The organism is Streptomyces sp. NPDC032472 (assembly GCF_040636955.1).
Lineage (GTDB): Bacteria > Actinomycetota > Actinomycetes > Streptomycetales > Streptomycetaceae > Streptomyces.
The window spans coordinates 1-55,650 of sequence record NZ_JBEZVK010000008.1 but is presented as its reverse complement, the minus strand read 5'-3'; the positions used below and the strand labels follow the sequence as shown (position 1 = coordinate 55,650).

The 55,650-nt window shown below is 72.5% G+C and carries 51 protein-coding genes (1 of these 51 only partly in view); 30 read left to right on the top strand and 21 right to left on the bottom strand.

Going from position 1 to position 55,650, the window contains the following annotated elements:
* The 3 genes from AB0F11_RS07200 to AB0F11_RS07190 form a co-directional block, all read left to right on the top strand.
* Window positions 1-611 carry the 3' end of a 3-hydroxyacyl-CoA dehydrogenase gene (locus AB0F11_RS07200; protein WP_362169311.1) on the top strand. It extends 913 nt beyond the left edge of the window, so the window shows 611 of its 1,524 coding nt (coding positions 914-1,524); its start codon lies beyond the left edge, outside the window; it ends in the stop codon at window positions 609-611.
* Window positions 608-1,198, top strand: a complete 591-nt coding sequence (locus AB0F11_RS07195; protein ID WP_362169309.1) for a TetR/AcrR family transcriptional regulator — start codon at window positions 608-610, stop codon at window positions 1,196-1,198. Before AB0F11_RS07200 ends, AB0F11_RS07195 begins: the two co-directional genes overlap by 4 nt.
* A 181-nt stretch (window positions 1,199-1,379) precedes the next feature.
* Entirely contained in the window at window positions 1,380-3,023 is a 1,644-nt protein-coding gene (locus AB0F11_RS07190; RefSeq protein WP_362169307.1) for a PKD domain-containing protein, read from the top strand.
* An 82-nt stretch (window positions 3,024-3,105) separates the two neighbouring features.
* Here the strand turns inward: AB0F11_RS07190 and AB0F11_RS07185 are convergent, their stop codons facing one another.
* Window positions 3,106-3,666: an Lrp/AsnC family transcriptional regulator gene (locus tag AB0F11_RS07185; RefSeq protein ID WP_362169305.1), complete on the bottom strand. Its 561-nt coding sequence runs from the start codon at window positions 3,664-3,666 to the stop codon at window positions 3,106-3,108.
* Between the two features lie 179 nt (window positions 3,667-3,845).
* On the opposite strand from AB0F11_RS07185, the gene pdhA (AB0F11_RS07180) reads away from it, so the two are divergent.
* From pdhA (AB0F11_RS07180) to AB0F11_RS07170, 3 genes are read left to right on the top strand one after another with little or no spacing between them, the layout of a single operon-like run.
* Window positions 3,846-4,982 (top strand): pyruvate dehydrogenase (acetyl-transferring) E1 component subunit alpha, encoded by a 1,137-nt coding sequence (pdhA, locus tag AB0F11_RS07180; protein ID WP_362169303.1) that lies wholly within the window; start codon window positions 3,846-3,848, stop codon window positions 4,980-4,982.
* Window positions 4,983-5,008: 26 nt separating this feature from the next.
* Window positions 5,009-5,977, top strand: coding sequence for an alpha-ketoacid dehydrogenase subunit beta (locus tag AB0F11_RS07175; RefSeq protein ID WP_362169500.1), 969 nt, complete (start codon window positions 5,009-5,011; stop codon window positions 5,975-5,977).
* Window positions 5,977-7,338, top strand: coding sequence for a dihydrolipoamide acetyltransferase family protein (locus AB0F11_RS07170; protein WP_362169302.1), 1,362 nt, complete (start codon window positions 5,977-5,979; stop codon window positions 7,336-7,338). Before AB0F11_RS07175 ends, AB0F11_RS07170 begins: the two co-directional genes overlap by 1 nt.
* Before the next feature lie 59 nt (window positions 7,339-7,397).
* Here the strand turns inward: AB0F11_RS07170 and AB0F11_RS07165 are convergent, their stop codons facing one another.
* Complete coding sequence (locus AB0F11_RS07165; protein WP_362169300.1) at window positions 7,398-8,528, bottom strand: FAD-dependent monooxygenase; 1,131 nt, start codon at window positions 8,526-8,528, stop codon at window positions 7,398-7,400.
* Between the two features lie 90 nt (window positions 8,529-8,618).
* Between AB0F11_RS07165 and AB0F11_RS07160 the strand changes: the two genes are divergently transcribed.
* Window positions 8,619-9,176, top strand: coding sequence for a TetR family transcriptional regulator C-terminal domain-containing protein (locus AB0F11_RS07160; protein WP_362169299.1), 558 nt, complete (start codon window positions 8,619-8,621; stop codon window positions 9,174-9,176).
* A gap of 16 nt (window positions 9,177-9,192) precedes the next feature.
* Here AB0F11_RS07160 and AB0F11_RS07155 read toward each other — a convergent pair whose 3' ends face one another.
* The 7 genes from AB0F11_RS07155 to AB0F11_RS07125 form a co-directional block, all read right to left on the bottom strand.
* The gene (locus AB0F11_RS07155) at window positions 9,193-10,170 is read right to left on the bottom strand and encodes an NAD(P)H-quinone oxidoreductase (protein WP_362169297.1); all 978 of its coding nucleotides are present in this window, start codon (window positions 10,168-10,170) and stop codon (window positions 9,193-9,195) included.
* 83 nt (window positions 10,171-10,253) lie between these two features.
* Window positions 10,254-11,324, bottom strand: a complete 1,071-nt coding sequence (locus AB0F11_RS07150; protein ID WP_362169295.1) for a potassium channel family protein — start codon at window positions 11,322-11,324, stop codon at window positions 10,254-10,256.
* On the bottom strand, window positions 11,312-12,619 hold the full coding sequence (locus AB0F11_RS07145) for a molybdopterin molybdotransferase MoeA (protein WP_362169294.1): 1,308 nt from the start codon (window positions 12,617-12,619) through the stop codon (window positions 11,312-11,314). Before AB0F11_RS07145 ends, AB0F11_RS07150 begins: the two co-directional genes overlap by 13 nt.
* A complete protein-coding gene (locus AB0F11_RS07140; protein WP_362169293.1) occupies window positions 12,616-13,500 on the bottom strand; it encodes an NTP transferase domain-containing protein in 885 nt (294 codons plus the stop codon). The genes AB0F11_RS07145 and AB0F11_RS07140 overlap by 4 nt, the downstream gene beginning before the upstream one ends.
* 355 nt (window positions 13,501-13,855) lie before the next feature.
* On the bottom strand, window positions 13,856-14,395 hold the full coding sequence (locus AB0F11_RS07135; protein ID WP_362169291.1) for a bacterial proteasome activator family protein: 540 nt from the start codon (window positions 14,393-14,395) through the stop codon (window positions 13,856-13,858).
* Between the two features lie 111 nt (window positions 14,396-14,506).
* The gene (locus AB0F11_RS07130; RefSeq protein WP_362169289.1) at window positions 14,507-14,968 is read right to left on the bottom strand and encodes a hypothetical protein; all 462 of its coding nucleotides are present in this window, start codon (window positions 14,966-14,968) and stop codon (window positions 14,507-14,509) included.
* A gap of 177 nt (window positions 14,969-15,145) precedes the next feature.
* Window positions 15,146-16,837, bottom strand: a complete 1,692-nt coding sequence (locus AB0F11_RS07125; protein WP_362169287.1) for a protein kinase — start codon at window positions 16,835-16,837, stop codon at window positions 15,146-15,148.
* Window positions 16,838-17,066: 229 nt separating this feature from the next.
* On the opposite strand from AB0F11_RS07125, the gene AB0F11_RS07120 reads away from it, so the two are divergent.
* Window positions 17,067-18,668 (top strand): protein kinase, encoded by a 1,602-nt coding sequence (locus AB0F11_RS07120; protein ID WP_362169285.1) that lies wholly within the window; start codon window positions 17,067-17,069, stop codon window positions 18,666-18,668.
* Between the two features lie 97 nt (window positions 18,669-18,765).
* On the opposite strand, the gene AB0F11_RS07115 is transcribed toward AB0F11_RS07120, so the two are convergent.
* Entirely contained in the window at window positions 18,766-19,428 is a 663-nt protein-coding gene (locus AB0F11_RS07115; protein ID WP_362169283.1) for a response regulator transcription factor, read from the bottom strand.
* A gap of 326 nt (window positions 19,429-19,754) precedes the next feature.
* Here AB0F11_RS07115 and pdhA (AB0F11_RS07110) point away from each other — a divergent pair, with 326 nt between their 5' ends.
* The 4 genes from pdhA (AB0F11_RS07110) to AB0F11_RS07095 all read left to right on the top strand — a co-directional run bounded on the left by pdhA (AB0F11_RS07110) (window position 19,755) and on the right by AB0F11_RS07095 (window position 24,502).
* Window positions 19,755-20,969, top strand: a complete 1,215-nt coding sequence (gene pdhA / locus AB0F11_RS07110; RefSeq protein ID WP_362169282.1) for a pyruvate dehydrogenase (acetyl-transferring) E1 component subunit alpha — start codon at window positions 19,755-19,757, stop codon at window positions 20,967-20,969.
* Entirely contained in the window at window positions 20,969-21,949 is a 981-nt protein-coding gene (locus AB0F11_RS07105; protein ID WP_361904030.1) for an alpha-ketoacid dehydrogenase subunit beta, read from the top strand. Before pdhA (AB0F11_RS07110) ends, AB0F11_RS07105 begins: the two co-directional genes overlap by 1 nt.
* 30 nt (window positions 21,950-21,979) lie before the next feature.
* The gene (locus tag AB0F11_RS07100; RefSeq protein WP_362169498.1) at window positions 21,980-23,443 is read left to right on the top strand and encodes a dihydrolipoamide acetyltransferase family protein; all 1,464 of its coding nucleotides are present in this window, start codon (window positions 21,980-21,982) and stop codon (window positions 23,441-23,443) included.
* A gap of 120 nt (window positions 23,444-23,563) precedes the next feature.
* Window positions 23,564-24,502, top strand: coding sequence for a GNAT family N-acetyltransferase (locus AB0F11_RS07095; protein WP_362169280.1), 939 nt, complete (start codon window positions 23,564-23,566; stop codon window positions 24,500-24,502).
* Window positions 24,503-24,559: 57 nt separating this feature from the next.
* Here the strand turns inward: AB0F11_RS07095 and AB0F11_RS07090 are convergent, their stop codons facing one another.
* On the bottom strand, window positions 24,560-24,940 hold the full coding sequence (locus AB0F11_RS07090; RefSeq protein ID WP_362169278.1) for a VOC family protein: 381 nt from the start codon (window positions 24,938-24,940) through the stop codon (window positions 24,560-24,562).
* A gap of 109 nt (window positions 24,941-25,049) precedes the next feature.
* Between AB0F11_RS07090 and AB0F11_RS07085 the strand changes: the two genes are divergently transcribed.
* Window positions 25,050-25,814 carry a hypothetical protein gene (locus tag AB0F11_RS07085; RefSeq protein WP_362169277.1) on the top strand — a complete coding sequence of 255 codons (765 nt, stop codon included), beginning with the start codon at window positions 25,050-25,052 and terminating at the stop codon, window positions 25,812-25,814.
* Window positions 25,815-26,222: 408 nt separating this feature from the next.
* Complete coding sequence (locus AB0F11_RS07080; protein WP_362169275.1) at window positions 26,223-27,977, top strand: serine/threonine-protein kinase; 1,755 nt, start codon at window positions 26,223-26,225, stop codon at window positions 27,975-27,977.
* 22 nt (window positions 27,978-27,999) lie between these two features.
* Here AB0F11_RS07080 and AB0F11_RS07075 read toward each other — a convergent pair whose 3' ends face one another.
* Window positions 28,000-29,136 (bottom strand): NAD(P)/FAD-dependent oxidoreductase, encoded by a 1,137-nt coding sequence (locus tag AB0F11_RS07075; protein ID WP_362169273.1) that lies wholly within the window; start codon window positions 29,134-29,136, stop codon window positions 28,000-28,002.
* Window positions 29,137-29,223: 87 nt separating this feature from the next.
* On the opposite strand from AB0F11_RS07075, the gene AB0F11_RS07070 reads away from it, so the two are divergent.
* The gene (locus AB0F11_RS07070; RefSeq protein ID WP_362169271.1) at window positions 29,224-29,919 is read left to right on the top strand and encodes a TetR/AcrR family transcriptional regulator; all 696 of its coding nucleotides are present in this window, start codon (window positions 29,224-29,226) and stop codon (window positions 29,917-29,919) included.
* Between the two features lie 20 nt (window positions 29,920-29,939).
* Here the strand turns inward: AB0F11_RS07070 and AB0F11_RS07065 are convergent, their stop codons facing one another.
* The 3 genes from AB0F11_RS07065 to pyrF all read right to left on the bottom strand — a co-directional run bounded on the left by AB0F11_RS07065 (window position 29,940) and on the right by pyrF (window position 32,216).
* Window positions 29,940-30,770, bottom strand: coding sequence for a DUF2182 domain-containing protein (locus AB0F11_RS07065; protein WP_362169269.1), 831 nt, complete (start codon window positions 30,768-30,770; stop codon window positions 29,940-29,942).
* Between the two features lie 279 nt (window positions 30,771-31,049).
* Window positions 31,050-31,466, bottom strand: coding sequence for a PPOX class F420-dependent oxidoreductase (locus AB0F11_RS07060; protein ID WP_362169267.1), 417 nt, complete (start codon window positions 31,464-31,466; stop codon window positions 31,050-31,052).
* A gap of 48 nt (window positions 31,467-31,514) precedes the next feature.
* On the bottom strand, window positions 31,515-32,216 hold the full coding sequence (gene pyrF, locus AB0F11_RS07055) for an orotidine-5'-phosphate decarboxylase (protein WP_362169265.1): 702 nt from the start codon (window positions 32,214-32,216) through the stop codon (window positions 31,515-31,517).
* A gap of 281 nt (window positions 32,217-32,497) precedes the next feature.
* Between pyrF and AB0F11_RS07050 the strand changes: the two genes are divergently transcribed.
* The gene (locus AB0F11_RS07050) at window positions 32,498-33,904 is read left to right on the top strand and encodes a Yip1 family protein (protein WP_362169263.1); all 1,407 of its coding nucleotides are present in this window, start codon (window positions 32,498-32,500) and stop codon (window positions 33,902-33,904) included.
* Here the strand turns inward: AB0F11_RS07050 and AB0F11_RS07045 are convergent.
* Both AB0F11_RS07045 and AB0F11_RS07040 read right to left on the bottom strand, forming a co-directional pair.
* Window positions 33,901-35,121, bottom strand: coding sequence for a DUF1266 domain-containing protein (locus AB0F11_RS07045; RefSeq protein ID WP_362169261.1), 1,221 nt, complete (start codon window positions 35,119-35,121; stop codon window positions 33,901-33,903). The two genes, AB0F11_RS07050 and AB0F11_RS07045, sit on opposite strands and share 4 nt — an antisense overlap.
* 11 nt (window positions 35,122-35,132) lie before the next feature.
* Window positions 35,133-35,537 carry an ATP-binding protein gene (locus AB0F11_RS07040; protein WP_362169259.1) on the bottom strand — a complete coding sequence of 135 codons (405 nt, stop codon included), beginning with the start codon at window positions 35,535-35,537 and terminating at the stop codon, window positions 35,133-35,135.
* Between the two features lie 198 nt (window positions 35,538-35,735).
* Between AB0F11_RS07040 and AB0F11_RS07035 the strand changes: the two genes are divergently transcribed.
* Together AB0F11_RS07035 and AB0F11_RS07030 are read left to right on the top strand one after the other, a co-directional pair.
* Entirely contained in the window at window positions 35,736-36,638 is a 903-nt protein-coding gene (locus tag AB0F11_RS07035; protein WP_362169496.1) for a helix-turn-helix transcriptional regulator, read from the top strand.
* A complete protein-coding gene (locus tag AB0F11_RS07030) occupies window positions 36,635-36,823 on the top strand; it encodes a DUF397 domain-containing protein (protein ID WP_362169257.1) in 189 nt (62 codons plus the stop codon). The genes AB0F11_RS07035 and AB0F11_RS07030 overlap by 4 nt, the downstream gene beginning before the upstream one ends.
* Here the strand turns inward: AB0F11_RS07030 and AB0F11_RS07025 are convergent.
* The gene (locus tag AB0F11_RS07025; RefSeq protein WP_362169255.1) at window positions 36,816-38,000 is read right to left on the bottom strand and encodes an elongation factor Tu; all 1,185 of its coding nucleotides are present in this window, start codon (window positions 37,998-38,000) and stop codon (window positions 36,816-36,818) included. The two genes, AB0F11_RS07030 and AB0F11_RS07025, sit on opposite strands and share 8 nt — an antisense overlap.
* A gap of 417 nt (window positions 38,001-38,417) precedes the next feature.
* Here AB0F11_RS07025 and AB0F11_RS07020 point away from each other — a divergent pair, with 417 nt between their 5' ends.
* The gene (locus AB0F11_RS07020; protein WP_362169254.1) at window positions 38,418-39,572 is read left to right on the top strand and encodes a transposase; all 1,155 of its coding nucleotides are present in this window, start codon (window positions 38,418-38,420) and stop codon (window positions 39,570-39,572) included.
* A gap of 20 nt (window positions 39,573-39,592) precedes the next feature.
* Here the strand turns inward: AB0F11_RS07020 and AB0F11_RS07015 are convergent, their stop codons facing one another.
* Window positions 39,593-41,518 (bottom strand): helix-turn-helix domain-containing protein, encoded by a 1,926-nt coding sequence (locus AB0F11_RS07015; protein WP_362169252.1) that lies wholly within the window; start codon window positions 41,516-41,518, stop codon window positions 39,593-39,595.
* Between the two features lie 300 nt (window positions 41,519-41,818).
* Between AB0F11_RS07015 and AB0F11_RS07010 the strand changes: the two genes are divergently transcribed.
* Together AB0F11_RS07010 and pabB are read left to right on the top strand one after the other, a co-directional pair.
* A complete protein-coding gene (locus AB0F11_RS07010) occupies window positions 41,819-42,559 on the top strand; it encodes a class I SAM-dependent methyltransferase (RefSeq protein WP_362169250.1) in 741 nt (246 codons plus the stop codon).
* A gap of 23 nt (window positions 42,560-42,582) precedes the next feature.
* A complete protein-coding gene (gene pabB, locus AB0F11_RS07005; protein WP_362169248.1) occupies window positions 42,583-44,739 on the top strand; it encodes an aminodeoxychorismate synthase component I in 2,157 nt (718 codons plus the stop codon).
* Here pabB and AB0F11_RS07000 read toward each other — a convergent pair.
* Entirely contained in the window at window positions 44,666-45,694 is a 1,029-nt protein-coding gene (locus tag AB0F11_RS07000; protein WP_362169246.1) for a transaldolase family protein, read from the bottom strand. The two genes, pabB and AB0F11_RS07000, sit on opposite strands and share 74 nt — an antisense overlap.
* Window positions 45,695-45,995: 301 nt before the next feature.
* On the opposite strand from AB0F11_RS07000, the gene AB0F11_RS06995 reads away from it, so the two are divergent.
* The 5 genes from AB0F11_RS06995 to AB0F11_RS06975 are packed head-to-tail and all read left to right on the top strand — an operon-like array spanning window position 45,996 to window position 50,905.
* Window positions 45,996-47,168 (top strand): 3-deoxy-7-phosphoheptulonate synthase, encoded by a 1,173-nt coding sequence (locus tag AB0F11_RS06995; RefSeq protein ID WP_362169244.1) that lies wholly within the window; start codon window positions 45,996-45,998, stop codon window positions 47,166-47,168.
* A 27-nt stretch (window positions 47,169-47,195) separates the two neighbouring features.
* Window positions 47,196-47,969 (top strand): 2,3-dihydro-2,3-dihydroxybenzoate dehydrogenase, encoded by a 774-nt coding sequence (locus AB0F11_RS06990; protein ID WP_361916018.1) that lies wholly within the window; start codon window positions 47,196-47,198, stop codon window positions 47,967-47,969.
* A gap of 46 nt (window positions 47,970-48,015) precedes the next feature.
* Window positions 48,016-48,690 (top strand): isochorismatase family protein, encoded by a 675-nt coding sequence (locus AB0F11_RS06985; protein WP_362169241.1) that lies wholly within the window; start codon window positions 48,016-48,018, stop codon window positions 48,688-48,690.
* Window positions 48,687-50,570 (top strand): anthranilate synthase family protein, encoded by a 1,884-nt coding sequence (locus tag AB0F11_RS06980; protein ID WP_362169240.1) that lies wholly within the window; start codon window positions 48,687-48,689, stop codon window positions 50,568-50,570. Before AB0F11_RS06985 ends, AB0F11_RS06980 begins: the two co-directional genes overlap by 4 nt.
* Window positions 50,567-50,905 carry a hypothetical protein gene (locus AB0F11_RS06975; protein WP_362169238.1) on the top strand — a complete coding sequence of 113 codons (339 nt, stop codon included), beginning with the start codon at window positions 50,567-50,569 and terminating at the stop codon, window positions 50,903-50,905. The genes AB0F11_RS06980 and AB0F11_RS06975 overlap by 4 nt, the downstream gene beginning before the upstream one ends.
* A gap of 19 nt (window positions 50,906-50,924) precedes the next feature.
* Here the strand turns inward: AB0F11_RS06975 and AB0F11_RS06970 are convergent, their stop codons facing one another.
* Window positions 50,925-51,425: an AtaL-like protein gene (locus AB0F11_RS06970; RefSeq protein ID WP_362169236.1), complete on the bottom strand. Its 501-nt coding sequence runs from the start codon at window positions 51,423-51,425 to the stop codon at window positions 50,925-50,927.
* Window positions 51,426-51,647: 222 nt separating this feature from the next.
* On the opposite strand from AB0F11_RS06970, the gene AB0F11_RS06965 reads away from it, so the two are divergent.
* The 4 genes from AB0F11_RS06965 to AB0F11_RS06950 all read left to right on the top strand — a co-directional run bounded on the left by AB0F11_RS06965 (window position 51,648) and on the right by AB0F11_RS06950 (window position 55,540).
* Window positions 51,648-52,349, top strand: a complete 702-nt coding sequence (locus tag AB0F11_RS06965; RefSeq protein ID WP_362169235.1) for an SDR family oxidoreductase — start codon at window positions 51,648-51,650, stop codon at window positions 52,347-52,349.
* 75 nt (window positions 52,350-52,424) lie between these two features.
* Entirely contained in the window at window positions 52,425-53,021 is a 597-nt protein-coding gene (locus AB0F11_RS06960) for a transketolase C-terminal domain-containing protein (protein WP_362169233.1), read from the top strand.
* Window positions 53,018-54,319 (top strand): 3-phosphoshikimate 1-carboxyvinyltransferase, encoded by a 1,302-nt coding sequence (aroA, locus tag AB0F11_RS06955; RefSeq protein WP_362169231.1) that lies wholly within the window; start codon window positions 53,018-53,020, stop codon window positions 54,317-54,319. Before AB0F11_RS06960 ends, aroA begins: the two co-directional genes overlap by 4 nt.
* Window positions 54,320-54,343: 24 nt before the next feature.
* Window positions 54,344-55,540, top strand: coding sequence for a 3-hydroxybenzoate 6-monooxygenase (locus tag AB0F11_RS06950; RefSeq protein WP_362169229.1), 1,197 nt, complete (start codon window positions 54,344-54,346; stop codon window positions 55,538-55,540).
* Window positions 55,541-55,650 lie beyond the last annotated feature (110 nt).

Here is a 55,650-nt window from a genome sequence, read left to right as displayed (position 1 = left end):
CGGAGGAGGTCACCGTCGTGGGCGACCTCGGCCCGGCCGCGGAGCTCACCGCGATGATGGAGGAGGCCGGCATCGCGGTCACCACCACGGAGCACGGCGGCCCGTACATCCAGCTGCCCGGCGAGGGCCAGCTGGTCCTCGCGGACGGCAAGACGTCGGTCGAGTTCGCGGACGTCGTCTACTTCGACCTGGCGCTCGACTACCGCGGCGCCACCCGCATCGCCCTGTCCGCCGGCGCGGACACCGGCGAGCGGACCCTCGCCGAGGCCGTCGGCCTCTTCCAGAAGCTCGGCAAGCAGGTCTCCGTGATCGGCGACGTGCCCGGCATGATCGTCGCCCGTACGGTCGCCATGCTGATCGACCTGACCGCGGACGCGGTGGCCCGCGGCGTGGCCAGCGCCGAGGACATCGACACCGCGATGCGGCTCGGCGTCAACTACCCCCTCGGCCCGGGCGAGTGGCACGAGCGGCTCGGCCGCGACTGGGCGTACGACCTGCTGCACCATCTCGACGAGCGCTGCCCCGGCGGCCGCTACGCGCCCTCGCTCGCCCTGTTCAAGCTCGGCTACGCGGAGGACGAGGAGACGGACGCCGCGGAGGAGGGCGCGTGACGACCGCCAGGCGGGACACCTACACCCCGGAGTCGCTCCTGACGGTCGCGGTCCAGGTCTTCAACGAGCGCGGCTACGACGGCACCTCCATGGAGCACCTCTCCAAGGCCGCGGGCATCTCGAAGTCCTCGATCTACCACCACGTGGCGGGCAAGGAGGAGCTCCTCAACCGGGCCGTCAGCCGCGCGCTGGACGGGCTCTTCGCCGTGCTGGAGGAGCCCGGCGCCCTGCGCGGCCGGGCGGTCGAGCGCGTGGAGTACGTCACGCGCCGCACGGTGGAGGTGCTGGTCTCCGAGCTCCCGTACGTGACGCTGCTGCTGCGCGTGCGGGGCAACACGCGCACCGAGCGCTGGGCCCTGGAGCGCCGGCGCGAGTTCGACCACCAGGTGGCCGAGCTGCTCAAGGCCGCCGCGGCGGACGGGGACCTGCGGGCGGACGTGGACATCCGGCTGGCCACCCGCCTGCTGTTCGGCATGGTGAACTCGCTGGTCGAGTGGTACCGCCCGCACCCGGGCACCACGCCCGACGAGCTCGCCGACGCGGTGGTGCACATGGCTTTCGACGGGCTGCGGACCGTCCGCGGCTAGCCTTCGGCCGGTGCGCGCAGCGGCCGTCGGCCGGTCCGCTCCCAGAACGGCCGAAAAACTGTGCGATCAAGTGTCCTCCCGGCGATGTACGCTGTCCGCGACTCAAACCTGAGCGCGTTCAAAAAACAAAATGGGGGGGCCGGTGCGCAATCGCCGACTCGTACTTTCCGCTGCCGTAGCCGTGGCGGCCAGCCTCGGCGCTGTCCTGGCGCCGGGCATGGCCCAGGCCGCCGGTCCGGCAGCACCCGTGGCCCAGGGGGCGCCCGTGGCGGGCGCACAGGCGGACTCGCTGCCGAAGCCGAAGGCCACCAAGACGTTCCACAGGGGGGCCGAGAAGTCGGTCCGCAAGACCCCGTCCGCCACCGCCGCCAAGGGCCTCCAGGCCGCGCCGCAGGTGGCCACCGCGGGCAACCCGGACCTGGCCGTGGTCCTCAACGCGTGGACCACCTCCGCGCACGGCGTCGAGCTGCAGTCCACGCTCATGAGCGTCCCGGGCGCCACCCTCAAGGTCAGCTACGACTGGGGCGACGGCACCGTCGACACCGCCGACGGCACCCCGGGCGCCGAGGTGAAGCTCGCGCACCGCTACGCCGAGCTCGGCGAGTACAACGTCAAGGTCACCGTGACGGACGCGGCGAACAACGCCGAGGTCGTCAACGAGCTCCCGCTCTCGACGGTCGGCTCGGACTTCACCGCGTACGCCCCGACCCGTCTGCTGGACACCCGCAACGGCATCGGCGCCCCGCGCTCCATGGTGCCCGCGTACAGCAGCACCAAGGTGCAGATCGCCGGCAACGGCGGCATCCCGAAGGGCGTCACGGCCGTGGCGCTGAACGTCACCGTCACCAACACCGGCTCCGCCGGGCACGTGACCGTCTTCCCCGGCGGCGGCACGCGGCCGACCACCTCGAACCTCAACTTCGAGGCCAACCAGAGCGTGCCGAACATGGTGATCGTGCCGGTCGGCAAGGACGGCACCGTCGAGCTGTACAACGGCGGCTGGGAGTCGGTCGACCTGATCGCCGACATCACGGGCTACTTCACCCAGTCGGCGTCCAGCGGCTACACGCCGATGACGCCGGCCCGCTTCGTGGACACCCGCACGGGCCTGGGCACCGCCCAGGGCCAGGTCGCCGGGCAGGCCACGTTCGGCACCCAGATCAGCGGCCAGTACGGCGTCCCGGCCGGCATCACCGCGGTGGCGCTGAACGTGACCGTCACCAACCCGAAGGAGGCCGGCCACCTGACCGTCTTCCCGAGCGGCCAGTCGGCGCCCACCACGTCCAACGTGAACTTCACCGCCGGCCAGACCATCGCCAACTCGGTGATCGTCCCGGTCGGCCCCGACGGCCGGATCAACGTCCGCAACGGCGCCTGGGCCGGCACCGACGTCATCGTCGACGTCGTCGGCTACTACAGCCCCGCCAGCTCGGGCTCCTTCATGGCGGTCGACCCGCACCGGAGGTTCGACACCCGGACCTGGGACAAGCCGATGTACCCCCGCGGCTACATCTGGTCGGCCATCTCCCACGGCGAGGAGGGCATCGCCGGCTACGTCCTGAACGCCACGGTGACCAACACCAAGGACGCCGGCTTCCTCTCGGTCGCCCCGGACACCAACACGCCGGAGCAGTACAAGAACCACACCGAGGTGCAGCAGACGCGGCCCACCGCGTCGACGCTGAACTGGACGGCCGGCAAGACCGTCCCGAACCTGGTCCAGGCGAGCTCCGGCGGCGTCAACGGCGTCGTGGACTTCTGGAACCAGAGCTGGAACACCACCGACCTGATCGTCGACATGTTCGGCTACTACGAGACCAAGTGATCCGCCCGTAGGCGCCGCGCACAGCGCCCCGGGGACGGCCTTTCCAGGCCGGCCCCGGGGCGCTGTGTCGTTTCTCCGCCGCTCACTCCTCGGCGGCGATCGCCGGTCCGCCGTTCGGCGGGCCCGGATCGAGGAGGTCGGTCTCCTCGAAGACCAGCAGGGTCCGCGTGGAGAGCACCTCGGGGATGGACTGCAGCCGGGTCAGCACCAGCTCGCGCAGGGTGCGGTTGTCGGGGGTGTGGACCAGCAGCAGGACGTCGAAATCGCCGCTGACCAGGGCGATGTGGGCGGCGCCGGGCAGCTCGCGGAGCTTCTCGCGGACCGTGCGCCAGGAGTTCTGGACGATCTTCAAGGTGATGTACGCGGAGGCACCCTGGCCTGCGCGTTCGTGGTTGACCCGGGCCGTGAACCCGCGGATCACCCCGTCGTCGATCAGCCGGTTGATCCGCGCGTAGGCGTTCGCGCGCGAGACGTGGACCTGCTCGGCCACCGACCGTATCGACGCCCGGCCGTCCGCCTGGAGCAGCCGCATGATCGAGCGGTCGATGGGGTCCAGGGGACGCGGCGGGGCCTGTGGGGCGGAGGGTGCACCGCCCGGTGGGACCGGTGCGGAACCCGCTGCGGCCATTTGTTCATCCGGCATTGCCCACTGCCTCCCTGTCCTGGACGTCCTGCACCCATCCCAGGGCCCCGGCGCCACTTTGTCCACAGCCTGGAGCCGCCTGTAGCCAAATTGCGCCATCGACCGAACAATCGGTTGGTGAGGCGCCTCACAACCGGGGCTGCCGTCTGCCCGCTTCCCAAGAGGAGGTGTACGCCGCCATGACGGTCCAAGAGCTGCCCGGCGCCGGTGCGTCCCACCGATCCACCCCGCCGCCCGCCTGGAGGCCCCGTACCGAGGCCGCCCCGCTGCTCCCGGACCCCGAGCCGTACCGGGTACTGGGCACACCGGCCGCCGAGAAGCTCGACCCCGAGCTGATGCGCCGCTGCCACGCCGAACTGGTGCGCGGCCGCCGCTACAACGCCCAGGCCACCGCCCTCACCCGGCAGGGCCGGCTCGCCGTCTACCCCTCCACGGTCGGCCAGGAGGCCTGCGAGATCGCAGCCGCCCTGGTGCTCGAGGAGCAGGACTGGCTCTTCCCGAGCTACCGCGACACCCTGGCGGCCGTGGCCCGCGGCCTGGACCCCGTCCAGGCGCTGACGCTGCTGCGCGGTGACTGGCACACCGGCTACGACCCCCGCGAGCACCGCATCGCCCCGCTGAGCACCCCGCTCGCGACCCAGCTGCCGCACGCGGTGGGCCTGGCGCACGCCGCCCGGCTGCGCGGCGACGACGTGGTGGCCCTGGCCATGGTCGGCGACGGCGGCACCAGCGAGGGCGACTTCCACGAGGCGCTGAACTTCGCGGCCGTCTGGCAGGCCCCGGTGGTCTTCCTCGTCCAGAACAACGGCTTCGCGATCTCCGTCCCGCTGTCCAAGCAGACGGCCGCCCCCACCCTGGCCCACAAGGCCGTCGGGTACGGGATGCCCGGCCGCCTCGTCGACGGCAACGACATCGCCGCCGTGCACGAGGTGCTGTCGGAGGCGGTCCGCCGGGCGCGGTCCGGTGGCGGTCCCACCCTGGTCGAGGCGGTCACGTACCGCATAGAGGCCCACACGAACGCCGATGACGCGACCCGCTACCGCGGGGACGCCGAGGTCGAGGCATGGAAGGCGCACGACCCCGTGGAGCTGCTGGAGCGCGAGCTGACCGCGCGCGGGATCCTCGACGAGCAGGGCATCGAGGCGGCCAAGGAGGCCGCCGAGCGGATGGCGGCGGCGCTGCGCGAGCGGATGAACGCCGACCCCGTCCTGAACCCGATGGACCTGTTCGAGCACGTCTACGCGGAGCAGACCGGCCGGCTGCGCGAGCAGGCGGACATGCTGCGGGCCGAGCTCGAGGCGGAGGAGCAGTCGTGACGACGGTGGCGGTGAAGCCCGCGACGATGGCGCAGGCCCTGAACCGGGCCATGCGCGACGCGATGGCCGCGGACCCGACCGTCCACGTCATGGGCGAGGACGTCGGCACCCTCGGCGGCGTCTTCCGCATCACGGACGGCCTCGCGAAGGAGTTCGGCGAGGACCGCTGCACGGACACCCCGCTCGCGGAGGCCGGCATCCTCGGCACCGCGGTCGGCATGGCCATGTACGGGCTGCGGCCGGTCGTGGAGATGCAGTTCGACGCGTTCGCCTACCCGGCGTTCGAGCAGCTCATCTCGCACGTGGCGAAGATGCGCAACCGCACGCGCGGAGCGATGCCGCTGCCGATCACCATCCGCGTGCCGTACGGCGGCGGGATCGGCGGCGTGGAGCACCACAGCGACTCCTCCGAGGCGTACTACATCGCCACGCCCGGCCTGCACGTGGTGACCCCGGCGACCGTCGAGGACGCGTACGGGCTGCTGCGCGCGTCGATCGCGAGCGACGACCCGGTGATCTTCCTGGAGCCGAAGCGGCTGTACTGGTCGAAGGCCGAGTGGAACCCGGAGGCGCCGGCCGAGGTGCCGGGCATCGGCAAGGCCGTGGTGCGGCGTACGGGCACGAGCGCGACGCTGATCACGTACGGGCCCTCGCTGCCGGTGTGCCTGGAGGCGGCCGAGGCGGCCCGCGAGGAGGGCTGGGACCTGGAGGTCGTCGACCTGCGCTCGCTGGTGCCGCTGGACGAGGAGACCGTCATGGCCTCCGTACGCCGCACCGGGCGCGCGGTGGTGGTCCACGAGGCGAACGGCTTCGGCGGACCGGGCGCCGAGCTCGTCGCCCGCATCCAGGAGAAGTGCTTCCACCACCTGGAGGCGCCGGTGCTGCGGGTGACGGGCTTCGACATCCCGTACCCGCCGCCGATGCTGGAGAAGCACCACCTGCCCGGTGTGGACCGGATCCTGGACACCGTGGCCCGCCTGCAGTGGGAGAACTGATGCCGCAGGTAATGGAGTTCAAGCTCCCCGACCTCGGGGAGGGACTGACCGAGGCCGAGATCGTCCGCTGGCTGGTGGCGGTCGGCGACGTCGTCGCCGTCGACCAGCCGGTGGTGGAGGTCGAGACGGCCAAGGCGATGGTGGAAGTGCCGTGCCCCTACGGCGGTGTGGTCACCGCCCGCTTCGGGGAGGAGGGCACGGAACTCCCCGTCGGAGCACCGCTGATCACGGTGGCGGTGGGCGTGAGTGCGGGTGCAGGCGCGGAGGCGGGCGCGGGTGCGGCCGGGGCGGAGCCGGAGGCTTCCGGTTCGGGCAACGTCCTGGTCGGCTACGGGACGGACCACTCGCGCACGGCGCGTCGGAGGCGGGTGCGACCCGCCTCCGCGGCGGCTCCCGCTCCTGCTCCCGCCCCCGTGCCGGTGCCGGCTCCCGCGCCGGTGCCGGCTCCCGCGCCGGTCGCCGCTGCGGTGCACACCGGCCCCGTGCCGGTCATCTCGCCGCTCGTGCGCAAGCTGGCCAGGGACCACGGGATCGACCTGCGCGCGCTGCGCGGTTCCGGTCCCGAGGGCCTGATCCTGCGTGCGGACGTCGCGGCGGCGATCGAGGCCCCCGCGGCCGCTCCCGCTCCCGCTGCGGCCCCCGCTGCGGTTGCGGCGGTCGCCGCCCCGGCCGGCGCCGAGCGGATCCCGCTCAAGGGGCTGCGGGGCGCGGTCGCCGACAAGCTCTCGCGCAGCCGCCGGGAGATCCCGGACGCCACGTGCTGGGTCGACGCCGATGCGACCGAGCTGATGGCGGCGCGGGCGGCGATGAACGCCGCGGGCGGCCCGAAGATCTCGGTGCTGGCGCTGCTGGCCCGGATCTGCACGGCCGCGCTCGCGCGGTACCCCGAGCTGAACTCGACCGTGGACCTGGCGGCGAACGAGATCGTGCGGCTGCCGGCCGTGCACCTGGGCTTCGCCGCGCAGACCGAGCGCGGCCTGGTCGTGCCGGTCGTCCGGGACGCGCACACGCGCAACCCGGAGTCGCTGACCGCGGAGTTCGCCCGGCTGACGGAGCTGGCCCGGACCGGGAAGCTGGCCCCCTCGGACCTGACCGGCGGGACGTTCACCCTGAACAACTACGGGGTGTTCGGGGTCGACGGCTCCACGCCGATCATCAACCACCCCGAGGCGGCGATGCTCGGCGTGGGCCGGATCACGCCCAAGCCGTGGGTGCACAACGGCGAGCTGGCGGTCCGCCAGGTCGTGCAGCTGTCCCTGACGTTCGACCACCGGGTCTGCGACGGGGGCGCGGCGGGCGGCTTCCTGCGGTACGTGGCGGACTGCGTGGAGTCCCCGGCGGTGCTGCTGCGGACCCTGTAGTCCCGTAGCGGCCGCAGGGCCTGACCGCCCCGCTGCGGTCCTGCCGGTCCGGGCGGGGGTCAGACCGCCCGGGCCGGCAGCCGCGGCGGGGTCCAGTCCGCGTGGCGCAGGATCGCCCGGACCGTCGCCCGGGAGGGCGCGAGGCGCAGGGCCCGGTTGCGCAGGGCCACGGCAGCCGGGTGGGCCAGCCGATGGCCCAGCCGGCCGGCCTGCCGGGCCGCCCGGGCCACGGCCTGGGCCCGCGGCCGGCGCACGGCGTCGTAGCGGGCCAGTGCCGTCTCCACGTCCGGGGCGGCGGCCAGTTCCGCGGCCAGGGTGACCGCGTCCTCCAGGGCCTGGCAGGCGCCCTGGCCCAGGTTCGGGGTCATCGCGTGCGCGGCGTCCCCGAGGAGGGCCACCCGGCCGGCGGTGAAGCGCGGCAGCGGGGTGCGCAGCTCGTGGACGTCGTGGTGCAGGACGTCCTCGGGGCGGGTCGCCGCCAGCAGGCGGGCGACCGGCTCGTGCCAGTGCCCGAAGAGCCGCCCGAGCTCGGCGAGCGGGTCCGCATGGCGCAGGCCGGCGGGGGCGGCCAGGACGGCGTGCCATTCCGCCCGGCCGTCGGCGAGGGCGATGTGCCCGAACTCCGCGCCCGGCCCCCAGGTCAGCTCGAAGTCGGTGTCCAGGGCGACCGGTCCGGCGGTGAGGGCGCGCAGGACCGTGGAGCCGCTGTAGACGGGGCCCGGGTGCTCCGGGAAGAGCTCGGCGCGGATGCCGCTGCGGACCCCGTCGGCGGCCACCACCACATCGGCGCCGGCCCGGGCGGCCTCCAGCGAGCCCGTCACCCCCGTGCGCAGACAGCCGGGCGGGAGGGCCGCGCGCAGCAGGCGGTGCAGGTCGGCGCGCGGGATGCCGGCCATGGGGGTGCCGAGGGCGCGTTCCAGGGCGGCGCCGTCCATCCGGGACAGCCACTGCCCGTCGGGGGTGCGGGTGCCGCCGGTGTACTGGGGCCGCGCGGCCCCGCGGACGGCCTGGCCCACGCCCAGGGCGTCCAGGGCCCGGATGCCGTTGGCGGCGAGCGAGATGCCGGCGCCCGCGTCGGCCAGGACGGCGGACCGCTCCAGGACGGTCACCCCCCAGCCGGTGCGGTGCAGTCCGATGGCGGCGGCGAGCCCGCCGATGCCGCCGCCGATCACCAAAGCGGTGCCGTTCATGACCGTCCCTCTGTCTCGCGGGTCTTCTACACCTGTAGAAGCCGTTGGGCGCAGCCTACCCCCGGGCTTCTACAGGTGTAGAAATGGGGGGTGAGCGAAGAACGACGCACCGTCCTGGCCGATGCCGCCATCGAGGTCCTCGCCGATGCGGGGATGCGCGGGCTGACCCACCGCGCCGTGGACCGGGCCGCCGCCCTGCCCGCCGGCACCACCTCGGCCTACTTCCGCACCCGCGCCGCCCTGCTGACCGCCCTCGTACGCCGCCTCGTGGCCCGCGACCAGGCCGAGCTGCAGGCGGCCGGGGAGCGCACGCCGCCGCTGCGCACGCCCGCCGAACTGGTCCACGGCCTGGACGCGCTGACGCGGGCGCGGCTGACCGGCGAGGGGCGCCGGCGTTCCCTCGCCCGCTACGCCTGCGCGCTGGAGAGCGTCCGCGACCCGGAGCTCCGCGAGATCCTCGTGCCCCGCGACAACGCCGGCCGGGAGCGCGTACGGGCCTTTCTGGCCGCCCGGGGCGTGCCCGACCCGGACGCCCGTACGCACACCCTGCTGTCCTGCGTGGACGGCCTGGTCCTGGACCACCTCGTGGCGGGCACCGAGGTGCCTGCCGAGGCGCTGGAGGGGCTGGTCGCCGCCGCGCTGAGGTGACCCGCGCCCACCGCCGTCAGACGGTCAGCAGCACCTTGCCCACGTGGGTGCTCGCCTCGACCACCCGATGGGCCTCGGCGGCCTCCTGCATCGGCAGGACGGTGTGGACCACCGGCCTGACCCGGCCCGCCTCCACCAGCGGCCACACGTGCTCCCGCACGGCCGCGACGATGGCCGCCTTCTCCTGGAGCGGCCGGGCCCGCAGCGTCGTCGCCGCGATCGCCGCCCGCTTCGCCAGCAGGGTGGCGAGGTTCAGCTCGGCCTTCACCCCGCCCTGCATCCCGATCACCACGAGCCGCCCGTTCACGGCCAGGGCGTCCACGTTCCGGGCCAGGTACTTCGCGCCGATGATGTCCAGGATCACGTCCGCGCCGGCGCCGCCCGTCGCGGCCTTCAGCTCCGCCACGAAGTCCTGCTGGCGGTAGTCGATCAGGACGTCCGCGCCGAGCTCCTTGCAGCGGGCCAGCTTCTCCGGGCCGCCGGCCGTCACCGCGACCGTCGCGCCGACGGCCTTGGCGAGCTGGATCGCCATCGTGCCGATGCCGCTGGAGCCGCCGTGCACGAGCACGGTCTCGCCGGGACGCACGTGGGCGACCATGAACAGGTTCGACCACACCGTGCACGCCACCTCGGGCAGGGCCGCGGCCGTCACCAGGTCCACCCCCGCCGGGACCGGCAACAGCTGGCCCGCCGGGACGGCCACCTTCTGCGCGTACCCGCCGCCGCTCAGCAGCGCGCACACCTCGTCGCCGACCGCCCAGCCGGAGACCCCCGGGCCGACGGCGGAGATCCGCCCCGAGCACTCCAGCCCGGGGTGCGGGGAGGCGCCCGGCGGCGGATCGTAGAACCCCTGCCGCTGCAGGAGGTCGGCGCGGTTCACGGCGCTCGCGGCGACGTCGACGAGGACCTCGCCCTCCCCGGCCACCGGGTCGGGTGCCTCGGCCCAGACCAGGGCCTCGGGGCCGCCGGGCTGCTCGATGGTGATCGCATGCATGGCCCGGAGCGTACGCCAACGGCGGCCCCGGCAGGCCGACTCCGCCCTCGCGGCTACTCGGTCGGTCGGAGCGTCGCCGGCGGCTAGGCGGGCGGTGAGGCGCGCACGATGACGATGAGACGATCCGTCAGCTGCAGCGGGCTCGCGTGCGGGTCGTCGTACGGCAGCAGCCGGTGGCCGCGCAGCACGCTCACCACCAGGTCCTCCGTCTCCCGCACGCTCCTGCCCGCTTCGGACTTCTTCACGGGCCGCTCGATCAGGTCCAGGCCGCTGCCCTGGTGGATCAGGTCCTCCATGACCGTGCCCGCGCTCGGGCTCAGCACCGACAGCCCCAGCAGCCGGCCCGCCGCGCTCGCGCTCGTGATGACCGCGTCCGCGCCCGACTGGCGCAGCAGCGGGGCGTTCTCCTCCTCGCGGACCGCCGCGACGATCTTCGCGCCGCGGTTGAGCTGGCGCGCCGTCAGTGTCACCAGGACCGCCGTGTCGTCGCGCTGGGTCGCGATGACGATCTGACGGGCCCTCTGGAGCTCGGCGCGCAGCAGGACATCGGAGCGCGTGGCATCGCCGACGACGCCCGTGAACCCCTCCGAGGCGGCCATGTCGATCACCTTGGAGCTGGGGTCCACGATGATGACCCGCTCCTTCGGCAGGCCCGTGGACAGCAGGGTCTGCAGGGCCGAGCGGCCCTTGGTGCCGAAGCCGACGACGACCGTGTGTTCGCGCAAGTTCTTCCTCCAGCGGTTCAGCCGCCACTCTTCCCGGGTCTTCTCCGTGAGGACTTCCAGGGTGGTTCCCACCAAGATGATCAGGAAGAGGATCCGCAGCGGTGTGACCAGCAGGATGTTGGCCAGGCGCGCGCTGTCGCTGTACGGGACGATGTCCCCGTACCCGGTGGTCGAGAGGGTCACCGTGGCGTAGTACACGGAGTCCAGGAAGTCGACCTTCACGTCGGCGTTGTCGTGGTAGCCGTCGCGGTCGAGCCACACGATCAGGACCGCCAGGGCCAGGACGAGCAGGGCCATCAGCAGGCGCTCGCCGACCTGCTTCAGGGGCCGTTCCACCACCCGCCTGGGCAGGGTGACGCGGTGCGCGACGAGCTTCTCGTCGGCGCCGCGGGCCATCGCGTCCTGGCCGTGGAGTTTCACGTGAAACATCCTCCCGCCACCCACGGCAGGTCGAGGATCTCCAGGTCCTGCCCCGAGCGCGCCCCGTGCGGCGGTACGACGGCCAGCGCATCGGCGGCGGCGACGCCGCGCAGCATCGCGGGCCCGTGATAGCGCAGCGGTACGGCGTGCTCGTCGGTCAGCAGCACGGGTACGAGCCGGGTGTCGTGCGGGTGGCCCGGCACGTCGCCCTGGACGGGGACCGCGTACCGGGGGCGCTGGCGGCGGCCGGCGAGGGCGCGCAGCAGCGGCTCGGCGAGCGTCAGCAGGGCGGAGACGGCGGCGAGCGGGTTCCCGGGCAGCCCGACCACGTGGCGGCCGTCGGCGCGGTCGCCGAGCCGGGCGAGCAGCATGGGGTGCCCGGGGCGGACGGCGACGCCGTCGACCAGCAGCTCGGCGCCGGCCTCGGCGAGGACCGGGCGGACGTGGTCGACGGGGCCGGACGCGGTGCCGCCGGTGGTGATGACCACATCGGCCTCGGAGCCGGTGACGGCGTCCAGCAGGGCCGCGGCCCCGGCCGGGTCGTCGCCGATCCGCCGGGTGGCGGTGACCTCGGCGCCGAGCCGGGCCAGCCACGGCCCGAGCATGGGGCTCAGGGCGTCGCGGATCAGGCCGTCGCGGGGGCGGCCCTCGGTGAGCAGTTCGTCGCCGAGGACCAGGATCTCCACGCGGGGCCGGGGCCGGGTGGCGAGCTCGTCGTACCCTGCGGCCGCGGCGAGGCCGAGGACGGCCGGGGTGACCAGGGAGCCGGCGGGCAGCAGCAGGTCGCCGGAGCGGCATTCCTGGCCGCGCGCGCGGATGTCCTGGCCGGTCTGGACGGGCCGGTCGGCGTGGAGCTGGGTGCCGGCCTCGCGGGAGTGCTCGCTGCGGAGCACCGCGGTGGTGTCGGCGGGGATGCGTGCGCCGGTGGCGATCCGTACGGCCTCGCCGTCGTGGAGCGGCTCGGGCCGGTCGGAGCCGGCGAGGACGCCGCCGCCGGGGCGGACGGTCCAGGGGCCGGGGCCGGCGACGGCCCAGCCGTCCATGGCCGAGGTGTCGAAGGACGGCAGGTCGGTGAGGGCTTCGAGGGGCTGCTCCAGCACCTCGCCGAGGGCGTCGGCCAGCGGGACGCGGTGGGTGCGGGGCCGGATGCCGGAGCCGGCGCGGGCGGCTGCCTCCCGGGCGCGCGGCCAGGCGGTGGCGCGGTGCCCGCCGGCGCCGCCGCCCCCGCCGGGGCCTTCGCCTGCGGGGGTGCGGCTGACCAGGGCGAGGGCCTCGTCGAGGGCGTCGGCGTCGGTGGGGGTCATCCTGGGCCGTTCTCTCCCGAGGCGCTGCCCTCGGCCCCGTCCTCGGCTTCCGCGGCCCAGCGCAGGGCCAGGTCGGCGGCCTTGCGGGAGGCTTCGGCGACGGCGGTGGCCGGGTCGGCCCCGGCGGCCTCGGCGCGGGCGGCCGCGTAGCCGACCAGGAAGGTGGTCAGCGGGGCGGCGGGCCGGGCGACGCCGTGGGCGGCGTCACGGGCGACGTCGAGCAGGGTCTTGACGTCCACGTCGACGTCGATGCCCAGCTCGCTTCTGACGGCGGTGATCCATTGGTCCAGCACGTTTCCATGCTCCCTGATCCTGGCGCGGGCGGATGCGAGATCCTCCCAGGTGTCGCAGTCGAAGGAGGCGAGTGGCGCAGTGTCCGTCACGTGTGCCAGGTCCAGTTCGGCGGTGAGCGTGCGCAGGGGGAGGCCGCTCAGGGTGCCGTGTTCGGTGGCCAGGAGGGCGATTTCGCGGCGGAGTGGCTCGGTGCGGTAGGCGGCGACCAGGGGCTGGTCCCGGCCGGAGCGGTCGCGCAGGAGGGCGCCGTCGGCTCCGCCGGGGGCTGTCAGGAGGGCCCTGACCGTGGCCCGGTCGAGGAAGGGGAGGTCCGCGGAGAGGACGAGGACCAGCTCGGCGGTGGTCTGCCGCAGGCCTGCGGCCAGGGCGGCCACGGGGCCGGCGCCGGGCGGGTCCTCCTGCGTCCAGCGGACCGGTCGGGTGGTGGGGCGGCGGCCTCCGACCACGACGGTGGCGTCGGCGTCGGGGCAGGCGTCGAGGACGCGGTCGAGGAGGGTGCGGCCGCCTACGCTCAGGCCTGGCTTGTCCGCTCCGCCGAGGCGGCGGGCGGCGCCGCCGGCCAGGACGATCGCGTCGTAGCTGCTCATGCCCCTGAGTATGCGCGGACCATGTCCCCTGCGGGGGGCCGGATTTGCCCGGGCCGGGTCGGGGGCGTCCTGGTGCCGCTTCGGGGCCGCTGCGCGGGGCCTTCTCCCCGCCCCGCCCTTTCTCCGTATCCCGGGGCTGCGCCCCGGACCCCGCGCCTCCAGCGGCGGCGGGGCTCGAAGATCGGGGCTGCGCCCCGGACCCCGCGCCTCCAGCGGCGGCGGGGGTCGAAGATCGGGGCTGCGCCCCGGACCCCGCCGGGCCGCCTCAGCGGCGGCGGGGCTCGAAGATCGGGGCTGCGCCCCGGACCCCGCCGGGCCGCCTCCAGCGGCGGCGGGGCCGGATGGGGGCGGTGGCTTACAGGTACGGGCCCGAGCGGACTGCGCCGTGGGGGCCTTCATCGTCGCCGTCGTGGGGGGCGCCGGGGGGCAGGGCGCGGCGCATTTGCTCCAACTGGGCGCGGGCCGCCATCTGCTGGGCGAACAGGGCGGTCTGGATGCCGTGGAACAGGCCTTCCAGCCAGCCCACCAACTGGGCCTGCGCAATGCGCAGTTCCGCCTCGGACGGCACGGCCTCCTCGGTGAACGGCAGGGAGAGCCGCTCCAGTTCCTCGACGAGCTCGGGAGCCAGGCCGTCCTCCAGCTCCTTCACCGAGGCGGCGTGGATGTCCTTGAGACGGACCCGGCTGGCCTCGTCCAGAGGGGCGGCGCGGACCTCTTCAAGAAGTTGCTTGATCATGCTGCCGATCCGCATGACCTTGGCGGGCTGTTCGACCATTTCCGTCACCGGGACCTCGCGCGACTCGTCATCGGCGCCGCCGACCGCCATCCCGTCCTGTCCCACGATCAGGACGTGCGGGGGACTGTCCTGCGACCGTTCACTCCTCGGCATCTCCATGCCAGTCATTCTCTCGCACACCGTCGTACTCACTCGGTGTGCCCCCGTACGGGCGTGATCCACCCTGTGGGCGGCCGGCAACGCTGAGTCACCGTCAGCCCGCCGGGCCGGTCAGATGCCGCGGCGCAGCCGTACGCCGAGGTAGCCGAGGCCGAGGCCCATCAGGGCTAATCCGGTGCCGAGGGAAAAGAGGTGGGCGGCCAGGTCGGCGGCCCGCTCGTTCGGCCGGGTGCTGAAGGCGGTGACCGCGTGCGGGGGGCGGTGGCTCGGCCGGGCGGGCGGGGGGTTCGTGGGGGGCCGGGGGTGCTGGCGGACCGGGTAGGGCCGGGAGGCGAGCAGGGACTGCGGGTTGGCGGGCGCGGCCGCAGGGCGCCCGGGGCGCTCCCGTCCCTGGCCGGCGACGCTCCCGGCCAGCTCCTCGTACTCCTCCTCCGGTACGTCGGCCACGTCGTCCTCCGCCACGGCAGCCGGCCCCGACGCGGACGCGGGCGCGCCCGAGGCGGCGGGCGACAGCGCCGCGGCGGCCAGCGCTGCCGCGGCCAGCAGGCGCCGCACGCGCAGGCCTCGATTCACGGGTGCCCCTCCCGTCCTGAGCGGGCGATCTCCCGCTCAGGTTCACATGGTGGGGCAAAACGGGCATCCCGGACGTATCGGAGGAGTGGTGCGGAATCATGGTTCGCGCGAAGGGCCGTATGACGGCCCCCCGCGCGGCCTGCCGGCGGCGGTCTGCTGCCGCCGGCCTGCGTACTGCTACTGGGGGTCGCCCGTGGAGATGATGAGGGTGAACTCGGGGCTGCCGCCCTTGTCGATCTTGCTCCCCGGCTCCGGGGTCTGGGAGAGAACGGTGTCCTCGCCGTAGACAGCCTCGTCCTTCTTCTCGACCTTGAAGCGCCAGCCCGCCGCCTGGATGCACTCCTTCACCGAGCGGACGTTCTTGTAGCGGAAGTCCGGCGCCTGGACCTTGGACGCGTCACTGAAGTCCTTGATCGGCTCCTTGCACTTGGCCGGGTCGATCGTGCGCGTGATGTCCGGACCCCTGTGGGTGGCCTTGGAGGCGGACGGGTTGGCGGCCTGGCCGCCCGTCGTCTGCTGGTTCGCGGTGTCCTTGCCGCTGCCCTTGCCGCCCTCGTCGTCCCCGCTGTTGACCACGGCGTAGATCAGGCCGCCGACGGCGATCAGGGACACCGCGATCGCGCCCACGACCACCGGCATGTTCTTCCGGCCGCCTGCGCCGCCCGAGGCCGCCGCGTGCGGGGCGACCGGAGCCCCGCCCTGCGCCGCGAACGGCGGCGGCGTCGGCGCCGCGTACTGCTGCTGGGCCGTGGCCTGCGGCGGGTAGGCGTAGCCGCCCTGCTGCGGGTGCGTCTGCGCCATCGGCGGCGGGGTCGGCGCGTACCCGGCCGGCGTGTAGGGCTGCTGCACCGACGCGGCCGGCGCGGCCCCCTGGAAGCCGGAGTCCAGCGGCGGGAAGACGGCCGAGCTCACGCCCGCACCGCTGCCGCCCGTGTGCACGCCCGGGACGATGGCCGGCGCGCCGGTCTGGCCGGCGGCCATCACGCGGGCGATCTCGTCGCGCATCGCGGCGGCCGTGGGGAAGCGCTCGTTCGGGTTCTTCTTCAGGGCCCGCGCCACCAGTGCGTCCATCGCCGGGGTGATCGACCGGTTGATGGCCGACGGGGCGACCGGCTCCTCCTGCACGTGGGCGTACGCGATCGCGAGCGGCGAGTCGGCGTCGAAGGGGATCCGCCCGGTCAGCAGCTGGAACAGCATGATGCCGACGGAGTACAGGTCGGAGCGGGCGTCGACGGCGCGGCCGAGGGCCTGCTCGGGCGACAGGTACTGGGGGGTGCCGACGACCATGCCGGTCTGCGTCATGGAGGTGACGCCGGACTGCATGGCGCGGGCGATGCCGAAGTCCATCACCTTGACCACGCCGCGCTTGGTCATCATCACGTTGCCGGGCTTGATGTCGCGGTGGACCAGGCCCATCTCGTGGCTGGTCTCCAGCGCGGCCAGCACGTCGGCCGTCACCTTCAGCGCCTTGTCGGCGGGCATCGCCCCGAACTGGCGGATGTCCGCCTCCAGGACGGAGCCGAGCGGCTGGCCCTCCACGTACTCCATGACGATGTACGGCATGACCGCCGCGTCGCTCCCGCCGCCCGGGAACGTGACCTCGCCCTCACCCGTGTCGAACACCGAGACGATGTTCGTGTGCGACAGTTTCGCAACAGCCTGCGCCTCACGGCGGAACCGCTCGCGGAAGGACTGCTCGCGCCCGAGGTCGCTGTGGAGGGTCTTGATGGCGACCTGCCGGTCGAGCGCCGAGTCGTACGCCAAGTACACCGACGCCATGCCGCCCGCACCCAGCAAGTCCCTTAGCTGGTAACGGCCACCGGCCAGAGAGCCGCCTGCGTACTGGCCCTGATCGCCGTCCTGGCTCATGACTGTTGCTTCCCCTCGGGGTGTGTCCGTACGCGTCTGGCTGAGCGCATTTGGGGCCCAGTCTGCCGGAGCGCAAGGACACGTCAAGCCAGGTGCTCGTTCCGTGACCACAAGGCCACCGCGAGCCATTGTCCGAACGGCGACCTGTTCCGAGGCTGTAGCGTTCATCGGAGCACCCGAAAAGGACCTACCGCTCAGCGGCGGCCGAGAGAGACGACGGCGAGGACTCATGGCACCCGAACCCGAGGGAAACGGCGCCGGGATGGCAGAGAGTCCTGAGCATTGGGGCGCCGGCGGTCTCGTCGGCGACGGCCGCTACCGGCTGACCCACCGCCTGGGCCGCGGCGGCATGGCGGAGGTCTTCGCCGCCGAGGACGTCCGCCTCGGGCGGACTGTCGCCGTGAAGCTGCTGCGCGCCGACCTCGCCGAGGACCCGGTCTCCAAGGCCCGCTTCACGCGTGAGGCGCAGTCGGTCGCCGGGCTCAACCACCACGCCGTCGTCGCCGTGTACGACTCCGGCGAGGACACGGTCGGCCAGAGCACCGTCCCGTACATCGTCATGGAGCTGGTCGAGGGCCGCACCATCCGCGACCTGCTGATCAGCGCGGAGGCCCCGGGGCCGGAGCAGGCGCTCATCATCGTCTCGGGCGTACTGGAGGCGCTGGCCTACTCGCACCAGCACGGCATCGTGCACCGCGACATCAAGCCGGCGAACGTCATCATCACCGACGGCGGCGCGGTCAAGGTCATGGACTTCGGCATCGCGCGCGCCCTGCACGGCGCCCAGTCGACGATGACGCAGACCGGCATGGTCATGGGCACCCCGCAGTACCTCTCGCCGGAGCAGGCCCTCGGCAAGGCCGTCGACCACCGCTCCGACCTGTATGCCACCGGCTGCCTGCTGTACGAACTGCTCGCGCTGCGTCCCCCGTTCACGGGCGAGACCCCGCTGTCGGTGGTCTACCAGCACGTGCAGGACGTGCCCGTGCCGCCCTCGCAGCTGCCGGAGGGCCAGGACATCCCGCAGGAGCTCGACGGCCTGGTCATGCGCTCCCTCGCCAAGGACCCGGACGACCGGTTCCAGAGCGCCGAGGAGATGCGCGGGCTGGTCGGGTACGCCCTGCAGATGCTCCAGGACCAGGGGCCGAACACGGGCACCTGGAACACCGGCCCGGTCACCATGGCCCTGCCGCACGGCCGCGGCGCCGCGCCGACCACGGCGATGCCGGTGGCCCAGGGGCCCGGCGGCCGGCCGGACTACGCCGCGCACGCCTCGACCTCGCAGTTCCAGCAGCCGATGGTGCCGCCGCTGAACCCGGACGACGGCTCGGCGTTCCCGGGCGGCGGGTACGACGGCCACGGGCGCATCCCGGCCCAGAACCACGGGCCGCACGGCCCGCACGACGGCTACGACGGCTACGACAACCGCGGCGGCGGCCGCTGGACGCTGTGGCTGTTCGCGGTGCTCGCCCTGGTGGCGATCGCGGGCGGCGTCGCGTACGCCGTCAAGACGGTGAGCCACAACGGCGGCGAGGGCAACAAGCCGGCGACGGTCCAGAGTTCCCCGAACGGCCAGCAGAGTGCCCCGTCCGCGGAGCAGAACACGCCGTCGCACGAGACGCCGTCCACGCGCTCCTCGGACGAGTTCTCGGCGCCGCCGAAGCCCAAGTACACGCCGAGCTACACCCCGTCGTCCTCGCCGTCGCCCAGCCCGTCGCCCTCGGCGTCGAAGTCGAGCCCCTCGCCGACGAAGTCGAGCAACCCGGGGCCGACGAAGAGCTCGTCGGGCGGAGTGGTCGAGCCGCCGAACCCGCTGGACGACTCGAACTGACGAACTCCCGACGGGAACACGGGAACAGACGGGAACAGGGAGCGAATCCCCGGACGAAAGGCGCGCCGATAACCGGATTTAATAACTCCGGTTCAGTTCAGGCGCGCCTCTCCGCCTGCAGGCGGGCGACGTACGCAGCGGCCTGTGAGCGGCGCTCCATGCCCAGCTTGGACAGCAGGCTCGACACGTAGTTCTTGATGGTCTTCTCGGCGAGGTGCAGCCGCTCGCCGATGGCGCGGTTGGTGAGGCCCTCGCCGATCAGGTCGAGGATCTTCCGCTCCTGTTCGGTCAGGTTGGCCAGGCGGTCGTCGCCCTTACCGCGCGAGCCGTCGCGCAGCCGCTCCAGCACCCGCGCCGTGGCCACCGGGTCCAGCAGCGACTTGCCGGCCGCCACGTCCCGTACCGCGCCGAGCAGCTCGTTCCCGCGGATCGCCTTCAGGACGTAGCCGGAGGCGCCGGCCATGATCGCGTCGAAGAGGGCCTCGTCATCGGCGAAGGACGTCAGCATCAGGCATTTGACGTCCTCGTCCAGCGAGCGGACCTCGCGGCAGACCTCCACCCCGCTGCCGTCGGGGAGGCGCACGTCCAGAACGGCGACGTCCGGACGGGTGGCGGGGATGCGCACGAGGGCGTCCGCTGCGGTACCCGCCTCGCCGACGATCTCGATGTCCTCTTCGACCGACAAGAGCTCATGCACCCCGCGCCGTACCACTTCGTGGTCGTCCAGGAGGAATACCTTGATTTTTCCGTCTTCGCGCACGAACTCAGTTTCACACACTCACCCCTTCCCTGAGGTCGTTACCCGGGATAACGTGCCGTTGTTCCGGCCCCCTGCAAGGCTGTGACCAGTGCTTGTTCCCGGCTCTGCGGATTTACTTGGAAATCCAAGCAAAAACGCAGGTCAAGTGGGGTTTCGCAGTTATGCGGTGCACTGGGTAACGTGCATTGCGCAGGGCAAGTCGCCGGGGCACCTGTCACGCCTGAATCCCTACACGACGCACACCCACCCCGTGTGCGGGTACGGATCCAGGTGAGCCGCACTGGACCCCGGAGAACCCGGGAGCCGGACCGACGGAGGAGCAACACGTGACCGTGGAGAGCACTGCCGCGCGCAAGCCGCGACGCAGCAGCGGCACCAAGCGGGCGGCAGGCGCGGCGAGCGCCGCCAAGGCCCCCGCTGCCAAGGCTGTCGCCACCGCGCAGAGCGCCGAGCCCCAGCTCGTACAGCTGCTGACCCCCGAGGGGGAGCGGGTCGGCGCTGCGGAAAACCCTGACAACGCAGAGTTCCTGTCCTACGTCGAGGACATCACCACCGAGGACCTGCGCGGGCTCTACCGCGACATGGTGCTGACCCGCCGCTTCGACGGCGAGGCCACCGCCCTCCAGCGCCAGGGCGAGCTGGGCCTGTGGGCCTCGCTGCTGGGCCAGGAGGCCGCCCAGATCGGCTCCGGCCGTGCGCTGCGCGACGACGACTACGTCTTCCCGACCTACCGCGAGCACGGCGTGGCCTGGTGCCGCGGGGTCGACCCGACGAACCTCCTCGGCATGTTCCGCGGCGTGAACCACGGCGGCTGGGACCCCAACAGCAACAACTTCCACCTGTACACGATCGTCATCGGCTCGCAGACGCTGCACGCGACCGGTTACGCGATGGGCGTGGCCAAGGACGGCGCGGACTCCGCGGTCATCGCCTACTTCGGCGACGGCGCGTCCAGCCAGGGCGACGTGGCCGAGGCGTTCACCTTCTCGGCCGTCTACAACTCCCCCGTGGTGTTCTTCTGCCAGAACAACCAGTGGGCGATCTCCGAGCCGACCGAGCGCCAGATGCGCGTGCCGCTGTACCAGCGCGCGCAGGGCTTCGGCTTCCCCGGCGTCCGCGTCGACGGCAACGACGTCCTGGCCTGCCTCGCGGTCACCCGCTGGGCCCTGGACCGCGCGCGCCGCGGCGAGGGCCCGACGCTGGTCGAGGCGTACACGTACCGCATGGGCGCCCACACCACCTCCGACGACCCGACGAAGTACCGTCGCGACGAGGAGACCGCGGCCTGGGAGTCCAAGGACCCGATCCTGCGCCTGAAGACCTACCTGCTCGCGAGCGGCGGCGCCGACGAGGCCTTCTTCGAGGAGCTGGAGGCCGAGAGCGAGGCCCTGGGCAAGCGGGTGCGCGAGGTCGTGCGCGCCATGCCCGATCCCGACACCATGGCGATCTTCGAGAACGTCTACGCGGACGGGCACGCGCTCGTCGACGAGGAGCGCGCCCAGTTCGCCGCCTACCTCGCGTCCTTCGAGGAGGGTCACTGATGGCTGTCGAGAAGATGTCGATCGCGAAGGCGCTCAACGAGTCGCTGCGCAAGGCCCTGGAGACGGACCCCAAGGTCCTGATCATGGGCGAGGACGTCGGCAAGCTGGGCGGTGTCTTCCGCATCACCGACGGACTGCAGAAGGACTTCGGCGAGGAGCGGGTCATCGACACCCCGCTCGCCGAGTCCGGCATCGTCGGCACGGCCATCGGCCTCGCCCTGCGCGGGTACCGGCCGGTCGTGGAGATCCAGTTCGACGGGTTCGTCTTCCCGGCGTACGACCAGATCGTCACGCAGCTCGCGAAGATGCACGCCCGCGCGCTGGGCAAGGTCAAGATGCCCGTCGTCGTGCGCATCCCGTACGGCGGCGCGATCGGCGCGGTCGAGCACCACTCGGAGTCCCCGGAGGCACTGTTCGCGCACGTCGCGGGCCTGAAGGTGGTCTCGCCGTCGAACGCGAGCGACGCCTACTGGATGCTCCAGCAGGCCATCCTCAGCGACGACCCGGTGATCTTCTTCGAGCCGAAGCGGCGCTACTGGGACAAGGGCGAGGTCGACACCGAGGCCTTCCCGGACTCCCTGCACGCGGCGCGCACGGCCCGCGAGGGCACCGACATCACGCTGGCTGCGTACGGCCCGATGGTGAAGGTCTGCCTGGAGGCGGCGGCCGCGGCGGCCGAGGAGGGCAAGTCGGTGGAGGTCGTCGACCTGCGGTCGATGTCCCCGGTCGACTTCGACGGGCTGCAGGCCTCGGTCGAGAAGACCCGCCGGCTCGTGGTGGTCCACGAGGCGCCGGTCTTCCTCGGACTCGGGTCGGAGATCGCCGCTCGCATCACGGAGCGGTGCTTCTACCACCTGGAGGCGCCGGTGCTGCGCGTGGGCGGCTTCCACGCCCCCTACCCGCCGGCCCGCCTGGAGGAGGAGTACCTCCCCGGTCTGGACAGGGTGCTCGACGCCGTCGACCGCTCGCTGGCGTACTAGGAGAGCCCTGTGACCATCCGCGAATTCAAGATGCCCGACGTGGGCGAGGGCCTCACCGAGGCCGAGATCCTCAAGTGGTACGTCCAGCCGGGTGACACCGTCACCGACGGCCAGGTCGTCTGCGAGGTCGAGACGGCGAAGGCGGCCGTGGAGCTGCCGATCCCGTTCGACGGCACCGTGCACGCGCTCCTCTTCGAGGAGGGCACCACGGTCGACGTCGGCCAGGTGATCATCTCGGTCCAGACCGGTACGGGAGCCGACGAGGCCACCGGCGCTGCCGTCGCCGCGGCTCCGGCCGCCGCCGCCCCGGCTGCCGCACCGGCCCCGGCCGAGGAGCCGGCGCCCGAGGGCCGCCAGCCCGTGCTGGTCGGCTACGGCGTCGCCCAGTCCTCCACGAAGCGCCGCCCGCGCAAGGCCGTGCCGGCCGCTGCCGCGGCTCCGGTCGTCCCCGCTCCGGTCGTCCCGGCCCCGGCTCCGGTCGTCCCGGCTCCGGCCCAGGCACCGGCGCCCGCGTCGGTGAACGGCAACGGCCACGCCCCCGCGGTCGGGGACCGGCCGCTGGCGAAGCCGCCGGTGCGCAAGCTCGCCAAGGACCTCGGGATCGACCTGGCCTCCGTGGTGCCCACCGGCGAGGGCGGCATCGTGACCCGCGAGGACGTGCACGCCGCCGCCGCGGCCGCGCTCGCCCCGCAGGCCGCCGCTCCGGCACAGGCCCAGGCTCCGGCTCCGCTCGCGGCTCCCGCGGCCGAGGCCCCGGCCGCCGCGGCGGCCCAGGTGGCGGCCGACGCCGGCGCGCGGGAGACCCGTATCCCGGTCAAGGGCGTCCGCAAGGTCACCGCCCAGGCCATGGTCGGCTCCGCCTTCACCGCGCCGCACGTCACCGAGTTCATCACCCTCGACGTGACGCGCACCATGAAGCTGGTCCAGGAGCTCAAGGAGGACCCGGACCTCGCCGGGCTCCGCATCAACCCGCTCCTGCTCATCGCCAAGGCCGTCCTGGTCGCCATCCGCCGCAACCCGGACGTCAACGCGTCCTGGGACGAGGCGGCCCAGGAGATCGTGCTCAAGCACTACGTCAACCTGGGCATCGCGGCGGCCACCCCCCGCGGGCTGATCGTCCCGAACATCAAGGACGCCCACGCCAAGACCCTCGGCGAGCTGTCGGAGTCCCTGTCCTCCCTGGTGGCCACGGCCCGCGAGGGCAAGACCTCCCCGGCGGACATGCAGAACGGCACCATCACCATCACCAACGTCGGCGTCTTCGGCGTCGACACCGGCACGCCCATCCTCAACCCCGGCGAGTCCGCGATCCTCGCGGTCGGCGCGATCAAGCTCCAGCCGTGGGTCCACAAGGGCAAGGTCAAGCCGCGCCAGGTCACCACGCTGGCCCTGTCGTTCGACCACCGCCTGATCGACGGCGAGCTCGGCTCGAAGTTCCTGGCCGACATCGCCGCGGTCCTGGAGCACCCGCGCCGCCTGATCACCTGGTCGTAGCGGCGGGCGGGCACGCCCCGTACCGATGACGGCACCGACGGCCGGTCCCCTTCCCGGGGGCCGGCCGTCGGCGTACCAAAATCCGTGGCACCGGGGGCCGTCGCTGCTGATCATGGGCGGATGCGCTTCCGTCCCGCCACCGCAGATCCAGCCGACCTCGACCGCGCCGTCGCCTACCCGGCCGAAGCCGACGGCCCCGTCGCCGCCCTGTCCCCCGAGAAGATCCGCGAGGAGCTCGCGGACGACCGGCTCCGCCCCGAGTGGACCTGGTTCGCCGAGGACGAGGACGGCGAGATCCTCGCCCGCGCCCTGTGGTGGGGCCGCGCCGACAGCGAGCGCCCGATCGCACTGGACTGCCTCCAGGTCCGCCCCTCGGTGGCCGACCCGGCGGCCCTCGCGGCCGGACTGCTGGCCGCCGGGCACGAGGCGTTCGGCTCGCTCCCGGAGTACAACATGTCCGTGCCCGGCGACTGGCAGGAGCGCCCCGAAGCCGTCGCGGCGGTCGCCTGGCGCCGGGAGGCCGCCCGGCGGGCGGGCCTGACCCGCGCGATCGAGCGCCTGCGCTACGAGTGGACCCCGGCCGCCGGCACCGCCGAGCCCACCGGCCGGCTGGTCTTCCGGGACGGCACGGACGAGGAGTACCTGCACGCCTTCGCCCGCTTGGCCGAGGGCAGCCTGGACCTGCACACGCAGAGCGAACTGCGCTCCATGGACGCCGAGCAGCTGGCCCGCGAGGACATGGAGTTCTACCTCGACTGCCCCGGCGAGCGCTCCTGGTGGCGCCTCGCGGAGCTGCCGGACGGCACCCTCGCGGGCCTGGCCGTCCCGTCGGCGACGCCGTACCACCGCAACGTCGGTTACCTGGGCGTCGTCCCGGAGCAGCGCGGCCGCGGCCTGATCGACGAGATCCTGGCCGAGATCACCCGCTTCCACGCCGCCGAGGGCGCCGACCGCATCACCGCCACCACCGACACCGTCAACACCCCGATGGCCGCCGCCTTCGCCCGTGCGGGCTACGAGGTCACGGAGATCCGGCTGATCATGGAGGCCGCCGCGTAGGGGCGGCGCGGGAGGCCCTGCGGCTGCCGGGCCGGGCCGGGCCGGGCCGCGCCGCCGTCAGCCCGGGTTCTCCTCCAGTACCGAGAGGATGTTGCCCGCCGGGTCCTTGAACCAGGCGATGGCGCCGCGGGACGGGTCGCGGGCGATGCCGCGGTCGTCCTGGTCGAAGCCCTCGTAGCGCTCGAAGGAGACACCGCGGGCGGACAGGTCGTCGACGGCCCGTTCGATGTCGTCCACGGGGAAGTTCAGCACGGTGAACGTCGCGGGCTCGTGGTTGTCCTTCGGATAGATCAGGACGCGGTGGCCGCCGCCGAGTTCGAGGACGAGCAGTTCGGCGTCCTCGGACACCCGCAGGCCCAGGGTGTCCTTGTAGAAGTCCTTCACGCTCTCGGTGCTGCCGACCGAGAAGCCGCTGAATGCCCTGCTGTCTCCCAGCATGGCCGTCTTCCTCTCCCGTCTCGCAGCCCCCACCTGATCCATCGTCCCGCCACGCTGCCCGGGCCGCATGCCGACGCGGTAGCCTCCCCGGCGGGGAAGGGGGGCCGGGGTGTCCATCGCCGCGCTGCAGGTGTATTCCGTCGAGGAGACCGGTGCCGAGGGCGGTGTGTGCCTCGTGCGGTGCATAGGCGGGGTCGCCCGGACCGGGCAGGTGTACGCCGCCGGGGACGCGCGGCTCGGGCTGCGGCGGATCGAGCGGTACGGGCGCCAGGTGGCCCTCTGCGGCGCCGGACACACGGCCCGGGTGCACCTGGCGGGGATCGCGGCCGGGCTGCTCGGGCGGGGGCAGGTGCTGAACGCCGTGCCGCCCGGCGGGCATGCGCTGGACGGGCTGGAGGCCTGGCTGGCCACCGATCCGCCGCTCGGCGACGAACCGCACCCGCTGACGCTCCAGGCCCTGGCCGCGGGCGGGATGCAGGACGCGGGGCTGCCCGAGGAGGTGCGGCTGCGCTGGGGCCGGGTGGCGCTGGCGGCCGCCGACCGCAAGGCCGCCTGGGCGGGCTCGGACCCGCTGGACCGCGCGGTCGAGCTGGCCGGCGTACGGGGCTACCTGATCCGGGAGTTCGGCGCGGGCCGGGGCGGCGACCCGGTGGCGCTCTGCCGGGAGCTGCTCGGCCTGATCCACCTGACCCCGGCGGAGGCGGCCCTGCAGGCGGGGGCCTGGCGGGAGCTGCCGCGGGCCCGGATCCGCCATCTGCGGCGCATCAAGCTGCTGTTGGACCGGATGGCCGCCGTGGCGCCGCGGCTGCCGGAGGGCGACCCGGTGGTGGAGGCCGTCCGGGCCTGGGCGGGTGTGCGGTCCCGTCTGCCCTGACCGTCCGTTCCCGTCCCGGGTGGTCCTCCCGCTGCGCGGAGCCGGTTCCCCACCCCGCCCCTTCCCGCTGTGTCCGATAGCGGCTTCGCCGCGGGCGGGTCCTGCGGCCCCGGGCCCCGCTCGCCTCAATCGCCGGCGCGGCTCAAAGATCGGGGCTCCGCCCCGGACCCCGCGCCTCAAACGCCGGCGGGGCTGAATTAGGCCCGCGCGGCGTTTGAGCGCACCGGGCGCGGAGCGGCCGGGTTTTTCAGCCTCGCCGGCGTTTGAGGCGAGCGGGGTCCGGGGCGGAGCCCGGTTTCGGGAAGGGGCGGGGCGGGGACGGGCTCCGCGCAGCGGCAAGGGGCACCCCGGCCCGTGCGGTGGACTTGGGCCGCATCTCCCGTGTGCCGCCCGGGCGGTTGCGGCATCATGGCCGTGGTCGGTGAACGGGGGGAACGGGTGTCGCTCCAGGGCGGGTTGCAGGGAGACGGCAATGGCGCCGCCGGCGGCGGGGCGGTGATCGGCGGGCGCTACCGCCTGGGCGAGCGCCTCGGCCGCGGCGGCATGGGCGTGGTCTGGCGGGCCACCGACGAGCTCCTCGGGCGGCCGGTCGCGGTCAAGGCCCTGTCCCTGGAGACCGGGGTCGATCCGGAGGGCGCCCTGCGCGAGGCGCGGGCCGTCGCCAAGATCAGGCACCCCCACGTGATCGTGGTCCACGACGTGGTGGAGCACGAGGGGCAGCTCGTCATCGTCATGGAGCTGGTCGACGGCGGCTCCCTCGCCGACCGGCTGGCCGGGCCCGGCGGCCCGATGGCCCCCGAGGAGGCGGCCGGGGTGGGCGTCGCCCTGATCGACGCACTGTCCGCGGCCCACGCCCGCAGGGTGCTGCACCGGGACGTGAAGCCGGCGAACGTGCTGCTGGACGCGGGCACGGGCCGGGTGGTGCTGACCGACTTCGGCATCGCGAGCCTGCCCGGGGCGCCGACCATCAGCGAGACCGGGGTCTTCGCGGGCACGCCCGAGTACTCCGCGCCCGAGCGGATCCAGGGCGGCGCCGGAGGCCCGGAGTCCGACCTGTGGTCGCTCGGGGCGCTGCTGTGCGCGGCGGTGACGGGCGAGTCGCCGTTCCGCCGGGATTCGATCGGGGCTGTCGCACACGCCGTCGTCTACGAGGAGATCCGGCCGTCGGCCCGGCTGGGGCCGCTGCTGCCGGTGGTGTCCGGGCTGCTGGAGCGGGACCCGCAGCGGCGGCTGGGGGCCGTGGAGGCACGCCGGATGCTGGCCGCGTGCGCGGCGGGTGGCGGCGTGGCGGACCAGGAGACGAGGGCCGCGGCCCCGGCGCCGCCGCCGCCCGGGTACACGCCGACCGCGCACGCAGCCCACCGGCCGACTGCCGGCGGCGGTGATGCCGGTGATGCCGGTGTCGTGGTTTCCGGCGGGCAGCCCCGGCCGCCTCGGCCCCGGCTGCGGGGTGCCCGGGTGGCGCTGGTGGTGGCGGGGGCCGTGGCCGCCTGCGCCGGTGCGGTGACGGCGGGGGTGCTGCTCGACGGGCGCTCCGCGGGCGGCCAGTCCGGCGCGGTCGGCTCCGCACCGGCCGTCCCCGGCCAGCCGGCCCCGACGACGCCCACGCCCACGCCGACGCCCAGCACCCCTCCCCCGTCGACGCCGCCGCCGTCCGCGCCGACGTCCCCCTCGGTGCCGCCGTCCTCGCCCGCCCCCGTACAGCCCGGGGGCGTACCGGCCGGCTTCGTGAAGGTCGACGACGAGCGCGGGTTCACGCTGAACGTCCCGGCGGGCTCCCAGCGTTCGACGGACGGCGAGCGGGTCTTCTACATCACCCCGGACGGCGCCGTCCGCGTCGGCATCCGGTTCGGCACGATCCCGCCCGGCGGGGCGCTGGGCTCGATGCGGGACTCCGATGCCCGCGGTCCGGCGAACAACCCCGGGTACCGCGACAACAAGGTCCGGGCGACGACCCGCAAGGGACTGCCCGCAGCCTTCTGGGAGTTCACCTGGAACGGCTTCGACCCGGCCGGCGAGGGCCCCCGGCACACGTACGACATCGCCTGGGAGCAGAACGGCCGGCTCTGGGACGTGTGGGTCTCGGCCCCGACGGGCCGGATGAAGGAGGCCCGCGGCATCCACGACACCGCGGTGGACTCCTTCTTCGCCTTCGACCACTGACCCAGGGTGCCGCCGGGGCCGGCTACCCGGCCAGGAACCCCACCAGCTGCTGCGCCGCATCGGGCGACTTGAGCACCTCGTGGATCCGGGCGGAGAAGCGTGCGGCCTCCTCGGCGCGCGGGAACATGGCGGTCTCGTAGCGCCGTACGGCGGCGTCGAGGTCGCCCGGGCCGGCGGCGATCGCGAGCCCGAGCTCGGCCCCGTCGAGCAGGGCCTCGTTGGCGCCGTTGCCGGCGGGCGGCATCAGGTGGGCGGCGTCGCCGAGCAGGGTGACGCCGGGTACGGGCGCCCAGGTCAGGCCGACCGGCAGGGCGCTGAGGGAGCGGGGCCAGACGGTGTCGTCGCAGGCGTCGATCAGCTCGGTGAGCTGCGGGGCCCAGCCGGCCCCGGCGTACAGCTCCCGCAGCCGGGCGCGGGCGCGGGCCGGGTCCCCGAAGGGGATGCCGAGGGAGGCGAGCCACTCCTCGTCCCGGCCGTGGAAGCTGAGGTAGATGCGCAGCCGGCCGTCGCCGTTCAGCTGGGCGGACAGGGAGCGGTCGGGGCCGTAGGCCCAGTAGTTGCCGCGGCCGACGCGGGCGGCGAGGTCGGGCCGGGTGCGGGCGAGGTCGGGGATGCCGAGCTCGATCACGACGGTGCCGAGGGGCACGGGCCGGGCGTCGGTGACGAGGGGGCGGACGCGGGAGTTGGCGCCGTCCGCGCCGACGAGGAGCTCGCAGGTGTCGGTGCCGCCGTCGGCGAGGTACAGGCGGTGCTCGCCCCCGCCGAGCGGCTCGGCGCGTACGAGGCCGCGGCCCCAGGCGACGGCCCCCGCGGGCAGGGAGTCCAGCAGCACGGCGCGCAGGTCGGCGCGGTCGACCTCGGGGCGCTCCAGCGGGGCGTCGTCGGCGGTGTCCTGCCGGAGCAGCACCGCCCCGGTGTGGTCGAGCAGGCGGAGGTCCTGGCCCTCGCGCCGGGCTATGCGCAGGAACTCCGCCTCCAGCCCGGCCTCGCGCAGGGCGCGCTGGCCGCCGCCCGGGGTGAGGTCGAGCATGCCGCCTTGGGTGCGGACGGTAGGGGAGGCCTCACGCTCGTACACGACGGCTTCGATGCCGTGCAGGTGCAGGACGCGTGCGAGGACCAGGCCGGCGGGGCCGGCTCCGACGATGGCGATAGGTGGCATGGGTGTGCCCTTCAGCCGGGATCGATACGCTGTATCGCGACGATACACTGTATCGATCTTGTGCAACGCCTGTAGGAGGACGACACCGTGACGCCGCTTGTCTGGGAACGGCCCGAGCCGTCGACGCGGTCGGCGCTGAGCCCGCTCAACCGGGACCGGATCGTGCGGGCGGCGATCGCCCTGGCCGACGCCGACGGGCTCCGGGCGGTGTCGCTGCGCAAGGTGGCGGCCGCCCTGGACGCGGGCCCGATGCGGCTCTACCGGTACGTGGACACCAAGGAGGAGCTGCTCGACCTGATGGTCGACGCGGTGTACGGGGAGGTCGACCTGCCGGCGGCCGGTGGCGACTGGCGGGCGGGCGTACGGTCTCTTGCGCATGGCATCAGGGAGGCGGCCCTGCGGCACGAGTGGTTCGCCGACCTGCTCGGCGGGCGCCCGCAGGTGGGGCCCGCGGCGCTGGCCCACCTGGAGGCGACGCTCGCCGCCCTGCGGTGCGCGCCCGGCATCGGCGAGGACCCCGCCGCCCTGATGCGGGCCCTGCAGGCGGTGAACGGCTACGTGCTCGGCGCGGTGCGGCACGAGGTGGTCGAGCTCCGCACGGAGCGGGAGAGCGGCCTCACGGACCGCCAGTGGCAGGAGACGGCCGGCCCGTACCTGATGCGCCTGTTCGAGGCGGGCCGTTACCCGACCCTGGCCCGCGTCGTCGCCGACGGTCCGCACGACGACCCCGCCGGGATGTTCGACGCAGGCCTGACCGTCCTCCTCGCGGGCCTGGCGGCCTGACCGGCCGCCTCGCCGGTTTCCTACGGTCGGAGCACGGACGACATCGGCATCGGCGACTGTGGTGGGGCCAGGCCCGGGAGCAGCCAGGGTTGGAAGGGGGCCAGTACCGCAAGCACGAAGAAGGCGATGCCGATGGCTGCCGAGAAGACGGGGCCCAGTCGCCACAGCTTTTCCACGAAGATCACCACGGCCACCGCGGCCATGGCCAGGACGTTCATGACGCCGAGCGGGATGAGGACGACCATCAGTCCCCAGCAGCAGCCGACGCAGTACGCCCCGTGGTGGGCCCCGACCCTCAGGTCCCGGACCACGGGCCGGAACCCGGCGTAGCGCACGAGCTGGCCCATGGGACTGCGGCAGTGCCGCAGGCAGAGGTTCTTCAGCGGGCTGAACTGGTACAGCCCGGCGATCAGGAAGGCGCCGGCACCGATCCAGCGCCCGGCGCCCGGGTGGTCGTCGACCACGGCCCCGGTCGCGGCGAGGAGCCCGTAGGCGATCAGGCCGAAGACCGTCCAGGCCAGGAGGTACCCGGCCACGAACTGGGTGGTACGGGCCGCGCGGACGGCTCCGGCCGACTGGCGGCCGATGGCCCGGGCCCAGGTGATGGCCACCGGGGCTACGGACGGGAACATCATGGCGATCATCATGATCAGCCACAGCAGCAGGAACAGCGGGATGCCCATGCCCATGGTTCCCGGTTCCACCCCCATGGCGCGGGCCTGGTCGGCGACCAGCACCCAGGCAATCAGCGCGATCAGCCCCATCAGGGACCAGGCGAACGCCAGCTGCCGGGCCGACAGCAGGTTTGCCGGACGCAAGGGTGGTGACAGGGCCTTCCGGTCGAGGCGCACGCTTCCAGCACACCACGGCGGGCGTGCGCGTGCGCGCGCGTGCGGAATTGCGGGGGTCGCCGACGACCTCTCGAGCTGGCGGGCCGTGGTTCCCGGCCGGGTCGAGGCGGGCGCGCAGGCCGGGCGGCGCCCCAGGATCCCGGCTCCGCCGGGTACCGGGCTCTGCCCGGAGCCGCGCCTCAAACGCCGGCGAGGCTGGTTTTGCCGGACCCCCTTGCAGGCGTCGGGGAGGCTGTGATGGCCCGGCCCACGTCACAGGCGTTGGCGGAGCCCAGTGGTTCAGCCGGTCTTGGTGGCGTTGCCGAGGATCTTGGTCGGGGTGATGCGGACGACGACGCGGACGTCCTCCGCCGGGGCGTCCCGGTACTCCTTGCCGCCGCCCGGCCCGAGATACTCCTCCGCGATCCGGACGGCAACGGCCCGGCCGGTGTCCTCGGTGACGGTGGCGGTGCCGCGGATCTCCGCGTAGAGGTACGGGTTCGCCAGGTCGAAGACGGTGACGCCGACGCGCGGGTCGGCCAGGATGTTCCGCGCCTTGCGCCGTCCCTCCTCCGTGGAGATGAGCAGCTCCCCGCCGTCCCGGGACACCCACACCACCGAACTCTGCGGGCTGCCGTCCGGGTTGAGCGTGGACAGCACCGCCGGGTGCGGGGCGTCGAGGAGCTTGCGTACGGCGTCGTTCAGCTCAACAGTCATGCGGCCGAGGCTAGTTGGCCGTGGTGCGGCCGGTACAGGAATTCGGCCCTACTCACCGAGGTCCGCCCGGACGCGCCGGAACGCGGCCGCCGGGTCCGCGGCGCGCGTGACGCCCCGGCCGACCACGACGTGGGAGGCCCCGGCGGCGACGGCGGCGCCCGGCGTCCCGGCACGGGCGTGCTCACCCGCAGACGTCCCGGCCAGCGCGACCCCCGGAGTGACGATCAGGGCCTCGGCGCCCAACACCTCCCGCAGCGCCGACGCCTCCTGCGGCGAGCCGACGACCCCGTGGCAGCCGGCCTCGCCGGCCAGCCGGGCCAGCCGGAGCACCTGCTCCTGCGTCGCGCCGCCGACGCCGATGGCGGCAAGGTCCGCGTCGGTCATGCTGGTGACCACGGTCAACGCCAGTACCCGCAGGCCCGGGAACTCCCGGGCGGCCTCGACCGCGGCGGACATGATGCCGACGCCGCCCATGGCGTGCACGGTCACCATCGAGACGCCAAGTGCCCCCGCGGCCCGCACCGCACCGGCGACCGAGTGGGGGATCTCGAAGAGCTTGAGGTCGAGGAAGACCTCCTTGCCCTGCGCTACGAGGTCCTCGACGACACCCGGCCCGGCCGCGGTCAGCAGCTCCAAGCCGACTTTGTAGAAACGGCAATCACCGCCCAGCCGCCCGACGATGTCGTCAGCGGCCGCACGGTTGTCGCAGTCCAGCGCGACGATGATCCGGCTGTTCGGCTTCGGCTCCACGCCGGCATTGTGCCGTCCGGTTAGGAGATGGGTTCGTCGTCGTACGAGCCGCCGCGGCTACAGGTCCGGTTGCTGAGTCGTGGTCGAAGCTTCCGCGACCGCGTCGTATGTCTGCACGGCCCCCTTATGCGCGGCCACTTGTACCGCGGCAGGTCACATGACGCCAAGGGCGGCCAAAAGCAGCGCCTCCATGAACCCTCCTGTGATGGTCTCGAAGCTACGTCGATCGGAGGCGGGGCGCTCCGGGAGCGCTCGGCGGCCTGCGGCAGCAGACTAGTGCTATGGCGAACACACCCGTGGTTGCCGTAAGTCGGCCAGATCTTCTCGGCTGGCGGCGTGTCACTATCGAAGATCGTGCCGCAGGCAAGGCCCGCTCCTACGAGGAGCTGAGGAAAATACTGCGCGGCGCCGGTCTGGCATCTGATCACAAGGTTGAGTGGGTCGGTGGAGGCAAGGAAGCCTGGCCGGATCGCACGTATATATGCCAAATCCTGGGCATTTTTATGGCGGTCTATTTCCTGGCGACGGCGTGTCTACTCATCAAGATCGGCGTAAAGGACGCCTTCGGTGCTCCCACGCTCCTCGATCGCGCGACAGGAGCCATCCTTATCCTCGCGGCCCTCCTGGAAATCGTTGCCGCAGGGGCCGCCGTCTACTACTGGAAGACGCGCAAAAGGGACTACTCGGGGGCGATCGTTCTGATCGGTAATTTGATCTCCCTCGCTGTCAGCTTGGTAGTGGTGCTCGCACAGTTCTGGCTCTGGGCGTACATGGACTATTTGCCACTGTGGATTGTCTTCATGTTGTGGTCGATTGTGGCTTTGGTGATCCTCGTCTACGAGGGGGTGTGGAGGGCGATCAAATATCCCAGGCGGATCGCGGTAGGGGCTGTGGCCTCCGCTCTCTTCGCCGTCGTTAATGCGGCATATTCGCAGATGTATCTCCCGTATACGGCGTCTCCTTTGGTGCAGAGTTCTGCAGCATTTGGAAAGCCGGTCCTGGGTGGGGGGGAGATGTATCTGCCCGTTCATCTGCGCGTGAAGAACGCGAGTCGGGTACCGGTGTACATAATCGGTAGCATCTACTGGATCCATGGCGGACTCGTAGGCGCTGGCCCACGGTGGCAATTGATCCACGACGGCGAGTTTGTGCAACCGCGGTCCCTGCAGCCCGGAGAAGAGCTATCGAATGACGAGCTCATCGAGCTCAAGAGGCCCGACTGGGGTAGGTATGAGGTGGTTCAGGTCAATGCCGAACTATGGATGCTCAGAATGGACAGGATGACGGTGTCCGGCGAATATTCATCTTCTGGGAGGAGTCTGACAAGTCTCAAAGCAGAGGGGAGGGACAGAGGCCCGAGGGGGCCGAATGAAGATTACTTTCGGTATCAAGCAGATATTTCAAGCAGTAATGAGATCCTAAACTTCGCTCGACGTCGAGAACGGCTGACCCTGTGGTATGCGCACCGCAAGGACTGGCCCTTCCTCTATATTGATGTGGGCCTACCAGGCGAGCGGATCGCCTTTGACCCCTTTAGGCCCAATGAGAACATGGAGGCGATAAAGAGGTACGGCTTGAAACGGGTGCGCAGCTCCATCGTGCTGAAGCCGTTCGCGGAGCTATTGGAGGGGGCCAAGGTCGAACCGTCGAAGGAACCACCGAAAGAAACCTCCACCCAAGCCCGCTAGCTCCAAGAAATGTTGAGCCAGGGACTCCCCGGGTCGGAGGCCAGGGCCTGGTGGGTGGCGACCATGTCGGTGTACCAGTGGCCGTACTCCTCCTCGTCGAACTGCAGGCACCGGCCCAGGATGAAGCCGGCCGAGAGGTCCTCCCACGAGCGGTACGCCAGCCGGCACATCCGTCCGGCCCGGACGACGGCGTCTTCGGTCTCCTCGATGGTGCCGAAGCGGGCGCCGAGGCCCCAGCGGGCCATCTGGGAGGCCCGCCCGTAGTCCCAGGCCTCCACCGAGCGCACGTACTTGCCCTCGCCGAGGATCCCGTCGGCCCGGAAGCGCTGCTCGTAGCGGGCGATCCGGCCGATGACCCGCTGCACGCCCGCTATCTCCCCCTCGATCTCCGCGGTCGAGCGCGGCCGGGCGACCGTCACCCCGTCCGGCGTGATGCGCGGTTCGGCGGCGCGCTCGGCGTTGGCCCGCAGGGTGGCCTCGGTGGCGTGCCGCCAGTGCTCGATGTCCACCGGCCCCGCGAACTCCTTGGCCAGCGCCACGCGGACCCGCAGCGTGAACTCCCATACGGAGCTCACCATGTCCGCCGCCAGCAGCCGCTCGGTCGACTCCAGCCACTGCTCGCGCGTGGTCACCCCCCACCACTCCCGGAGCTTTTCGCGCTCCTTGAGGTAGCCCTCCCCGTGGTAGCCGAGGGCGTTCCAGAACAGCCCGTTGCGTACGGACAGGTGCGCGCCGCAGGCCAGCCCGAAGGCGACCGGCCCGTGCAGGGGCCCGCCGACGTGCAGGGCGTGCACCGTGTCCTGCGGCAGGCCGTACTCGGTGGCCCGGTTCCAGTGGAACTTCCACACCTCCCGGTCCGCGGGCGTGGTGGGCAGGAACGCCTCGCAGGGCGTACCGGGATTGATCGCCAGGTACGGGGGGTCGCTCGGGTCGATGCGGTGGGCGAACCAGTTGAGGCTGTGCTTCGAGAACACCTGGTCCGCGGTGGGGACCGGGAGCACGCCTTCGGTGTAGGCCACGTAGGCGTGGGCGCGGGCTTGCGGGAACCAGACGGGCTGGAGGAACACGGACGTCGGGTTCGCGTCCTGGTACGCGCGGCCCTGCGGGACGAAGAGCCAGGCGCGGGCGAGGGCGTCGAAGTAGGCGGGCCAGTCGTTGCCCTGCTTGGCCTCGTACAGCTCGCGTTCTATCGCACTCGGCGCGATCCAGTTGCCCATGTGGCGAAAGACTAACGGGGGGCTCCGACGGTCAGCTCGGCCCATACGGTCTTGCCGACGATGCGGTCGGTGGCGCCCCAGCTCTGCGCGATCGCGCTCACGATCTGCAGGCCGCGGCCGTACCGCTCCTCGGGGGAGGGGTTGCGGGGTACGGGCCAGCGCTCGCCCTTCGGATCGGTGACCTCTACGCGGAGCACTGATCCGGTGAGGCGGACCTCGACCCGCAGGTACCGCTCGCGCAGCGCGCCGTGCAGGAGGGCGTTGGTGGTGAGCTCGCTGGTCAGCAGCGCGAGGTCCGCCGCCGCCTCGGGCTGCCCCCACGCCACCGCGAGCCAGGCCGATCGCCTCCGGGCCGCCGGCACCGAATCCTGCCGGGGTGGGTAGTTCTGTACGTCCCGCCGCATCGGCTCGTCCACCTGTACGCACCTCCGGTCGGGCGGTGGCTCTACCGCGCAGGGCAGCACGGTGCACTTCCGCCAACTGGTCGTTATCAGTGAGCAGTTCGTCACCGACCGTAGGGGTCCGCCTTGTGGCACGCAAGCTCTCTCGGAGATATCTATCCCCAGGGAGTAGTTGTGCCGAAGGAGTGGCGGCGGCAAGACTGCTTCCGGTACATGGAGGTGGTGCAAGTGGCGGCAGTCCAAACGTCGTTGGGGAACCGGGTATCCACGGTGCTGGCACGCCGGCTGGGTGGCGAACTGCTTCGCCTCCGCGATGCGGCGGGCCTGACGCAGCCGCAGGCGGCGCAGGTGCTCAGCGCCACGGCGGCGAAAATCGCCAAGATGGAGCGCGGCTGGGTCCCGTTCCGCGACCCGGACATCGTGGCCCTGTGCAAGCTTTACGGCCAGACCGACGAAGCCGCGGTCAACAGGTTGCTCGCGCTCGCCAAGCTGGACCGCGAGCGCCGCAAGGCCAAGGGTTGGTGGCAGCACTCACCCGACGCCGGTTTGATGGCGGAGTACATCGCGATGGAGGACGTTGCGACCAGAGTGCGAACCTGGCAGTTGTCGTTGATTCCCGGCCTGCTCCAGACGTCCGACTACACGCGTTCCCTGGCCGTGAGCGACGAGTACTGGCAGGATCCCGACGACATCGAGCGCCTCGTGGCGGTCCGGGGGAAGCGGCAGCACCGGCTGCGGAGCGAGGTCCCGCTGCAAGTTCACGCCGTGATCTGGGAGGCGGCATTGCGGCAGGAGGTCGGCGGCGCGAAGGTGATGGGAGCTCAGCTTGCCCACCTCCTGGAGCTGGCCGCGATGCCGAATGTGCACGTGCAGGTGCTGCCGTTCCGTGCGGGTGGACATCCGTGCATCGTCGGGCCGTTCAACGTTGTCTCGTTCGCCGAGGCGGAGGCGATCGACGTGGTTCACGTAGACGTCATTGGTTCTACCGTCTGGGTCGAGAGCGGTGAGGAGAGCGTTCAGTACCGCCGGTATTTCGACCGCACCGCCAGGATGAGCCTGGCCCCGCGCGACTCCATCGATCTGATCGACAGCATTCGCAAAGGCTTCCAGAGATGACCCGGTTCGAGTTCGTGAAGTCCAGCCGCAGCGCATCCAGCGGGGAATGCGTCGAGGTGGCCACAAACGTGGCGGGTACGGTCGCAGTCCGGGACAGCAAGCGGCCGACCGGGCCCGTCGTGGAGGTGGGGGATGCCGCCTGGGCGGTGTTCCTCCGGGTCGCGCGGAGCCGTACGGCTAGCTGATGATCCGGGCCACGCGCCCGAACGCGACCGTCAGGCCGCTCTCCCGTACGGCGAACCGCTGGCCGCGCTCCAGGGCGATCGGGGACATCAGCTCGATCCGGACGGTGGCGTTGCTGCCCGGCTGGAGCTCCTCGGCCTCGAAGTCCAGGGCGCCGGTCACGTCCGCCGTGTGGAAGAAGAACTGCGGGCGGTAGCCCCTGGAGACGGGGGTGTGCCGGCCGCCCTCCTCCTGCGACAGGAAGTGGACCTGGGCCTCGAACACCTGGTGCGGGGTGACCGAGCCGGGCTCGGCGAGGACCTGGCCGTGGACCACCTCGTCCGGCCCGACCCCGCGCAGCAGCAGCCCGACCTCCTCGCCGGCCCGCCCCTCGCGGGCGGTCTTGCGGAAGATCTCGATGCCGGCCACGGTCGCCGTCCGGGTGGGGCCGAGACCCACCACGGAGACCGTGTCGTCGACCTTCACCATGCCCCGCTCGATCTTGCCGGTGACGACCGTCCCCTCCGCGTCCCGCGCGTGCGCGCTCTCCACCGGCATGGAGAACGGCTGGTCCACGGCGCGCCGGGGGAGCGGGAGGCCGGTCTCCATCTCCTTCAGGAGGTCGGACACGCTCTCGCGCCACCGCTCGTTGCCTTCCAGCGCGCCGAGGGCCGAAACGGGCACCACCGGGATGCCTTCGCCCGGGTAGCCGTTGTCGTTCAGCAGGTCGCGTACGGCGGCTTCGACCCGGGCGAGGGCCTGGTCGTCCTCGACGAGGTCGCACTTGGTGAGCGCCACCACCACGGACGGCACGCCCACCCGGCTCGCCAGCAGCACGTGTTCCCTCGTCTGCTCCTGCACGCCCTCGGGGGCGGAGACCACCAGGATCGCGGCGTCCATCTGGACGGTGCCGATGATCATGTTCCGGATGAAGTCGACGTGCCCCGGGCAGTCCAGGTGGGCGTAGTGGCGCTCCTCGGTCTGGTACTCGACGTGCGCCACGTCGGAGCTGCTGCGGCGGGCCCGTTCGTCCGGGGACTTGTCGATCTCCTCGACCGTGTGGGCGCGGTTCACGGCCGGGTTCCGGTCGTGGAGCAGATGGGTGATCGCCGCCGTCAAGGTGGACTTGCCGTGCTGGTGGTGACCGATGGTGCCGATGTTGATGTGGGGCTTGGTGCGCTGGTAGGCCTCGTCCGGCATAAGGGCTCCCGTCCACTCACCGTCTGTCACTGTTTCGCGTCGTCCTGTTGCACACGGTAAGCGTCGCGGGCGTGTCCTGGTCGGTCTGATGGGCCGTCCGTGGTGGTCGCACCACCATGCGCGGCTTTCACGGCGGTGGTCCCGTCACCATCTCCCCGTCCTCACCGCCCCGCACGGCAGTGGTCCACCGGATCGCCCCCCGAGGCCCGTGAGCATGCGGAAGGCCTCTGACCAGGCCAAGCGCCCTCACCGCAGTTCGTCAAATGATCATTCGGGCCGATTGGTCCGTTCGGGGCTGATGGTCGGCCGCGCATCCGGGCCCGAATGTGTGTGACGGCTCCACCTGGGCTTCGTACTACCCCCGGACGCAGGGTTGATGCGCTGGAGAAGGAAGCCGGGGGAAGGGATGGATCCATCATGAGCGCACCGAGTCTCGAACGACTGGAGACCCTGAGCAGCCGGTTCGTGCCGGACCTGGTCGTGGACGAGCTCTGCGCCGAGTTGTTCACCTCGCTGCCGCGCAGCGACCAGCGGCGCAAGGGGGAGGTGTACCTGCGCGGCCTGCTCAAGGCCGAGGGCCGCAAGTCGATACGGAACATCGCGGCGCACGTCGGCGACCGGGCGGCCGAGCAGAGCCTCCACCACTTCGTGGTGTCGTCCACCTGGGACTGGGGTCCGGTACGGGCCGCCCTCGCCCGGTACCTGGAGCGCGCCCTGCGCCCCCGCGCCTGGGTCGTGCAGCCGGTGGTGATCTCCAAGGCGGGGACCGAGTCGGTCGGGGTGGCGCGGCGGTTCGTGCCGGAGCTCGGACAGATGGTCAACAGCCAGGTGGCGTTCGGGGTGTGGTCCGTCGGCGAGGAGCAGAGCTGCCCGGTCAACTGGCGGCTCGGCCTCACCCAGAAGTGGCGCGACAGCGTCGGCCCGCTGCCGCCGAACGTGCACGAGTCGGAGCTCGCGACGAGCCCGCTGGAGTGCGCGGCCGGAGCCGTCGAGGAGCTGCGGGACTGGGTGGGGCAGCCGCACCGCCCGGTGGTGTTCGACCTGCCGGACGTGGAGCCGGGGGCGGTGGCCCGGCGGTTCGGGCCGGCCGGGATGCACTTCGTGGCCTCGGCCCGGGGCTCTATGCGGGTGCGGTGCGTGGACCCGGTGCTGGCGAGCAGCGGCAACCGGGAACTGGCGGCGCACCAGGTGCTGCTGATGGCCCGTACGCTGCGCCGCCCGGTCAGCTGGCTGGACCCGTACACCCACCAGCCGCGCACCTCGCTCGTGGTCGGCGTCCGGGTGGAACTGCCGCACCTGGCGGCACCGGTGCTGCTGTTCGGGGAGTGGAACGACCCGCGCGGCTGGCCCGAGCGGTGCTGGATCAGCGATATGACCCAGGCGCCGCCGGGGGCGCTGCTGCGGCTGGCGAAGCGGGCGCAGAACGTGGAGCACGACTTCGCCACCGTCTCGCAGCAGGTGGGCATGACGGACTTCGGCGGCCGGTCCTTCGGCGGCTGGCACCGGCACACCACCCTGGCCTCGGCCGCGCACGCGGTCCGGATGCTCACGCAGCGGGCCGTCGAGCGGTAGCCGGGAACCGGCTCCCCCGCTCAGCCGATGGTGTGCCGGGGCGTCGTGCGGCGGCTCTGGTTGAGGGCCTGGCGGGTGCGCTGGAGCTGGAGTGCGAGCTGCACCTGCAGGGCCTGGGTGGGCTTCTGCCAGTCCTCGCCGAGTATCTCGGTGATGCGCTCAAGGCGGCGGGAGACCGTGTTGGGGTGCACGTGCAGGGACTCGGCGGCGCGCGAGGGGCTGTTGGCGGAGGCGAAATAGGCCTCCATGGTGCGGATCAGCTCCGTGTACTGCTGGTCGTCGTAGTCGAGCACCGGGCCGATGGTGTCGTTGATGAAGCGGTCGATGTTCGGCTTCTCGGAGAGCAGGACGCCGAGGAAGCCCAGCTCGTCCGGGGAGGCGGTGCTGCCGGCACCGGTGAGGGCCGCGACCGCGTCCAGGCAGCGGCGGGCCTCCTGGTACATGTGGACGATGCCCGCCGGGTTGTCGACGGGCCCGGCCGAGCCGGCGGTGACGGGCTTGCCGAGGACCTCGGAGAGCTCGCGGGACGCCGTGCGGGCGACGGCTCCGGCGGCGGTGCCGGGCAGCAGCAGCACCACGTCGTCGCCGTCGACGCTCTTGAGGCCCTGCTGCCGGTTGGCGTACGAGGCGGCCCAGGCGGCGACGCGCCCCTGGACCCCGCCCTCGGGCCGGGCGATGACGATGACGTGGGGCTCGTCGAGGTTGAGGGCGAGCCGGCGGCTCTGCTCGGCGATCTGGGCGGGGGACAGCTTGGTGCCGCGCAGCAGGTCCTGGAAGAACTCGTCCCGCATGTGGCCCTCGGCGGCCGCCATGCCCTGCTCCATCAGCAGGACCACGGCGGTCACCTGGGCTATGAGCGCGAGGAGTTGGACCTGGAGGTACCCGGCGGGCTCCTCGGTGGCCAGGATCAGGGTGCCCAGCATCTCGTCGCCCGCGGCGATCGAGGCCACCCACACCCCGTCGCGGGTGCTGCGGGGCTGGCGGTCGGTGTGCGCGTCGAGCAGGACGGTGTGGACCTCGGCCTCGTCCAGCTCGGGGATCTCGCCGGTCGGGCAGGCGAGGGTGCGGCCGGCGGCGTCGCGCACCACGAGGGTGCCGTCGAGCCCCTTGACGGCCTCGGCGGCCAGGCTGCCGAGGCCGACGCCCTGCAGGACCAGGTCGAGGAGGCGGCCGTGGGTCTCGCGCAGTCGGCGGGCGGTGGTGGAGGAGTCCAGGGCGCGTGAGGTGTCCTGTTCCAGCTCCTCCACCTCGTACCGGGTCTGCTCCAGCAGTCTCGCCTTTTCGATTGCAACGGTTGCAAGGTCGGCGAGGGAGCTCATCAGCGAGACCTCGTCGGGGGTGAAGTGCCGGATGTGGCGGTCGGCGACGTACAGGGCGCCGAGACTGGCGCCGGCGTGCCGCAGCGGGACCGCCATGACGGCGTGCAGGCCCTCCGCCTGGACCACCTCGTCGATGATCGGGCTGTGCGCGAAGCTGGTGTCGTTCATGTAGTCGGCCGACCAGAACGGAGCCGACCCCTCCGAGGCGCGCTTGCCCACTCCGCCGCCCTGGAGCGGGATGGCGAAGCCGATCGTGAGGGCCGAGGCGTGGCCGTCGGCCGAGCGGACGCGGGAGCAGCCCTCCTCGAGGTCGTCGAAGCTGACCCAGGCCATGTCCAGGCCCAGCAGCAGGCGGGCCCGGCGGGTGATGACCTTCAGCAGCTCGTCCAGGTCGTAGGGGAGGGTCAGGTCCCGGGCGGTGTCGACGAGCGCGGCGAGGCCGGCCTCGCGCTGCTGGCGGCGGACGAAGAGCGCGCGGATGCCGAGGCTCTGGTCGCGTGCCCTGGTCAGCCGGTCGAGGGCGTCGCCGGACAGGCCGGACTCACGCGCTTTGCGGACCACGTCATCGAAGGCAGCCGCAGGCGCCTCTCTGTTCAGCAGTTCCAGCATTTCGTACGCGTGGTCCACCACTACTTCTCCCCCGACCCCCGCAATAAGCCGTTCACGTTTGCACCAACCGCTGTGCAATCAATCCCTGGCCCGCCTGAAAGTATCTCTTGGGGCAAGAACCGGTCAAGAAACACTTGAGATGCAGTCCTGGTCAGACTGGCCGAGGGTGATCGGATCACCACACTCCCCGAGTGATGCTGTCATCTGGGCACCTTCTGGTCGAGGACCACTCAAGGGCAGGCTGATCACCGAGCGTTCCGGTGGTGCCATCACACACCACCGGAGACACCCGTCACCTTGGTTCCTTGAGGAGTTCGCATGTCTCCGCTGGCCCAGTTGTCCCAGCTCCAGAGCTACGAGCGGTCGCTGCTGCGCAGCCGGCTGTCCCTGACCAGGGCCGATCGTCCGAGGGTGTTCACCCTCATGGGCCGCGAGTGGGACCTGTTCGACGAGGTCTTCGCGCCCGTCTACTCCCCGTCGACGACCGTCTCGCTGGAGCTCCTCGGCCTCAACGACCTTGACGGGCCGGGCCGTTCGGGTTCGTTCCTGGAGATCGGCTGCGGCACCGGCGTGATCGCCGTCACCGCGGCACTGGCCGGATACGAGCGGGTCGTGGCGGCCGACATCAGCCCCTCGGCCGTCGAGAACGCCGCCGTCAACGCCGACCGCCACGGGGTGACGGACCGCCTGCAGGCCCTGCACAGCGACCTGTTCTCGGGCCTGCGGGAGCAGGAGCGCTTCGACACCGTCTTCTGGAGCTCCAACTACGTGATGGGGCCGGAAAGCTACGAGTACAAGTCGGTGCACGAGCGGGCCTACGTGGACGCCGGATACCAGGCTCACCGCCGCTTCCTGGAGCAGTCCGTCCACTGGACGACCCCCGGCGGCCGGGTGTTGCTGCACTTCAGCGACCGGGGGGACCTGGAGGCGCTGTACCGCATAGCGGACGCCTGCGGGCGGGAGCTGTCGGTGGTGGCCTCCCGGCGGGTCCGCGAGGGGGAGTACGGGGAGGACATGGTCGAGCACATGCTGATCGAAATCAGGCCAGTCTCGGCTTGATTTGAATGGGGGGATATTTCGCCGTGCGTACGCTTCTTGTCGACAATTACGACTCGTTTACGTACAACCTCTTCCACTATCTGGCCGAGGTCAATGGCCGTGAGCCGGAAGTCGTCCGAAATGACGATCCGCACTGGAAGATCGCACAACTCTCGGCCTTCGACAACGTCGTCGTCTCACCCGGTCCGGGAACACCGCGCCGCGCCGCCGACTTCGGGATCTGCACCGAGATCATCGAGCGCGCGCAGCTCCCGCTGCTGGGCATCTGCCTCGGCCACCAGGGGATCGGCCACGGGCACGGCGCCACCGTCGACCGCGCGCCGCAGCCGCGGCACGGCCGGACCTCGCAGGTCCTGCACGACGGGACGGGCCTGTTCGCCGGGCTGCCCTCGCCGATGGAGGTGGTCCGCTACCACTCCCTCGCCGTGACCGACCTGCCCGAGTCGCTCGAGGCCACCGCGTGGACGCCGGACGGCATCCTGATGGGCCTGCGGCACCGTACCCGGCCGCAGTGGGGGGTCCAGTTCCATCCCGAGTCGATTTGCAGTCAGTACGGGATCGAGCTGCTTGCAAACTTCGCCCGGCTGACCGCCGGGCACCAGGCGGCCCGGCAGGCCGCGCGCCCGGCGACCGCCCGCCGGCACACCGCGCCCGCCCCGGCCCTGACCGCGCCGGCCGCAAGCGCCGGAGCCGCCGCGCCCGCTCCGGCCGAGGCTCCCGTGCGCCGGCTGCGCCTCGTCGCGCACCGGCTGCCCACCCGCTGGGACGCCGAGACCGCCTACGACGAGCTCTTCCGCGGCAACGACCACGCCTTCTGGCTCGACAGCAGCCTCCCCGGCGGCGACCGCGGCCGGTTCTCCGTCATGGGCGACGCCACCGGGCCGCTCGCCCGCGTCGCCACCGCCGACGTCTGGAGCAAGGTCGTCACCGTCGCCTCGGCCGACGGCAGCAGCGAACTGGTCGCCGCGCCCTTCCTGGAGTGGATCGACCGCGACCTGCGCGCCCTGACCACCGAGCTCCCCGAGCTGCCCTTCGACTTCACCCTCGGCTGGGTCGGCTACCTCGGCTACGAGCTCAAGGCCGAATGCGGCGGCGACCTGGTCCACCGCTCGCCCGTCGCCGACGCCGCCATGGTCTTCGCCGACCGCGCCCTGGTGTTCGACCACGCCGAGGACGCCACGTACCTGCTGGCCCTGGTGGAGGAGGACGCCGGGACCGAAGCCGCCGCCGCGGCCGACGCCTGGCTGATCGGCACCGCCGAGCGGCTCGCCGGCCTCGCCGGCCTGTGCCTGCCGGCCCCGCGCCCGCACGCACCCGGCGGCGAGATCCGGCTGCGCCACGACCGCGGCGCGTACCTGGACCTCATCGACGACTGCCTGGAGGAGATCGCCGCCGGCGAGACGTACGAGGTCTGCCTCACCAACATGGCCGAGGCAGAGACCGCCTCCCTCGACCCCTGGACCGCGTACCGCACGCTGCGCCGCATCAGCCCGGCGCCGTTCGCCGCGCTGCTGCAGTTCGGGGAGCTGTCGGTGCTCAGCACCTCGCCCGAGCGGTTTCTGCGGGTCTCCCCGGACGGGCGCGTGGAGTCCTCGCCGATCAAGGGCACCCGGCCGCGCGGCGCCACCCCCCAGGAGGAGGCGGCCCTGATCGAGGACCTGCTGAGCGACGAGAAGGACCGCTCCGAGAACCTCATGATCGTCGACCTGGTCCGCAACGACCTCGGCCGCTGCGCGGTTCCGGGCACCGTCGAGGCCGAGGAGCTGTTCCGCGTCGAGAGCTACGCCACCGTCCACCAGCTGGTCAGCACCGTACGGGCGCGGCTGCGCCCGGAGCTCACCGCCGTGGACTGCGTGCGCGCCGCCTTCCCCGGCGGGTCGATGACCGGCGCCCCCAAGATCCGCACCATGCAGATCATCGACCGGCTGGAGGCCGGCCCGCGCGGGGTGTACTCCGGCGCCATCGGCTACTTCTCGCTCTCCGGCGCCGCGGACCTCAGCATCGTGATCCGCACCGCCACCGTCACCGCCGACCGGGTGACGTACGGGGTGGGCGGGGCCGTGGTCGCCCTGTCCGATCCGGACGCCGAGTACGAGGAGACCGCCGTCAAGGCTGCTCCGCTGCTGGCGCTGACGAATACCCGCTTCCCGGAGAGGCGGCCGGCACGGATCCGCTCCTGACCGGCCAGTCCTGCTGGAGGCGCGCGAGCTCCTGCGCCTCCAGCACGGCGGCGAGCTCGGCCGCCCGTACGCCGAGCCGCTCCAGGGCCAGCAGCGCGGACGCCGCCTCGGCGTCCGCGTTCAGCAGGGTGTCCCCGGTGAGCGCCGGCTCCAGGGCGGCGGCCTCCAGGGTCTCCACGGACAGCGCGAGGGCGGTGTTCCAGCCGACGAGGGCGCCCACGCCGCCGTCCGCGCCGGGACCCCACAGCAGCCGCGGCTGCGGCGCCCCGTTGGCCCGCAGCACCCGCCACCAGTCCCCGGACAGCCGCTCCTCGCGGATCCGGTACATCCTGCGGGCCACCGCCAGGCCCGCGGCGCCCCGCAGGCCGTGGTCGACGGCCACGCCCAGCTCGTCCAGCCGGGAGTCGACCTCCCGGTCGAACACGCCCGCCGGGAACGAGGCCACCATCGGGGCGCCGCCCAGCGGCCGGCCCGACGCCAGGGACCGCTCCAGGCCGCGCACGTAGGCGTCGAGCACCTCGGCGTAGCGCTCGTCCGAGAGCACCAGGCACGCGTGCACCCCGACCCCGTCGGCGAGGCAGTCCGCGAGCACCGCGAGCCCCGCCGGGGTCATCGGCATGCGGACGAGCGCATTGGGGCGCCCCACCGCCCGGTGCAGGGCGCGGGCCGCCTCCAGCAGGGCCGGCGCGTCATGCGCCCAGCGCGGCGACACCGGCACGGAGACGTGGCCCACGGTGCCCCGGCTCGACTCGAACAGGGGCAGCAGGAGATCGCAGGCCCGCCGCGCCTGCGCGGGCGTACAGCCCGCCGGGGCCAGGGCGTTGTGGAAGTGGCCTCCCAGCGTCGGATACCGGACCGCGGCGGCGAACTCCTCCGGGTCCCGCGCGCTGAGCCACGGGGAGACCCCCTCGGACACCAGTTGCCTCAGCAGCGCTCCAGCTCCTTGACTAACCACGGTCCGACCTTAGAACGTCACGCCATACGTCGGAAACAACATGGTGATGGTGTGTCAAGTGCCGACCGCCCGAACCGGCACCCTTCACCGCCACGCGAGCGGACCGTAAAGGATTTCCGGCCCCGCGCCATTATCGCCTCCGCTGATGCGTCAGGTTTATTTCACAATCAGCCGCCGAACCTGACCGAACGCACCCCCACCTGACGAAGTGGGGAATCTCTGGTGGTTCACCCGATTCCCTGTTTCACAGACTTCTCGCTGCATCTGATGTCACGGCAGGTACAGCACTGGGAGGTGCCGCATGCACGGTGTTGCACGCTGGAAATCATTGCCCGCGGGCCAGCAGCCCGTTTGGCCGGACGAAGAGGCCCTGGAGAACGCCAGGGCCGAGCTCGCGGACTCGCCCGCCCTGGTGCGCCGTGAGGACGTCGATGACCTGCGCGCCCTGCTCGCGGCGGCCGCGCGCGGCGAGGTGCAGATCGTCCAGGGCGGCGACTGCGCCGAGGACCCGGCCGAGTGCACCCCCGGCTACGTGGCGCGCAAGGCGGCCCTCCTGGACGTACTGGCCGGCGTCATGAAGACGCGCTCGCTCAAGCCCGTCATACGGGTCGGCCGGCTCGCCGGGCAGTTCGGCAAGCCCCGCTCCAGCCCGACCGAGAACGTCGGCGGCATGGAGCTGCCGGTCTACCGCGGCCACATGGTCAACAGCCCGGAGCCCGACCCCGAGCTGCGCCGCCCCGACCCGCGCCGCCTGGTCGCCGGCTACCGGGCCGCCTCCCGCGCCATGGCCGCCCTCGGCTGGCACGGCGAGGGCCGCCGCCCCTCCCCGGCGGAAGCCCCGGTGTGGACCAGCCACGAGGCCCTGCTGCTGGACTACGAGGGCCCCATGCTGCGGACCCAGCCCGACGGCAAGGTGCTGCTGACCTCCACCCACTGGCCCTGGATCGGCGAGCGCACGCGCGAGCTCGACGGCGCCCACGTCGAGCTCTTCGCGAGCATCGCCAACCCGGTCGCCACCAAGGTCGGCCCGACCATGAGCCCGGACGCCCTGGTGGAGCTGTGCGGCAGGCTCGACCCGGAGCGCGAGCCGGGCCGGCTCACGCTGATCTCCCGGATGGGCCAGGGCAAGGCCGCCGAGAAACTGCCCGCGCTGGTGCGCGCCGTACGCGAGGCGGGCCACCCGGTGCTGTGGATGTGCGACCCGATGCACGGAAACACCGTCAGCGCGCCGGGCAACATCAAGACCCGTTATGTCGAGACCGTGGTGCGCGAGGTCGAGGAATTCCAGAAGGCCGTCACCGACAACGGCGGAGTCGCCGCCGGACTGCATCTGGAGACGACCCCCGACCAGGTCCACGAATGTGTCGGCGACGAATTCCACCTCGACGAGCTGGGTGAGAAGTACACCTCGTTCTGCGACCCGCGCCTCAATTCCGACCAGGCAATCGAAGTCGCCTCCGCCTGGCGCGGCTGAGGCTATATACAAGGGGGTTACTCCATCATGGAAGGAAAGATCGCTCTCGTCACCGGGGCGGCCGGCGGCATAGGCGAGGCCATCGTGCGCGCCCTGGCCTCCCGGGGCGTCCGGGTGGCCGCGGTCGACCGGGACGCCGAGCGCCTGCGCGACGTGGCCAAGGCCATCGAGGAGGAAGGCGGCGCCCGCGTCGAGCCGTTCGCGGCGGACGTCACCGCCAGCGCGGACGTCGAGAAGCTCGTCGACGACGTCGAGGCGCTCGTCGGACCGCTCGACTTCCTCGTCAACGCGGCCGGCGTGCTGCGCCTGGCCGAGGCGCGCAAGCTCACCGACCAGGAGTGGAGCACGACGTTCGCGGTCAACACCACCGGGGTCTTCTTCGTCTCCCGGGCCGTCGTCAACCGCATGGTGCCGCGCCGCCGGGGCGCGATCGTCACGATCGCCTCCAACGCCGCGGGCACCGCCCGTACGGAGATGTCCGCGTACGCCGCGTCGAAGGCGGCCGCGACGATGTTCACCAAGTGCCTGGGCCTGGAGGTCGCCAAGTTCGGCATCCGCGCCAACCTCGTCGCGCCGGGCTCCACCGACACCCCGATGCTCAACTCGATGTGGACGGACGACAGCAGCGCCCGGGCCTCCATCGACGGCGTGCCGGACGCCTACCGCGTCGGCATCCCGCTGGGGAAGCTGGCCCGCCCCGAGGACGTCGCCGAGGCGGTCGTCTTCCTGCTGTCCGACAAGGCGTCCCACATCACCATGCACGACCTCACCGTGGACGGCGGTGCGGCGCTCGGTGTCTGAGACCGGTGCAACCAGTCAGCGAACCGTGAACGAGAGGGAGAAAGGCATGGCAGGCATACCTGCGATCACCCCCTACCCGATGCCGTCGGCGGCCGACCTGCCCGCCTCCGCCGTCGACTGGGAGGTCGATCCCGACCGCGCCGTCCTGCTGGTGCACGATCTGCAGAAGTACTTCCTGGCTGCGTTCCCGCAGGGCGAGCAGCCGGTCACGGACCTGTCCCGCAACGCCGGAGAGCTGCGCGTGCGCGCCGCCGAGCTCGGCATCCCGGTGGCCTACACGGCGCAGCCGGGCGGGATGACGCCCGAGGAGCGGGGCCTGCTGAACGACTTCTGGGGCCCGGGCATGAGGCCGAGCGAGGAGCACCGCCAGGTCGTGGACCCGGTGGCGCCCGCCGCGGGCGACTGGATGCTCACCAAGTGGCGCTACAGCGCCTTCTTCAAGACCGACCTGCTGGAGCGGATGCGCGCCGCGGGCCGCGACCAGCTGATCATCTGCGGCGTGTACGCCCACGTGGGCGTGCTGATGACGGCGGTCGACGCCTTCACCAACGACATCCAGCCCTTCCTGGTCGCCGACGCCGTCGCCGACTTCAGCTGGGAGGACCACCGGATGGCCCTGGAGTACGCGGCCGGCCGCTGCGCACGCCTGACCACGACCAAGGAGCTCCTCATGGCCCTCCCGGACCGGGTGGCCGCGTACGCGGGAGGGGAGTCGGCATGAGCGAGGACCTGCTCGGCCGGATCCTCGGCCCCCGGCCGCCGGCCTTCGCGCTGATCCACCGCCCGGAGGCCGTCGTCACTCGCCACCTCGACCTGTTCCTCGGCGAGTTCGCCGAGGCGGCCACGCTGGCCGACATCCCCCTCGGCGACACCGTCGCCGGCGCCGGGACCCGGCAGGACGTGCTCACGCTGGTCCCCTACCGCCAGCTCGCCGAGCGCGGCTTCGAGGCGCCCGACGACGGCGCGCCGCTGCTGGCCATGGCGATCGCCGAGCAGGCGCGGGTGCCGCTCGCGACCGTGCTGGACCGGATCCCCGACGCCCCCGTGCAGCTCGTGCCGGGCGGCGACTTCGACATCGACGACGAGACGTACGCCGAAACGGTCCGCCGCGTCGTCACCGACGAGATCGGCACCGGCGAGGGCGCGAACTTCGTGATGAAGCGCTCCTTCGTCGCCGACATCAGCGACTACTCCGTCGCCGCCGCCCTGCGCTTCTTCCGCCGCCTGCTGGAGCGCGAGACCGGCGCCTACTGGACGTTCATCGTCCACACCGGCGAGCGCACCCTCATCGGCGCCTCCCCCGAGCGGCACATCAGCGTCTCCGGCGGCCGCGCCGTGATGAACCCCATCTCCGGCACCTACCGGTTCCCGGCCTCCGGCCCGGAGCTGCCCGGCGTCATGCAGTTCCTCGCCGACCGCAAGGAGGCCGACGAGCTGTACATGGTCGTCGACGAGGAACTGAAGATGATGGCCCGGATCTGCGAGTCCGGCGGCCGGGTCGTGGGCCCGTACCTCAAGGAGATGGCCCGCCTCGCCCACACCGAGTACTTCATCGAGGGCCGCACCACCCGCGACCCGCGCGAGATCCTCCACGAGACCCTGTTCGCCCCGACCGTCACCGGCTCCCCGCTGGAGAGCGCCGGCAAGGTCGTCAAGAAGTACGAGCCCCAGGGCCGCGGCTACTACAGCGGCGTGCTCGCCCTGATCGGCCAGGACGAGAACAGCGAGCGCACCCTGGACTCGGCCATCCTCATCCGCACCGCCGACATCGACGCCTCCGGCCGGATGAGCATCGGCGTCGGCGCCACCCTCGTGCGCCACTCCGACCCGCTGTCGGAGGTCGCCGAGACCCGCGCCAAGGCCTCGGGCCTGCTCGCCATGTTCGAGCAGCCGGGACCGCGGCGGTTCGGCGACCACCCGGAGGTGCGGGCCGCGCTCGACGCGCGCAACGCGACCATCGCCGGCTTCTGGCTGGACGACGACAGCGCCCGCACCCGGCCCGTCCCGCTGCTCGTGGGCCGCAAGGTGCTCGTCGTCGACGCGGAGGACACCTTCACCGCGATGATCGAGCACCAGCTGCGGGCCATGGAGGCCGACGTCACGGTCCGCCGCTTCGACGAGCCGTACAGCTTCGCCCCGTACGACCTGGTCGTGATGGGGCCGGGGCCGGGCGACCCGCGCGAGACCGGCCACCCGAAGATCGCCCACCTGCGGGACGCGGTCGACACCCTCCTCGCGGAGCGGCGGCCCTTCCTCGCGGTGTGCCTGAGCCACCAGGTGCTCAGCACCAAGCTGGGCTTCTCCCTCAAGCGCCGCGAGCAGCCCAACCAGGGAGTGCAGCGCGAGATCGAGCTGTTCGGGCGGCGCGAGCGCGTCGGCTTCTACAACACCTTCGCCGCGCAGAGCGCCTCGGACACCGTCGAGGTGCCCGGCATCGGCACGGTCGAGGTGTGCCGGGAGGCGGGGACCGGCGAGGTGCACGCGCTGCGCGGGCCCGGCTTCCGCTCGATGCAGTTCCACGCCGAGTCGGTGCTCACCGAGGACGGCATCCGCATCGTCGGGGACGCCCTGTCCGGACTGCTCAGCGAGAGCCTCGTATGAGGGCGACGGTGGCCTGGTGGGACCTGAAGGGGTCGGGGCACAGCATCGACTCGCTGCGGGCCTACCTGCGCGACGAGGCCGTCGACCGGTTCGCGGCGGTCGAGGGGCTGCGGCTGAAGTTCTGGATCGCGGACCCCGCCACCGAGCGCTGGGGTGCGGTGATGCTGTGGGAGAGCGCGGAGGCGGCGGCGCGCCCGCTGGCGCCGCGGGCCGCCGAGCTGATCGGGCGCCGGCCCGTGCAGTACACGGTGTTCGAGGTGGAGGCGACGGTCGAGGGCGTGCACACGCTGCCCGGGCTGCCGGGCCTCGACCTGATCCGGGAGGCCGCGGCGTAGCCCGTACGCGAACGGCCCTTCACGACCCGTTCGGGTCGTGGGGGGCCGTCGTCGCTTCGCGCCGCATCATGACGCGGTGCAGGACCTCCGTCATGGCGTCCAGCGTGCCGTGGAAGTCGCAGTCCAGCTCCCGCAGATAGGTGTTCTGCGCGAGGATCGCGGCCGCCGGGCGGTCGGTCAGGGTGATGCTCAGCGTCAGCGTGAGCCGCCCTTGCTCGTCCTCGCCGATCTCATTGCGTATTTCGGCGATGTCGGTGTCGTCCAGGTGCCGGTACGTAATGCGCCCCGCGCTCTCCTGCGGTGTCACCCGTTGCAGGAAGGTGAGGTCTCCGCGCCTGATTTCGCGCAGAAATCCATCCGGGTAGCGCTCGTTGATCCGGCATTCCGTAATGGCGGGAACATAACCTGTGGGGAACTCCGCCTTGTGGAGCAGAGCCTCCCACAGGCTCTCCCTAGTGGGAGCCGGACACCCGCCCTGACCTGCGCCGACAACCGGACGCGTCCATGAAAGCGTCAGCATTGATCTCCCTTTTCCGCCGGTGGGCCGGCGTGCAGCATCGGTCGGCCGAACGGCTGTGTCAAAGGCGGCCCCATTATTACGTCAGATGGGCCGAGAACCTGACGAAGTGACCCTAACCGACTGCCCGCCGGCACCCTTTTTCTTGCAGGGTGACGGTTGGTCGATGGCGTTCCGAAGAGCGCCTTCCCGATAAATCCGACGCGGAGAATCAGGAGAACGCTGATGTCTGAACGGTTCGACGGCCAGGTCGTCCTCGTCACCGGAGGAGGCGAAGGCATCGGCCGGGCAGCGGCGGTTGCCTTCGCCCGGCTCGGCGCGCTCGTGGTGGTGGCAGGCCGCCACCCGGAGACGCTCGAAGGAACGGTCAAGCTGATCCGCGACGCCGGCGGGCAGGCCGACTGCCTCGTCGCCGACGTGTCGGACACCGCCCCGGACGCCGAGGCCGGCGCCGCGTACGCGGTCGCCGAGACGGTGCGCCGCCACGGAGCCCTGAACGTCGCCTTCAACAACACCACGGAACTCGGCCCGCACCAGCCCGTCGCGGACATCGACGAGACCGTCTGGGCCCGCACCCTGACGGCCAACCTGACGGGCGTGTGGCTGTCCATGAAGCACGAGATCGCCCACATGGAGACCGCCGGCGGCGGCGTCATCGTCAACACGGCCAGCAACATCGGCGCGCAGGGCATGCTCCCGGGCCTCGGCGCCTACGCCGCCTCCACCGCCGCCGTCAGCGCCCTGACCCGGACCGCGGCCCGCGAGTACGTCGCGAAGTCCATCCGCATCAACGCCATCAGCCCCTGCCCGCTCGGCCGGGGCGCCAGCGTCGAGGAGATCGCCGACACCGTGGTGTGGCTGGCCTCCGACGCCGCCTCCTACATCGTCGGCCACGACCTCGTGCTCGACCGCAAGACCAACGAGTGACCACCTCCCACATCCCACCCCGCGTCCATCCCCGCACCCCCCCGGCGGCCGAGCGAAGGAGCCCTGAGCAGAGCGGTGAGCAGTCCCATGCAGACCTTCCCCCGTCCCCAGCGGCTGATGCGGCACGACCCGGGTGACCCGGGCTGGTCGAACCGCGACCGCTTCGCCCTGTGCTGCGTCCCCGCCGGCGTCGCCGAGGACGTGCGCGGCCGGGCCCGCGGCGGCTACGTCCTGGCCGAGGCCGAGGGCGGCGCCCCCGAGGTGGTGCTGATCTGCACCGCCGACGAGGCCGACGTGGCCCTCGACGCCCGCGCGATCCTCCGGCGCGACGGCATCGCCGCCCGGGTGGTGGCCATGCCCAGCCTCGCCCGCTTCCGGGAGCAGACCCCCGAGTACCGCGAGCAGGTCCTGCCCGCCCGGATCCGCGCCCGCGTCTCCGTGGAGGCCGGCTCCGCGCTCGGCTGGTACGAGCTCCTCGGCGAGGCGGGCCTGAAGGTCGGCCTCGACCACTACGGCTCCGGCGCCCCCTGCACCACCCTGCACCGGCAGCACGGCTTCACCGCCGAGCGCGTCGCCGCGACCGCCCGGGCCGGAGTGGCCCGGGCCGGAGTGGCCCGCGCCGGAGTGGCCCGCGCCGGAGTGGCCCGCGCCGGACACCGGGAGCGCGCGTGAGCACCGTACTGACCGCCCGGATCCCGGGCTCCAAGAGCATCACCAACCGGGCGCTGCAGCTGGCCGCCGCGGCCGACGGGGTCTCGCTGCTGCGGGCCCCGCTGGTCAGCGAGGACACCGTCGCCTTCCGCGAGGCCCTGGCCGGGCTCGGCGTGCACGTGGACACCGGGGCCGGGTCCGGTTCCGGGGCCGGGGCCGGGGCCGACGAGGTCTGGAAGGTCACCGGCGCCGGCCGCGCCCCCGTCGGCCCGGGCACCGTCTGGTGCGAGGACGCCGGCACCGCCGCCCGCTTCCTGCCGCCGTTCGCGGCGGCCGGCCGCGGCGAGTTCACCTTCGACGGCACCGACCAGCTGCGGGCCCGCCCGCTGCGCCCGCTGGCCGAGGCGCTCGGCCGCCTCGGCGCCCGGGCCCGGGTCACCGAGCCCGTGGGCGGACTGCCGCTGACCGTCGCCGCCGAAGGCCTCGCGGGCGGTGAGCTGACCGTGGACGCCAGCCTGAGCAGCCAGTACCTCACCGGGCTGCTGATGGCCGGGCCGCTCATGCGCCGGCCGCTCACCGTACGCGGGGAGGGCCTGGTCAGCCGGCCGTACATCACCATGACCCAGGAGCTGATGCGGCACTTCGGGGCGTACGTCGACGAGTTCGACGGCGCCGTACAGGTGCTGCCCGGCGGCTACGCGGCCGCCGAGCTCGACATCGAGCCCGACGCCTCCACCGCCTCCTACTTCTTCGCGGCGGCCGCCGTCACCGGCACCACCGTCACGGTGCCGGGCCTCGGCCGCTCCAGCGTGCAGGGCGACCTCGGCTTCGTGGAGGTGCTGCGGCGGGCCGGGGCGCACGTCGAGGTCGGCGACCGGCAGACCACGGTCACCGGCAGGACCACCGCCGACGGTCCGCTGCGCGGCGGCTTCACGGTCGACATGGGCGACATCTCCGACACCTTCATGACCCTGGCGGCGATCGCCCCGCTCGCGGACGCCCCCATCACCGTGCACGGCATCGGACACGCCCGGCTGAAGGAGTCGGACCGGATCGCCGCCGTCGAGGAGAACCTCCGCGCCCTCGGCATCCGTACCGAGTCCGGACCGGACCGGATCACCGTTCACCCGGGCCGCCCCACGGCCGCCCGGATCGCCTGCCGCCGGGACCACCGGATCGCGATGGCGTTCTCGGTGCTGGGCCTGCGCGTGCCCGGCATCACGCTCGACGACCCGTCCTGCGTCGGCAAGACGTTCCCCGGCTTCCACGCCGAACTGGGACGCCTCTTCCCGGCGCACTCGAGCAGCAACAGTCACTGACAACGAAAGGGATGTGAGACACCCATGGCCGACATTCTCATCGCCGGCGGTGGCATCGGTGGACTCGCCGCGGCGCTCGGGCTCGCCAAGCGGGGGCACCAGGTCACCGTCCTGGAGCGCCGGGACGTCTTCACCGAGGTCGGCGCCGGCATCCAGCTCGGCCCGAACGCCTTCCACGCACTGGACCTGCTCGGTGTGGGCCAGGAGGTCCGCGACCGCGCCGTCTTCATCGACGAGCTCACCTTCATGGACGGCACCACCGGCGAGAAGGTCGCCGCGATGCCGGTGAAGGACGACTACCGGGTCCGCTTCGGCAACCCGTACGCCGTCGTCCACCGCGTCGACCTGTACCTGCCGCTGCTGGAGGCCGCCCGCCGGCACCCCGGCATCGAGCTGCGCGGCCGCCACCACGTGGTCGGCTACGAGCAGCAGGCCGGCTCGGTCACGGCCCTGCTCGCCGACGGCCGCCGCCTCACCGGCGACGCGCTGATCGGCGCCGACGGTCTGCACTCGGCGGTACGGGCGCAGCTCGTCGGCGACGGCTCGCCGCGGGTCTCCGGGCACACGATCTACCGGTCGGTGATCCCGATGGAGGCGGTGCCGGAGGAGCTGCGCTGGAACACGGTCACGCTGTGGGCCGGGCCGAAGTGGCACTTCGTGCACTACCCGATCGCCGGTGGCGAGACCTTCAACCTGGCCGCCACCCGTGACAACGGCGCAACGGAGGCGGTGGCCGGGGTGCCGGCCGACCACGACCACGTCCTGAACTCGTTCCCGGAGCTGTCGGGGGCGGCGCGGCGGCTGCTGGAGCTGGGGCAGGACTGGAAGACGTGGGTGCTGTGCGACCGGGATCCGGTCGACCGGTGGACCGAGGGGCGGGTCGCCCTGCTCGGCGACGCCGCGCACCCGATGCTGCAGTACGCCGCGCAGGGGGCCTGCCAGGCCGTGGAGGACGCGGTCCTGCTGGGCGGGCTGCTGGACGGTTGCGCCGCCGACTTCGAGCAGAGGCTGGAGAAGTACAGCGCGGCGCGGCGTGAGCGGACGGCGCAGGTCCAGCTGGTGGCCCGTGAAATGGGCCGGCAGCTCTACCACGCGGCGGGCGATGCGCGGGTCGAGCGCAATGCCATGCTCTCGTCCCTCTCGGCCGACGACATGTACGACAAGGTGGCGTGGCTGCACGGCGCGTACGACTTCGACGCCTGGACGTCCCCCTCCGCCTGACCGCTCCTGCTGCGCGGAGCCATTTCCCCACCCCGCCCCTTCCCGAACTGGGGCTCCGCCCCAGACCCCGCGCCTCAAACGCCGGCGGGGCTGATTTCTCAGCCCCGCCG

Bases quoted from the DNA above. Each gene is read 5' to 3' on its own strand.
- AB0F11_RS07185 (WP_362169305.1), bottom strand. From the start codon at position 3,666: ATGCCGGATGAACAAATGGCCGCAGCGGGTTCCGCACCGGTCCCACCG.
- pdhA (WP_362169303.1), top strand. From the start codon at position 3,846: ATGACGGTCCAAGAGCTGCCCGGCGCCGGTGCGTCCCACCGATCCACC.
- AB0F11_RS07175 (WP_362169500.1), top strand. From the start codon at position 5,009: ATGGCGCAGGCCCTGAACCGGGCCATGCGCGACGCGATGGCCGCGGAC.
- AB0F11_RS07170 (WP_362169302.1), top strand. From the start codon at position 5,977: ATGCCGCAGGTAATGGAGTTCAAGCTCCCCGACCTCGGGGAGGGACTG.
- AB0F11_RS07165 (WP_362169300.1), bottom strand. From the start codon at position 8,528: ATGAACGGCACCGCTTTGGTGATCGGCGGCGGCATCGGCGGGCTCGCC.
- AB0F11_RS07155 (WP_362169297.1), bottom strand. From the start codon at position 10,170: ATGCATGCGATCACCATCGAGCAGCCCGGCGGCCCCGAGGCCCTGGTC.
- AB0F11_RS07150 (WP_362169295.1), bottom strand. From the start codon at position 11,324: ATGTTTCACGTGAAACTCCACGGCCAGGACGCGATGGCCCGCGGCGCC.
- AB0F11_RS07145 (WP_362169294.1), bottom strand. From the start codon at position 12,619: ATGACCCCCACCGACGCCGACGCCCTCGACGAGGCCCTCGCCCTGGTC.
- AB0F11_RS07140 (WP_362169293.1), bottom strand. From the start codon at position 13,500: ATGAGCAGCTACGACGCGATCGTCCTGGCCGGCGGCGCCGCCCGCCGC.
- AB0F11_RS07135 (WP_362169291.1), bottom strand. From the start codon at position 14,395: ATGGAGATGCCGAGGAGTGAACGGTCGCAGGACAGTCCCCCGCACGTC.
- AB0F11_RS07125 (WP_362169287.1), bottom strand. From the start codon at position 16,837: ATGAGCCAGGACGGCGATCAGGGCCAGTACGCAGGCGGCTCTCTGGCC.
- AB0F11_RS07120 (WP_362169285.1), top strand. From the start codon at position 17,067: ATGGCACCCGAACCCGAGGGAAACGGCGCCGGGATGGCAGAGAGTCCT.
- AB0F11_RS07105 (WP_361904030.1), top strand. From the start codon at position 20,969: ATGGCTGTCGAGAAGATGTCGATCGCGAAGGCGCTCAACGAGTCGCTG.
- AB0F11_RS07100 (WP_362169498.1), top strand. From the start codon at position 21,980: ATGCCCGACGTGGGCGAGGGCCTCACCGAGGCCGAGATCCTCAAGTGG.
- AB0F11_RS07095 (WP_362169280.1), top strand. From the start codon at position 23,564: ATGCGCTTCCGTCCCGCCACCGCAGATCCAGCCGACCTCGACCGCGCC.
- AB0F11_RS07090 (WP_362169278.1), bottom strand. From the start codon at position 24,940: ATGCTGGGAGACAGCAGGGCATTCAGCGGCTTCTCGGTCGGCAGCACC.
- AB0F11_RS07080 (WP_362169275.1), top strand. From the start codon at position 26,223: ATGGCCGTGGTCGGTGAACGGGGGGAACGGGTGTCGCTCCAGGGCGGG.
- AB0F11_RS07075 (WP_362169273.1), bottom strand. From the start codon at position 29,136: ATGCCACCTATCGCCATCGTCGGAGCCGGCCCCGCCGGCCTGGTCCTC.
- AB0F11_RS07060 (WP_362169267.1), bottom strand. From the start codon at position 31,466: ATGACTGTTGAGCTGAACGACGCCGTACGCAAGCTCCTCGACGCCCCG.
- AB0F11_RS07050 (WP_362169263.1), top strand. From the start codon at position 32,498: ATGGCGAACACACCCGTGGTTGCCGTAAGTCGGCCAGATCTTCTCGGC.
- AB0F11_RS07045 (WP_362169261.1), bottom strand. From the start codon at position 35,121: ATGGGCAACTGGATCGCGCCGAGTGCGATAGAACGCGAGCTGTACGAG.
- AB0F11_RS07035 (WP_362169496.1), top strand. From the start codon at position 35,736: ATGGAGGTGGTGCAAGTGGCGGCAGTCCAAACGTCGTTGGGGAACCGG.
- AB0F11_RS07030 (WP_362169257.1), top strand. From the start codon at position 36,635: ATGACCCGGTTCGAGTTCGTGAAGTCCAGCCGCAGCGCATCCAGCGGG.
- AB0F11_RS07025 (WP_362169255.1), bottom strand. From the start codon at position 38,000: ATGCCGGACGAGGCCTACCAGCGCACCAAGCCCCACATCAACATCGGC.
- AB0F11_RS07020 (WP_362169254.1), top strand. From the start codon at position 38,418: ATGAGCGCACCGAGTCTCGAACGACTGGAGACCCTGAGCAGCCGGTTC.
- AB0F11_RS07010 (WP_362169250.1), top strand. From the start codon at position 41,819: ATGTCTCCGCTGGCCCAGTTGTCCCAGCTCCAGAGCTACGAGCGGTCG.
- AB0F11_RS06995 (WP_362169244.1), top strand. From the start codon at position 45,996: ATGCACGGTGTTGCACGCTGGAAATCATTGCCCGCGGGCCAGCAGCCC.
- AB0F11_RS06990 (WP_361916018.1), top strand. From the start codon at position 47,196: ATGGAAGGAAAGATCGCTCTCGTCACCGGGGCGGCCGGCGGCATAGGC.
- AB0F11_RS06985 (WP_362169241.1), top strand. From the start codon at position 48,016: ATGGCAGGCATACCTGCGATCACCCCCTACCCGATGCCGTCGGCGGCC.
- AB0F11_RS06980 (WP_362169240.1), top strand. From the start codon at position 48,687: ATGAGCGAGGACCTGCTCGGCCGGATCCTCGGCCCCCGGCCGCCGGCC.
- AB0F11_RS06975 (WP_362169238.1), top strand. From the start codon at position 50,567: ATGAGGGCGACGGTGGCCTGGTGGGACCTGAAGGGGTCGGGGCACAGC.
- AB0F11_RS06970 (WP_362169236.1), bottom strand. From the start codon at position 51,425: ATGCTGACGCTTTCATGGACGCGTCCGGTTGTCGGCGCAGGTCAGGGC.
- AB0F11_RS06965 (WP_362169235.1), top strand. From the start codon at position 51,648: ATGTCTGAACGGTTCGACGGCCAGGTCGTCCTCGTCACCGGAGGAGGC.
- AB0F11_RS06950 (WP_362169229.1), top strand. From the start codon at position 54,344: ATGGCCGACATTCTCATCGCCGGCGGTGGCATCGGTGGACTCGCCGCG.